The following is a 54882-nucleotide window of genomic DNA, read 5'->3' on the forward strand; positions in this document are numbered from 1 at the left end:
GCATTCGTGTCGACGGCAGTGCCGTCAACAGATAGCTCTGCAACGCGATCCACGGTGTGCGTGGTGGCAATGAGGTCGACAATGCCGTTCAGCCACTGATCGTCAGTGACGCTGAGGCGGACCGGGGACATGTCGACGCCGTCGACCATGACCTGGGTCGGATCAGTTGTCACGGAGTTCGTGCCGTCGGAGACGGTGATCGAGTACTCGTACCAGCGCTTACCGATGATGTCGGCAGCGGGAAGCTCGTACGAGTAGCGGTCACCATCGGCCAGCAGGTTGACGACGCGGGGCTCGTCACCGGCGGAGGAAACAACGTTGAGGGTCACGGTCTTGACCTGAACGTCATCGGTCACCTCGAAGGCGAACTCGAAGGGCTGATCGGCAAGAACCGTGTCGGCCGTCAGGTCGGTGATAACCGGCTCTGCTGTGTCGGAGGATGGGGTGACGAGCGGCTCGGGTAGCTGGTGTGCTGCCACGGTGCCGGGGGTGGCGTGGTCCGAGCCGAGCAGGGTCTGCTTGAGCAGGTCCTCCTCGTCAACGCCCCACTGGAGACCAAGGTTTGTGACAACGTCACGTTCCGAGCCCATGTTGTAGTAGGCGCGGTTCACCATGTGACCGGTGTTGGTCTGGATCTGGATGCCGCGGGCTGAGCCGTTGGCCATGCCACCCGCGTAGATCTCGAGCAGCTCGGTGCCAGCCTCAAGATTTGCGCCGTAGAAGGTGTTGAAGTCTTCAGCGGTCAGCTCATCGTTCGGGCCGTTCTTGATCCAGAACACGAGTGTCTTGCCCGGAGCAATGACCGCATCCGAGGGGATCGTCGGCCACACGGTTGCGTTCGAGTTCGTGAACTCGTCCAGCGGGTACAGGTAGTTGATGGCGTAGTCGGAGAAGTCGACCGGTGCGTTCGTGGCGTTCGCGATCTCAATGAACTCGTAGCCGTCCGAGGAACCCACGTTCGTTGAGTCAACAACAGCTTCGGTGACAAGCAGAGGGGCCGAGGTAGTCGGGGGAACCAGCGGCTCCTCTTCCGTGATGTCCGCCGGATCCATGAGCTGCTCGGGATGAACAACACCGGGGGAGGGATCGGCAAGGGTGTTCAGGACCCTCATCGACCTAGGTTCAATAGCGTCAGCCTCGGGAAGACCGAAGTCGGCCGACATTGCGGGACCAACGGAATCTGATGGGTAGTACGACCAGGACTGGATCTCGCCGTCCTTGAGGACGCGGATGCCACGGTCGCCGCCGTTGGCCATGCCACCGGCTTCAACGCGGAAGATCTGCGCGTCGTTCTCCATGCCGAACTCGTTACGGAAGTCCTCTTCCGTGTAGGAGAATCAGTCAATGTTGTTCGCGGTGTAGGACACCCAGGCAACCGCGGTCTCACCGGGCTCAAGAACGATATCAACGCCCTCCTCAACCGGGTGCAGAAGGTCGCGGCTCATGTCGACCGAGTTCACGTAAATGTACTGGAACGAGTAGCCGTCGCCGAGAACGTTAATGGTCTCGTTGGTCGTGTTGTGAATCTCGTAGTACTCGAAGTTGTCGTGGCTCGTCGAGTTCGGAAGGATCTCCGTGATCATGAGAGCCGGAATACCCTCTTCTACAACCTCGGGCTCCGGGGCCTCGAACTGCTCGGGAGAAACAGCGCCAGCGGTTCCGCCCGGCTCGTTTGCGATCTGCCTCAGCCTGCGAGTATCCGCAGCATCGGCGGCGGGAATTGCGAACTCGGCGGTCTGGGTGGTGCTGATCGTGTCGGCGTCGTAGTGCGCCCACGACTCAACCTCACCGTTCTTGACGACCTGAACGCCGCGGTCACCGGAGTTAGACATGCCGTTCTGTCCGACAATGCGGATAACGCGGCCGTCTTCTCCCATGCCCCACTCTTCACGGAAATCGGTTTCCGTGTAGTCGAAAGAACGAACATTGCCGCCCTCGTGCGATAGCCAGAGCACAACGGTCTCTCCGGCCTCGATGACAATGTCATCGCCCTCGTGCGGGGAAAGGACAATGCTGGCTGCAACCCCATCATCTGCCGAGGTGTAAGCGAGTGAATATCCGGCGTCCTTCATGGAGATTGCGGATTCAGTGGTGTTGTGGAGCTCAATGAACTCGAAATGATCAACCCCGCCATGGTCGGGGGCAAGCTCGGTGATCATCAGCGGGGGCAGGGTGTCCTGCTCCTGTGCTTGTGTGATCGTCGTTGGTGGTGTCGTGTTGGGCTGCGCTGTGACCGGACCCGCAAGGGTCAAGGTCAGAGCCCCTGCGGTACCCGCGGCCATAATAGCCCCCGGTATGCGCCGAATACTCTTCACTATGTCTTCCTTCTGTATCAGAAACTATGTATTGAGTTTCTGAATTAGAGTAGAAAAACAGAATGAAATCAGAATGAACGAGACATATCGGACGCGTGTCCGTCAGGAGAGCGCATCATGTCGCCCCAGCTCACGGGCGTGCTCACCGATCCGATACGTCAGCGGGCACGTGCGGCCCATCAACGAAACCCGGAAGATCATTAGTTGTGTACTGTATCCAGCAGGTGTGGAGTCTCTCATGGCATGCTGACCCGCAACCCTTGTCACAGCTGACCTGTTAACAGGTCAGCGGCCGGGAAAATCCCGGCCGCTGAACGAGAAAGGACTAGTTGTGAACAATTTACTTTGAAGGAAGTTCTTCTATTCCGCTAAAGAGCTACTGTCGGTTAGATCCTAAGGAATTTCAGGAGAAGCTTAATTCTGTGACTTTCCGTGGCTCTCCGTGAGTGTCTTGGAGGCTTAGATTCCGAGGGACTTCTGGACGGACAGGAGGGCCTCGGCGGACTTGTGGAGCTTCGCCTCTTCGATCTCGTCCATGGGGAAGTTCAGGGTGCGTTCAACGCCGCCACGGCCCACGATCGAGGGGACGGACAGGGCGATGTCGGAAATCCCGTGGTAGTTGTTCAAGAGGGTGGAGACGGGGAGGACGGCCTTCTGGTCGCGGAGGATCGCCTCCACGACTCGGGCACCGGCAACGCCAATTGCGTAGTTCGTTGCGCCCTTACCCTGAATGACCTTGTAGGCGGAGTTCATAACTTCGTGCTCGAGGGAATCGAGAACCTCACGGTCGAAGACGCGGTTACCTGCCGAGTCTTTCCAATCCTGGAGCGGGGACTGGCCGATCGTGGCGGAAGACCAGAGTGCGAACTCGGTGTCGCCGTGCTCGCCCACCATCATGGCGTGCACGGAACGGGGCGAGATCCCGATCTTGTTGCCAACCAGCCAGCGCAGGCGGGACGTGTCAAGAACCGTTCCGGAGGAGAGCACGCGGTGGGTGGGAAGACCGGAGATCTTCAGGGCTGCCGTGGTCAGCACATCGCACGGGTTCGTGACGAGCATGTAGATCGCGTTCGGGGCCTGCTCGAGCAACTGCGGCATAAGAGAACCCAAGATGTCGACATTCGTGCCAGCCAGGCCCAGGCGAGATTGTCCGGGCTTCTGCCGTGCACCTGCTGTGATGACAACAATGTCGGAACCTGCGACGCAGGAAATATCGGAGCCACCAATGATCTGGGAGGCCTGAGTGTACTGGCTTCCGTGCGCAAGGTCGAGGACCTCGGCATCGACCTTCTCGGTGTTGAGGTCGTAGAGGGCAACAGTGTTGGCGGAGCCGCGGATGAGAGAGGCGTAAGCAAGAGAGGATCCCACGGATCCCGCTCCAACGATCGAGAGCTTCGTGGTGCTGGCGGTATCAGTCATAGACACATTGTCTACGACAGCGACCCGCCGCGCCAAGGGCTGAGAGAAGACGGTCCCCTTCTTCTCAGGGGCAATGGACCATAATGAAACAATGAGCCGCTTTCACGATCTCGTTGACAAGTTCGGTGCCCTCCCCATTCCGCTTGAGAGGGCACGAACCGGTGGCCGCAGGTCCGCTGTTCTCATGGCGCTCACCGATGAGAATGACACCAGGATCGTGCTCACGAGGCGGGCTCTGACCATGCGCTTTCATCCCGGCCAGGTCTCCTTCCCGGGGGGTTCCCTCGAAGAGGGCGAAACCCCGGTTGATGCTGCGTTGCGGGAAGCTCACGAAGAAGTAGGGCTTGAACCCACCAGGGTCTCGGTTCTCGGGGAACTCCCGGGCCTGTCGCTTGCGGCATCATCAAATGCAGTTACCCCAATCATTGGTGTTATCGGACCCGGCGAACGCCCCGACGTGGTCGACGAGGCAGAGGTCGACTCCGTTCACCTGCCGACACTCGACTACTTGGCGGACCCCGATATTCGCATGACTGCACTCATTCCAGGCAGACCCTACCGGGGACCGGCCTTCCAGCTTGGCGACATATTTATATGGGGATTCACGGCTCACCTACTTGATGGTCTTCTGGAAGTTGGTGGCTGGGAAAAAGAATGGGACCACGACCGCACCATCATCGTCCCGGAAGAATACCGACGAGAACGGGGCTGATCTTTCTAGAGGGGTGACGGAGGCTGATCTTTCGGAGGGAGAAGCTGATCATTCGAGGGGACTGACTCCCTAAGATTGATCTCCCGCTTAGTCTTCACGCAGGGGGCCCACGGATTCTGTCCGTGGGCCCCACTGTCACTGTTAGCTCATTGCTGTCATAAGCTCCCTGCGATCATCGAGTCTGCATTCTTAGAGAGCTCCGAGGAGGACGCGTGCGACCTCGACGAGGGAGATAGCTCCCGGATCGGGGGTGCCGACGGACTTCTGGCCGAGCGGGCGGGCGCGACCAACCTTGGCGACAAGGTCCGTGGTGGAGGATGCGCCTTCTTCGCCTGCCTTTAGAGCGGCCTCTGCCTTGGTCTTGAGGTCACCCTCGGTGGTCGTCAGGGCTTCGGTGAGCGGAACGAGGGCGTCAACAAGAGTCTTGTCGCCCACCTCTGCACCACCGAGTCGCTGAACTGCTTCCTGAGCCGCAACTACTGCTTCGACAAGCTTGTTCTCGGTCGGAGCATCCTCGTTACCAAGGGCCGCGCCGAACGAGGTGAGGATAGCGCCCCAGAGAGCACCCGAGGTGCCGCCAGCACGATCGGACCACGCGTCACCCGCAGCGGCCAGGGTGGTCGACAGGCCAGCACCATCAGCAACCAGTGCCTGGGCTGCCTTAGCGGCTGCGCGGGAACCATTCTCCATGCCAATGCCGTGGTCACCGTCGCCAGCAACGGCGTCCAGTTCACCCAGCTCGTCCTTCTTAGATTCGAGCATGGTGGCGATCTCACCAAGGAGATCTGCGGCCTTGGATGCGGCGGCCTGGGATGCTTCAGATCCGGTCTCGGTGACGGTGACCTTCGCGGCCTCGTTGTTGAGAACCGCATCGTCGCGCTCAACCTGCTCGACAGAGCCCTTGCGGTAGGCAGGGGAATCGCACGGTGCGTTCCAGTACTCAAGGAGCTCGTCATCAACCCAGGTCAGGGTGAGGGAAATGCCTGCCATGTCCAAAGAAGTCACGAACTCGCCCGACTCCAGGTCTTCAACGACAATGCCTGCCTCTTCCAGGAGGTCGTGGACTGCACCGGCGACAATGAACAGCTCCTCGTACTTCGTGTCACCCAGGCCGTTGACCATGGCGACAACGCGGTTCGCGCCCTCGGGACGTTCCTCGAGCAGACCATCAACGAGGGTCTTAGCGACCTCGTTGGCCGTACCAAGAGGTGCTTCGTCAACGCCGGGTTCACCGTGAATGCCGAGACCGATCGCCATCTTCCCCTCCGGGACGGTGAACAGCGGTCCATCGGCACCGGGAAGAGTACAGCCGTCGAATGCTACGCCGAAAGAACGCGTGGCGTCGTTTGCCTTGGCGAAGACGCGCTTGACCTCCTCGAAGTCCTTACCTGCCTCTGCCGCGGCAGAAGCAATCTTGAAGGTCGGGAAGTCACCGGCAATACCGCGGCGCTTCTCCAGTTCATCCTTCGAACCGGAAGCAATGTCATCCGTGACAACCAGAGTGTCTGCATCAATACCCTCGGCACGAAGGCGCTCAATGGCCTGGCCGAAGTGGAGGACGTCGCCCGCGTAGTTACCAAAACCAATAAGAACACCGGCACCCCGGTCGGCTGCCTTCAGGACCGAGTAGGCCTGTGCTCCCGATGGGGAGGAGAAAATGTTGCCGCACACGGCACCATCGGCAAAGCCCTGACCGATCCAACCGGCGAAGGCCGGGTAGTGGCCGGAGCCACCGCCGTACACAACAGCAACCTTGCCGTCACGGGTTGCGGTCGAACGGACCACGCCACCGTAGACGGGCTTTACGTACCGTTTGTTCGCGAGAACGAAGCCGCGAAGCGACTCTGCGGGAAAATCTTCAGGAACGTTTACTAGACGCGTCATTGCTCTTCCTTACGTTGGGACTGTCTCCACTGACAGCTCGTCTGCACCGATCATACGAGCGTGTTCCAAACCACACAACCGGAAATTCCGGGACAATCATGAAAATTTCTCACTAACTAGTGGGAAATCTGCCGCGAATCAGCAGTAAACGTTGATAGAAGGCCAAAAACTATGCTCGCGCGTTGACTGAAAAGTTGCTGACTGCAATGTTGGCCAGTTTGGGCAAATCGGGGCAACTCGGCTAAATCCCAGGATGTGGAAGGGTCCATTGGGAGTGGGTGTAAGAGGATTGTGGGATGAGTAGCCACCGTTGTTCCTCCCACACCGTGAATTTTCATCAGGCCGTCATGGCTTCATTGGTTTATGCCTCTTGACGTCGATAGGGTCGGCAGGCTCGGATGACTGGCGGCCGAGCGCCGACGAGCATCACATCGACAACGTTCCGTGCAAGGCGGCCCCGCGCAGTAAACCCGACGACCGTGCGCTACGCCAACGACGCTTTGCTATTGTGACGTGTGGCACCTTTGGGTGCAGAACTGTAGGGTGAAGTGAACACGCAGCAAGCGTGCTGACATGACGAAAGGCGGATCCCATGAGAGCTGTAAGAGTCGGCGGCCCGATCATTCTCGCGGCCATTGGCGCCATTCTTTACTTCGCGGTCCCGGATGCTGTTGAGGAGGTTCCGCTGGGAACCATCGGACTTATCCTCATGATCGCTGGCGGAATCTGGCTTGTTCTCGAGCTCATCCTTGGACGTCGAAGGTCCTCGGTGATCACGGAGCAGCGAACTATCAACGACGGCGGAGTGCCGCGACAAGAGGTGCACGAGAGGCGCCAGGACGAGATCTGATCGCTGAGAGACTGGGTGGAGCGGTAGCGAGAGACTCTCAGTCTCGTCGGTCCTGCACCGCCGCCCTGCCCTGACCTCGTTGAGGGCTTCCAAGTGCCGAACCCATGACCGCTCCCGCGCGTCTAACTTTGAGTAGACACGCGGGAGCGGCCCCGGCTGTTAGTCCTGTTCGTACCGTGACGAAGCCGAGTTCGTCACGGCCAGTCCGCCCCGGAGAAACGGCGGCACCTGCGTTTCAGTTGCCGTAGCCCGGGCGGGTGGCAGTCAGGACGATGTCCTGTCAGCAATCGCCGTCGCCATCGCCATCCCACCATCGTGACTCATAGATATGTGCCAGGTGGTGGATCCACGGCCGTACCGTTCCGCGAGCGATCTGTTGACTGCCGCTGCGAGTGGCTCGTGGATGGTGAGAGTAGGCCTGCCCCACCTGTCAGAGACAACTTCGATCTGTGACCAGTCGACCTCTTCTTGGGTGAGCGGGGGCGGGGTTCCGATAAGGGCGGCGGACCAGGCCTTAATGAAGGCTTCTTTCGCCGCCCACCGTGCCGCCAGGTGTCCCGCGACCGAACCGGAGGTGTTGGCTCGGTTCTTGGCGGTGCGGCGTTCTTGGCCGGTGAAGGCGCGGGCGTAGACCGTGCCGGGGGAGTCCAGTTGCTGTGCAAAGGACTCGATTCCGACAAGGTCTACGCCCACACCGATGATCACTTGAAGAAACCGCTTTCGGACAGACGTGCCTCGGGATCGAGCAGCATTTCGGCCTCGATCTCCTTCGGTTCGCCAGCGAAGCGACGGTCCTCGATCGGGGTGAAGAGCGGCTCGTGGCCGAGCATGCCGGCTTCGCGGCGGCGGACACCTGCACGTAGGCGTGAGGTTGCCTTCTCGAGCCATGCCTGGGCTGCGTCTTCTCCGAGTTCCTGCCTGACTGCCTGTTCGAAGGCGGCCGGGTGGACCAGGGCGACAAGTGCGGACACGTGGCCGAACCCGAGGGAGGTGAGCAGTCCTGCCTTGACCGTCGTCGGGAGCTGGAGAGGCTCGCGGAGCCAGACCAGACCGGGGGAGGTCTGTAGGGCGGGATCGACACAGTCGAGTGCCTTGTTGGCGGGTACCTTGCCGGTACGGAAGATATCGGCGAGGCCTGCGGCCTGGAAGACAGCGGCACCGCCCTTCGCGTGACCGGTCAGGGTCTTCTGGGAGACAACGAGAAGCGGGTTGCCTTCGGTGCGTCCCATGGCCTCGGCAAGGCGGGTGTGCAGGTCGGACTCGTTCGGGTCGTTCGCGTTCGTTGACGTGTCGTGCTTGGAGACCACGGAGATCTCGTCAACGGTTACGCCAAGGTCTGCCAGGTTCTTGACGAGCCTGGAAGCCTTGCGTCCGCGTCCCGCTGCGAGTGCACCAAGCCCCGGGGCGGGGATCGAGGTGTGCGCACCGTCGGCGTAGGACTGGGCGAAGCCAACCACTGCGTAGACGGGCAGACCCATCTCGGCAGCGACGGAGGCGCGTGCCAGAAGGACCGTGCCACCACCCTGGGATTCGACGAAGCCTGCACGCCTGCGGTCGTTCGACCGGGAGTAGAAGCGTTCGTTAATGCCTTTCGCCGCCATCGCATCCGAGTCCGCCGTGGCGTTCATGGAAGCAAATCCCGCGATCGACTCGACCGAGATGTCGTCGATCGCGCCGGCGACAACGAAGTCGGCCTTGTCGGTCGCGATCTTGTCGACGCCCTCCTCGACGGAGACGGCCGCGGTGGCGCAGGCGCCGATCGGGTGGATCATCGAACCGTAGCCGCCAATGTACGACTGCATGGTGTGGGCCGCGACAACGTTCGGCAGGGTTTCCTGCAGGATGTCGGAGGGGATGTCCTCGGCGAGGAAGCGGTCAAGGAACAGCTTCCTCATTGACGTCATGCCACCGAAGCCGGTGCCCTGAGTCATCGCCACATCGGAGGGGTGGACGGCCTGGAGGATCTCTGCGGGAGAGAAGCCCGCCGAAAGGTAGGCGTCAACCGCGGACACCAGGTTCCATACGGCAATCCGGTCGATCGATTCCACCATGGATGTGGGGATACCCCAGCGGGTAGGATCGAAGTCGGTCGGGAACTGGCCACCCACCTTGCGTGCCATTGCGGCTCGGCGAGGCATGCGGCTACGGGCACCCTGCTTGCGGGTCACCTGCCATTCCCCATCGACCTCGTGGGCCTCCGTGAACGCTGGATCGGCCTCGACGTAGGACTTGGCGGCTTCCTCGGAGTCAACGGAGAACGTGATGTCCTTGTCGAGGAACATTTCCACGCCCTCGGGGCTTGTCAGGTCCTCGATCGCGATCGAATCAACGAACGTGCGGACGCCGGAGCGTGCCACGACCTCGTCGCGGTAGCGATCGAAGATATCGGCTTCGTCCACGATCTTGTCGTCGGTGTCGTACCAGCCAGCAACCGGGGTATCCATCCAGCGCAGCAGGCCTGTCATCCAGGCCAGCTCCAGAACACCGGCGGCGGTCAGTTCCACCGTGCCATCGGACTGGATGCCGTACTCGGCTTCGAAACGGGTACGTCCCGAACCCCAGGGGCTGACCTCACCAAGGCCAACAATGACGACCATGTCGTCAAGCGACGTTGTGACCTTGTTCCATTTGGCCGTGGGCTGGACGGAACGGACCGGGGACGGCAGTGCCTGCAACGTAGCTGCGGCTTCCTCGACAGTCTCCTCCACCGACAGATCGGTTTCGTCGCGCAGGGCCGCGATGTTGATCTTGCCCATGCCGCCCGTCAGGTCAGCGTCGAGCGGGGCGTCGAGGGCCTTCGTGCGGGACTCGGGGGAGCAGAGGGCGAGCAGCTCGGATGAGATTTCCGACGGGGTCCAGACGCGGATACCGGACTTCTCGGCGGCCTCGACCAGCGGGTCGTTGCCTCCCATGAGTCCCGTACCGGCAACCCAGCCGATCCTCGGGTGAGCGATCGTGATGCGCTCGGCCCACGGCTCGACCTGCCACTTGTTCGCAATGGCATCGAATGCTGCCTTGACCTCGCCGTATGCACCGTCGCCACCGAAGGTGCCGCGGTTCGGGGAACCCGGGAGCACAACGTGCAGGCGGTGCTCCACGTTCGTGTCCGCACCAATCTTCGACAGGGCGGTCATGGAACGCTCAACCGACCAGAGCAGCAGGCGGGCCTGTGTCTCGGTAGCCGGCCCAGCATCCTCAGCCGTGCCCGAAACGGGCGGGGCAGCGAACGGGAAGTACAGGTCCGGGGTCAGAGCAGGCTTCGTGACCTTGAGGTCCGAACCAACGGTCTCCGACTGTTCCGTACCGATCCACTCAACGAGTGAATCAACATCCCGGTAGGAGGACAGGTTCGCGGGAACCAGCCACAGGGAAGCATCGGCCGATGCGTTCTCCCGGTACAGGGTCTTTGCGTAGGCAAGACGCGACGCGTTGATCCGGGACGCGGTGGCAACAACGGTTGCGCCGCCCGCCAGGAGCTTCGCAACAACGCCACCAGCGATAGAAGCGGGAGCCATACCGGTTACGATGGCTACCTGGCCGGAGTACACACCCGGGGTCTGATCGAGAGCCTCCGTAGCGATCTGTTCGAAGCGAGCCTTTGTCTCGCCTTCGGACTTACCAGCCCACCAGGTGGCCTGATCGGCAACTGCCTGACCCGCACCGCGGAACGACACGGTCTCGGGAAGCTCCGAACCGGCCCAGAGGCGAGCAAGATCCTCGCGTGCAGAAGCCCAACGATCATCAAGAAGGATCGCCTTACGAGCATCGAACGACGGGGATACGAGCTTCACCCAACCGGAACCAAGCTCGGCCTCAACCGTCTCGAGAACATTAGCGACTTCCTCTTCCTCCGAATGATCGAACGAAGCAGGAGTGGTCTCATCCAGTCCAAGAACACCAAGGAGGTGACGCGCCGTGTCCGCGAGAACACCCTGATCGCCCGTGATCTTCTCAGCGAACTCATCAAGAGCGGCCGAGTCAACGGTTGCGCCACCGCCGGAACCACCCGCGGACGGGATAGCAACCGGAATGCCGTGGGCGGCACCAATCTCAGCAACCGCAGCATCAATGATCGCGTTGACATCGGCCGTCGACGAAGCCTCGGTCGCCATCGTGGCTAGGTCGCCACCACGGGTCGAAGCACCCGTACGTGTGCCGAGGAGAATGGCGGAGGTGGTGTGAGCAACCCAGCCCTCACCGAGCTGCCACACGCTACCGACACGGTCGCCAATGTAGGACTGCTTCTGGCCAGCGGCACCAAACAGCTTACGGATACGGTCCTTGATGGCCTCACCAAGAACAGGGCCGAACGGCTTGTAGTTGTGAGCGGCGCGGTCAACCGTGTTCGACAGTGTTGCCACATCGGCCTCGGCCGCACCCTCAACGCTTGCCAGGCCTAGCTCGGCGGAGAAGTCCATGAGCAACTGGTTGAGCCTCGAGGACACACCGTTCGTCAGGGTGCCCGTCGTATCGGCGGCGCCAATCTGCTCGGGACGCACCTTGTTAGCAAAAGCCAGCAGCGTCTTGATTGCGTCCGATGCCTTGTACGGCAGGTCGGCGGGACGCTCGATGGAACCGGCGGGAGCCGCCGGAGCAGCAGGGGCCGCCTCGGGTGCTGCAGGTGCGGGAGCGGGAGCTGCGGCGGGTGCCGAAGCCTGTGCCCGGGCGGCTGCTTCCTGAGTAGCCTCTTCCGGTTCGTCATCCTCGATCGTGCGGACATCCTCGTGGTAGACGAAGGCCTCATCGCGCTGAACGTTACGGACGGTCACCGAAGCGTCGTTGAACTCCGGCAGGGCCAGGGTCTTCGAAGCGAGGTTAGCGAGCGTCGGGGCGGCACCCAGGCCGATCTCAACGATCTCGTTGATGTCGAGCTTGTCGGTCGAGAACAGGAGCTCCTGCGTCTCAATCCAACGCACCGGGGAAGCGAACTGCCAGCACAGCAGCTCGATGAGGATCGTGCGAGCAAGGGCAACCTTGTCCTCGATCCGCTTATCCCAGTTCGCCAGCACATCCTCAAGCTGAGTGGATGGAACAACGCCGAGAATAACCTTGACGAAGTCCTGCGTCAGTTCGAACGGAACGGCAACAAGGTTCGGGATGTACTTGCCCTCGAGAACCCGGTAGTCGATCTCGGTCGGGAGCAGTTCGGTAAGGCGCTCGCGGAACTCCGGAACACCGTCGTGGAGCACTGCGGAGTGGAAGGGGACGTCAATGCCGGGGACGAGCATGAACGGGCCCTTGCCGCCGGCCTTGCGGGCACGCTCCGACGAGTCGGCCGCGAGAGCCTGAAGGCCCTTGATGGTGCCGGCAATGGCGTACTGCTGGCCTGCCAGGTTGTAGTTGACGATCTCCAGGAACTCATCCGACGCCTTGGCGACGCCTTCGACGTAGTCCTTCACCTGGTCGTGGCTGACACCGAACTGGTTGGGACGCAACGCTCCCATCTGGTAGTTCGATCGGCCCTGCTCGTCGCGGGGAACCAGGTTGTGCATGGTGGCACCGCGGTGGAACACGAGCTCAAGAACCGTTTCCAATTCAATAACGTTCGCGTACGCGGACAGGGAGTTGTATTCGCCAAGCGAGTGGCCCGCGAAGTAGGCACCATCAACCACAGCACCGGCCTCACGCAGGCGTGCGGTCTGTGCGAACGCAAGGGTGGCGAGAGCAACCTGCGTGAACTGCGTCAGGTTCAGCACGCCCTCCGGGTGCTTGTACACAACACCCTTCGCGGTCAGCTCGGTCGGGTTGTCCCGAACGAGAGCGAGGATCGAGAAGCCGAGGACCTTGCGGGTGTGAGCATCGGCCCGCTCCCACACGTCAGCGGTGGCCTTCGAAGAGGCACGCTCCGCGAGCCCCATGCCCTGGGCCTGGATGCCCTGGCCCGGGTAGACGTAGGCGGTTGACGGGGCAGCGGTTGTTGCCGTGCCGGTTGAAACGAGTTCGGAACCAACCTTGCAGGTGACCTCGAGAACGAGACCGCCGCCCTTGAGGCGGCCAATGCGCTCAACGGTGATATCAACTTCGTCGTTCAGGTCAACAAGACCGAACATGCGGTACGTCCAACCGGTCAGCTTCAGGCGGTTGCCTTCGTTGTCGGCCGCGGAAGCAGCGTGCTGTGCCGTGGCGGACAGCCACATGCCGTGAACAAGCGGTGCCGACAGGCCTGCGACGCGGGCCGCGTTGGCGGAGGTGTGGATCGGGTTGAAGTCGCCCGACACCCACGCGAAGGGGGTCATGTCGGCAGGGGCCGTGACCTTGACCTTGCGGAGTGTGGAACGCGGGGTGTCAACAACCTCGGAGGTCGTGCCACCCGCGAACGGCGGGTCGGCGGGAAGCTGGTTGCCGTAGGCGCGGCCGCGGATCGCGAATCTCTCCTCCATGTGGCCAATCTTTACGCCATCGACAAACAGGTCGAGGTCAACCTCGACGATACGACCGGAGGAGGACTCGTTGATCGAATCGGCCCAGGAGATAACGTCGATGCGGTCGGCGTCAATCTCGGACACGGGGCGATCGAAGGTGATCGTGTGGTCCAGGTGCACTGCGTTCAGCAGGCCCTCGATCACCGGGTAGTCGTTAACCAGGGCCGAACCGAGCGCGGCGTAGATCGCCGGCCAGCACGTACCGAGAAGAGCGTCCGGGACGATCGTCGCCGTGTCCAGGTCCAGTGCGTTCGCTGTCACGCCAGCGTGGTCCGGGCCGAGCGTGTTCGGGAACGCGAACGAGTAGTGGGCTTCGCCGAACTCGGAAAGCTCGGAGTCCACCATGGTGGGCAGTGCCGGGATGTAGTCGCCCTGGACAGCCGTGTTGCCGACACCTGCCGTGCCGGACAGCAGGTTGTACATCGACTCGGGCAGGCGCTCCTCGTCAACGACCGGGACGCCACCGTCGCGGACCGACTCGGGAAGAACCAGGGGAACAACGAGCTCGCGCACGGCGTGAACCGAGGCGGCAGAACCATCCCAGTACGTGTCAAGGTTGACCGTAATAGTTGCCTTGTCGCCGTCGATCTCAAGATCGTAGGCCGACGGATCAAGGATGTGTGCCGGGTTGTCCATGAGGTGCCCGGTCCAGGAAATGAACGGGGTGGACCGCAGGAACTGCTCAGCGTCAGCCGCATTGTTCAGGCGCGAGTAGCCTGAAACCTTCTGGGCTTTGCCGTCAAGGCGCTCGATCGTGGCGTCCTCGAAGCGGGTGAGGATCGTGGCGATCGGCTCGTTCACGGTCGTGATGCCACCAACGGACAGCGGGCCGGGGATGATGCGGACAGCGTTAGCGTCGTAACGATCGTCCTGGGCCTGCCAGAGGGAGTCCTGGCCCCACCAGCGAAGCAGGTCATCGTCGATGGCGGGAACGAAGCCCATCGGCTTCGGGTACTTGCGCATGAGAGCAATGAACCAGGCGGAGTCCAGCGGGGTAAGGGTCAGTTCCTTCGACAGCGGGTAGGCCTCGATGAGCTTGTCGGCGGCCGGCTGACCGGCCTCAACATCGGCTTCGGTCGGGAATAGGGTGGTGACGGGGCCGTGGTCGGCGGGCGACAGGCGGGCCTCGAAACGCTGCAGGAGTTCGTGGAAGCGGGTTAGCCACGACGGGTCAACCCACGGATGCGACAGCTCCGCGAAGCGGGTAGCCACCTCTGCGTAGGTCATTTCGCCGAGATCACCGAAGTAGGGCTTCGACGTCTTGTTCAAAGCCTCAATGATTTCGGCCCGACGGGACCGGAGAAGCTCCGGCTTGCCCTCAACCTCGGCAACAAGGCGAGCGCATGCTGCTGCGTCGTTGTCGATCTCGTACATGTCGGCACGCAGGTGCGACAGGCCGGATGTCATGCCGCCCTTGGACTTTCCGGCACCAACCCAGCCACCCTCGGACGCGGGAACACCCGTCGTCTTCACGAGGAGTTCCTTGACAGAATCCTGGGTCTTCGCTTCCTTCGCCGTCATCGCAGCGGTGCCAATGAGGACACCATCGACCGGCATAGCGGGCAGATCGTAGGCCAGTGCCCACTCGCCCGAAATGTAGTCAGCGGCCCGCTCGGGGGTGCCGATACCACCGCCGACACAGAGAATCACGTTCTCCTGGCGACGGATCTCCGCATAGGTGGAACGCAGTAGGTCGTCGAGGTTCTCCCACGAATGGTGGCCACCGGCGTGACCGTCCTCGACATGCAGAATGATCGTCGTGTCGACCTTGCGGGCGATCGCCAGTGACTGGCGGATCTGGGCAACGGTGCCGGGCTTGAACGCCACGTACTTGAAGCCCTCGGACTGGAGGGTCTCGATCAGCTCGGGAGCCTCATCGAGCTCCGGGATGCCTGCGGAGACAACGACGCCATCGAGCGGGGCACCGGACTCGCGGGCCTTCGAGACAACGCGCTGGCCACCGAACTGGAGGTTCCACAAGTAGCGGTCCATGAACATGGCGTTGAACTTCGCGGTACGACCCTCGTCGAGCTGCTCCTGCAGGCCAGCCAGGTTCTTTGCGAAGACGTCGGCGGTTACCTGGCCGCCGCCTCCCATCTCAACCCAGAACCCTGCGTTTGCCGCGGCGGCAACGATCTCCGGGTCAACGGTCGTGGGGGTCATGCCGGCAAGGAGAACCGGGGAGTTACCGGTCAGGCGCGTAAACGCGGTCTCAACAACCGTGCCGTTCGGCAGGTCCAAGAGACGCGGGGCGTGCTTCGACCAGTCGGCCGTACGCGCAGGCTCCTCGCCCGGTGCGGCAAGAGCATCAATGTCGTTGAGCGTTCCGGCGGACACAATGCCTGCCCCGGTGCCTTCGAGAACATCGGAGGTAATGCGGCCAACAATGTTGCCGGGGCCCAGGTCAACAAACCATTCGGCGCCATTAGCCTGGGCCTCGCGAACCTGGGTCGACCAGTCGACCGGGTCAACGAGAACGGCGCGGGCCAGCGGCTCAGCACCTTCGATACCGCACTGCTCGGCCCAGGCAACAACCTGGTCGAGGGCGGGGGAAAGAAGCTCGTGGTGGAAGGGAGCCTCCACGTCGAGGTATTCGACGATCGGTGCCAGCGGCATACCACCCCGGACCTTCGCGGCCAGTTCGGCACGGTCGGCCTTCTCGGCGGCCTCGGCAGCCAGCTCAACGCGCTCAAGGGCGGTCGGGGTGCCGGACACGATGAAGCGGCGGCGGGAGTTCGCGATCGAAATCGTGGCTCCCGTGCCCTCGACGATCTTCTCCAGGTCGGAACGGGACACGTCGCGCACCGACAGCATCGGTGACTTCGTGGGATGGGAGATACCGGCGGTGCGGCAAATACGGGAAGCGGCTGCACCAATAAGGCGGGCGATTGCGAAGACGCGCGCGAGTTCCTTCGGGTCCTTCTCAACCCAAGCCTTTGCGAGCTCGGCACCGAGGATGCCCTGGGAATGACCAAGAACCTCGGTGGGGCGAGACACGCCAATGTCAAGACCGGCCGAGGACAGTGCATGCAGGAGCGCGTACTGGGCTGCGGTGATACCCGGGACCGACATAGCGGCGTCGTTCGACGAACCAAGCGACTCGAGGGTCAGCGAGCCCGCACCGACGGCAGCAAGCTGGGCTGCGAGCGGTGCCAGGAGATCATCAGAGTCGGAGATCAGGGTGCGGAGCGAATGAGCAAGATTGGAGTCCTCACCGATCTCGGCAAGGTTCTCACGCCACGGGGTGGCCTGGCCTGCGAACAGGAGAACGTAGGGCTCGCCGGATGCGAGACGGGAGATAAAACTGGAAGCCATGTTTCCTTCTTCTTAGAGCGGGCCGTTTGAGTGGCGCTTGGGTCCGGGGTGCGTACGTTCTTTCGTGCGCAAAATTTCAAGTGATTCAGCGATGGTCTGGCGGGTAAGAACGGGATCGATGATTCCGTCTAGCTCGCCGTTTTCCACCGAAAGGCTGGGGTTGATTTCGTTGGCCTGATACTCGGCAGCAAGGCGGGCACGTGCCTCCGCCATGTCCTTCTCGTTCGGGCCGGCCGCCTTGATTTCGCGCCGCTTCAAGATATTCACGGCGCCTTCCGCCCCCATGACCGCGATTTCAGCATCGGGCCAAGCAAACGTGAAGTCCGCACCGATCGACTTGGACCCCATGACGATGTAGGCACCGCCGTAGGCCTTGCGGAGAATCACGGTCACCATCGGGGCGGTGGCGTTCGCGTAAGCAAAGATCAGCTTCGCGCCGCGGCGGATGATTCCGGCCTGCTCCTGTTCCGTACCGGGGCGGTAGCCGGGAACGTCAACGAGAGTGACGATCGGAATGCCGTAGGCATCGCAGCAGCGAACAAAGCGGGCCGCCTTCTCGGACGCATCCACGTCCAAGGTTCCCGCGTTGTGGTTCGGCTGGTCCGCAACGATGCCAACGGCCGAACCGTTGATACAGGCGAAGCCGATCACAATGGAGGAGGCGAAGCCTTGCTGGACTTCGAGGAACTCACCGTAGTCAACGAGATGCTCGATGACCTCGATGATGTCGTAGGGCTGGCGAGACTCCGCCGGGACGAGGGCCGCGACCTCGGAGGCCGCCTTCTCGTCCTCAACCGACGGAGTGTACGTGTAGTGCGGGGGCAGCTCGTCGCAGTTTGACGGGAGGTACGACAGCAGGGAACGCACGTAGTCGATTGCGTCCACCTCGTCGTCAGCCAGGTAGTGCGCAACGCCCGACTGGAAGTTGTGGAGTTCGCCGCCACCCAGGTCGTTCATCGACACGCTTTCGCCCGTCACGGCCTTCACCACGTCTGGTCCCGTGACGAACATGTGGGAGTTCTCCTTCGTCATGACAATGAAGTCAGTGAGCGCAGGAGCATAAACGGCGCCACCGGCACAGGGGCCGAGAATCATGGAGATCTGGGGGATCAGGCCGGAGGCCTCGCAGGTCTTCTTAAAGATCCGACCATACTGGCCAAGTGCCACCACGCCTTCCTGGATGCGGGCGCCGCCCGAATCCAGCATCGAAATGATCGGGATCTTCATGGAAAGCGCTTTGTCCATGAGAGCGAGGATCTTCTGACCCTCCGCGCGACCCAGGGTTCCGCCGCGCACGGAGAAGTCCTGAGCATAGACGGCGACCTGACGGCCGGCGATCTCACCGAAGCCGGTCACGACAGCCGCGCCCAGGAAACCGTCCTTCGGGTTGCCGCCAGCGAACTGGCCAATCTCGACAAACGAATCAGCATCCAGTAGCAGGTTGAGGCGCTCCCGGGCTGTGTTCTTGCCCTTGGTGTGCTGGAAGGCCGTTGCCTTCTCCTCAGCCGTCTCGGCAATCTTCGCGTAATCGATCCGCGCTGCCGTCACGGCGGGAGCATGGGGCTTCCGGTGCGGCATAACGCGCGAAACGATTCCGCGCAGGGATGAGATGCTCACTGATCCTCCTCCAACTTGATGAGTGGTGTGTGTGCAGGAATGTTCTGGGCCTGAGACACGTAAATCTCAGAGACCGTGCCGGCAGAGGGAGCATGAACGTACTTCTCCATCTTCATCGACTCAAGAACAAGAAGAACGTCGCCTTTCTCGACCTTCTGGCCCACCTCAACGGCGATGCGGACAACAATCGACTGGATCGGGGCAGACAGGACACCGTCGGCGGCAACAGCGGCAGCGCCGGTTGTTGCGGCAGCGCTACGTCCGCCGGTACGGCGGAGCTGCTGAGGCCGGGCCGGGGCAGCGGGGTGCCCGTTGCCGGAAAATGCGAAGAACTCTGCGGGAAGCGAGATGCTATGACGCTTGCCGTCGATCTCGGCAACAAAGCTACGTCGAGCATCGCCATTATCGCCGGGCTGATTGCCAGCAAACGGTGCGGGAAGATCTGCGTTCGGCAGGTACTTCGTCTCCATCCACCGCGTACCAACCGTGAAGTCCTTCGCGAAGTCATCGTGACGCAGCACGGAGGCAAGAAGGTCCTTCGGAGTGGCAATGCCCTCGATCGTCAGTTCCTTCAGGGCGCGGAGACAGCGCGCAATGGTGGTGGGGCGGTCCGGGCCCGTGACGATCAGCTTTGCGATCATCGAATCAAAGTCAGGTGACACGGTGTCGCCAATGCGGACGCCGGTCTCAACGCGGATACCGTGACCGGTTGGCCACTCGAGTGCAGAAATGGTGCCCGCGGTCGGAACCAGGTCGGCACCCGGATCCTCGGAGGTAATACGCAGCTCGATCGAGTGGCCGCGCACCTCGGGAACGGGAGAAAGCTCTTCGCCGGAAGCGATGCGGATCTGTTCGGCAACAAGGTCAAGACCGGTTACTTCTTCGGAAACGGTGTGCTCAACCTGAAGGCGGGGATTGACCTCAAGGAAATAGACGGAACCATCGGAGTCGAGAAGGAACTCGCAGGTACCGAGGCCAACGTAGTCGGTCTGGCGGAACAGGCTTTCGGACCATGCTCGCATGGTCTCCTCGGCGCCCGTTGGCATAAACGGCGACGGTGCTTCCTCGATGAGCTTCTGGTTGCGGCGCTGCACCGAACAGTCGCGGGTCGATACGACGGCGAAGTTGCCGTGGCTGTCCGCCATGCACTGCGTCTCCACGTGGCGAGCGGACTCGACGAACTTCTCCAGGAAATACGCACCCAGGTCGCCGCCCTTCCCGCCATACCGGGCCTCAAACTCGTCGACATCGGCTTCGGAGCGCAGGACGACGATGCCGCGGCCGCCGCCACCATCGCTCCTCTTCGCAACGATCGGAAACCCGTGAGCAGAAGCGAAGGAACGGATCTCCTCTACCGACTTCACGGGGTCATTCGTTCCGGGAACGGGGGAAACGCCTGCCGCGTGAGCGGTGCGGCGTGCACCGATCTTGTCTCCCAGCTGCGTGATTGTCGAACCCTTCGGACCGATCCAGGCGATGCCGGCTTCTGCGATGGCGTCAGCGAACTCGGGAACCTCGGACAGGAAACCGTAGCCAGGGTGGATAGCATCGGCACCGGCCTGCTTCGCGATCTCCAGGATCCGGTCACCGTTCAGGTACGTCTCGGAAATCGTTACACCGCCGAGTGCGTAAGCCTCGTCGGCAAGCCCAATGGCAGGAGAGTCGATGTCTTGATCCGCGTAGACGGCAACGGCACGCAGACCCATGTCGTGGACCGTACGGATGATCCTGGCGGCGATTTCACCACGATTGGCGACAAGAATTGTCGATAGCATTCGTTTCCTTCTTAGATAAGGTTCGCGTCAGATCCGCTGACGCGAACAATGCCGGCCTCGGTATCCACAACCAGGGCGCCCTGCCTGTCGATCTCAACAGCCCGCCCCTCCGTGACACCGCCGGTAACAGTCGTGACCCGGACCTGACGTCCGGGAGTAAGGCACACCTCGGAGAGCTCCTCGTGGAGACGCTCAATCCGGTCCGCTGCAACGTGCTCCACGCGAGCATCCAGCTCCGCAAGGAACCGATCAATAATTCCGTTCACGGTCTCGGGGCTTGGGTCCAGACCCGCAAGCGCAAGCGAGGTAGCACCGGGTGCAGGCTCCGCCTGCGCCGTCGTATTAATCCCACATCCGAGAACAACCGGAAGAACATTGTCTTCCGGGTCAAGAAGCTCGCCCAGAACCCCGCCAAGCTTCTTCTCATCAAGAAGAACGTCGTTCGGCCACTTCAAAGCAACGCGCTCGGGAGCGAGTGGACGAACCGCTTCAGCCATAGCCAACCCGGTTGCCAGAGTCAGCCAGCCAGCATTCTCACGAATAGGGGGAGTGTCGGGAAGGGTCTTAATGACAGAAAGGAGGAGAGCCTCACTCGGCGATTCAACAAAGGAGCGTCCCATCCGGCCACGGCCGGAGGTCTGATGCAATGCGCGGAGAGCATCTCCGTCCCGAACTTCACCGGCCCGCCACTGGCGTGCCAGTTCAGCATTCGTCGAGTCAATCGACTCCACAGTCCTAAGCATCTAACTCCCTGAGATCAACAGCGCGCCAAAACGGAGCGCACTTCATTTTTAGGAGTCTAACCAGTTTGCTTGAACAAACCTACCTAATCGTAACTTACTGATCGGTAATGTGGGTGAGATCTCACTCCTGGAAGGCGGTAGAGCGCCTGTTAATTGTTGATATTCCGCCACATTCATCGACTGGGCGGGGTCGGTTATTTCGGGTGTGTCGAGCGTGGCAGGAAACCCTGTGGGCGTGTTGCGAAGCACTTGTCTGGGTATGAAATTCGAGGGGAACGAATGTGTAGATAGCAGAAGGGGCGCTACGCGGAAATCTGGGGACCGAGTGTTCGAGCCGTGAAGATGGGGAAACGCCCGGTACTAGGTACTGGGGTGGGGTTGTGGAGCTGTCAAGCTGCCGCGGTTGCGGTGGTGCCAGGCTGGGGTCTTTGTTGCTAGGCCCGCGGTGCAGAATCGTCAGGTCCGAGTCTCGCCGATTGCGGGGCGGATGCGATCAACGCATTGAGATAGATGTGCTCGCGCTCTTCGGGGGAGCAAGTGAGGATGCCGTTCATTTCCAGGCTGACGAGGCCGTGCACGAGCCCCCACAATCTGATCGCTTCCGGTCGAGACGATCAAGGTGAATGAAGCGTGTGAAGCCGCTGGGATTTCCAGGGCAACTTTCTATCGCGTGGCGACCTCGCCTGCCGACCTGCTTGCCGACGAGCTCAGGAGGCTCCATGAGAGGCGGCGCGGTGACTACGCCAAGCTCATGCTTGTCCCCGGCATGGATAACTTCCCCCTCTACGTCACCCGTGTTTCATTGGTGATGGTAGATATTTGGCAACACGCAGATATCTATCGGGAGTCCTTCACGCAGGCCCCCTCGGTTCTCGCGGAGGAACTCGTTGAATACTTACGAACGGGAATCGAAGACTTCATGCGATTCCGCGGTGACAATATTCAATTCCCCTCGTCCGTTGAAGGATTTCCGCGCGATGTCGGGGCGCGACTTCTGAGCTCGCAATTTGCGAATTCTCAGCTGGGCGTCGTGCGCGGCTGAATCGAAGAATCTGAAGAAATTAGTGTGGATGAGATCGTGCAGGTCCACTTTGAAGTTTCCCCTGCCTGGTACCTCGAAGCCATTGGGTATAAGCCGAACTGGCAGCGGCAATTTCGCCCCGTTTCCCATGGATGGGGCCGCGGGTCGAAATGTCTCAAACCCTTATAGTTACTGGGTTAAGTGCGCCTCATTATGGCGGTGAGAGGAATCACGTGACGGACCTACCAACCGTAAGGTAGGCTGACCGCGTGACAACGAAAACGAACATTCTTGACTGTGCGCACGAGGTGCTTCGCCGGGGTGATTCGCTCACCATGGACTCGGTGGCGAGCGAGGCCGACCTGACGAAGGCTGGCGTGGTCCACCACTTCGGTTCGAAGGAGGTGCTGATGCTTGCTGTGCTCGATCACCTCCTTGATCGCTGGGAGGGTGAGCTGAACGCCCGAGCGGGTGACGGTGCTGGTCCAAGGGAGCGGCTCCGCGCTTACGTGGAGTACACGCTCCTTAGCGACATGGATACGTCCGACCTGGCACTGTTGGCTGATCCGAAGCTTTTCGACACGCTCTCCAATCGGTGGTCGGAACGCATGGATGGCTGGTTCGGGAAAATGCAGGACCCGCGGCTCGTGACTGCACGCCTGGTAGCCGACGGTGCCTGGATTGATCGTTGTCTTGATCTTCTCCACGTGGAAGAAGCAGATCGCATTGCCACGGTCGAGCTTGTTAACTCACTGATCTCGGAGGGAGATGAAGCTTGAAGAAATGGCTATTCCTTATCGCTGCAATCGTCCTTGAAGTAAGCGGGTCGCTGTCACTGAAAGCGGCACTCGAGGCCCCGGCGTTCTACCTGATAGTTGTCGCGGGGTATGCCGGTTCATTCTCTGCACTGTTTATGTCGCTCCGAAAAGGCATGAATCTTGGGGTTGGCTACGGCATCTGGTCCGCCACTGGCGTTGCCCTCACGACCGTTCTGTCGAATCTCATCTTCAACGAACCTATCACCCCGGTCATGGCACTCGGCATTGTTCTTGTCATGGGTGGCGTGCTCATTGTGGAGATCGGATCGTACTCGGCCCAAAAGAAGGTGGCCGGCAGCTTCGAACTAGATCCAAATTTAGTTACCTACGAGGAGCTTGCTCGTTAGAAGGTCAGAGTCAAGATTCCCAAGAAAAAGATGCCCAGGAAAAAGGCTTGCAAGGAAGAGTCTCGCAACGGGAAGTCCCGTAAGGAAATGGAGGCCGTGCGATGACATTAGGATTCACTGCCCTTGTCACCGCTATCGTTGGTGAGGTTGCTGGCACCATGTCGCTTCGCAAGGCGACAACCGGCTCGAAGGCATGGTTCGTTGCGGTTGTTGGTGGCTATGTCTTTGCCTTCAGCATGCTTTCCGTGTCGCTCGCCCAGGGGCTACCGCTTGGTCTTGCCTACGGCATTTGGGCCGCCGCAGGAGTTGCTCTAACCGCGATCCTTAGCAAGGTCCTCTTTGAAGAGCCCCTGACCCCGGTTATGGGAACCGGCATCGCGCTCAAGTCCTACTTATCCAAGTGGGATCTGCGTACTGAGCTGAGTAGCTTCAAGCTGTTCAATCTGCCTCTGCTGTATAAAGTGTTGATGGCCCGGATTTCTCCGGGCCATCAACGTCACCTCGTGGTGCAGGTCAGATTGTTACTGGTCTGCCTTTGTTTCTTCCTGGTTACGCAGGTATTCCTGGTGCCGGTCGAAGTGGTTGAGGTAGTCGTGAATAATCGCGCTGCCGGAGTAACCCATGACGTCGTAGGTCGTGCCACCCGCGGTTGTGTGTACTTCCAGTCGCACTGACCGGTCACGTGCTGCATGCATGCGTCCGCCGTAGACAGGGGTCGGTGCGTTGACTGCGATGATTCGGTACACGAACTGGTTGGCGCCTTCGAACGCGGTGATCTTGAGCCTGTCGTAGACCCTGGTTTCCTGCCGCAGGTCGTCGACGACATCGAGGTCGCCTCGGACCACTTCGACGTTCACTCCGGAACCGTTCTTTGATATTTCTTCCGCCACTGCCCGCAATGCTGGTTCGGCAACCCGGTCGAGGTACTCGATGGCCTGCTTGGAGGACACCTGCCCGAAGGCGTGGGTGAGGCGGTCCCGCCAGTTCGGGCCCTTCTCCAAGTAGTAGAGGTGCGCGCCGGCGCCAGCGACGACGTTGCGTTCCGAGTGTTCAAGAGAATCGGCCCGGTGAACGTCCTGCCGCAATGCCTTCATGAGTCCCGCCATGACGAACAGCATGACGATCGCGAATGGTAGGCCCATGATCAGTGTGGCTGACTGGAGGGCGGTAACACCGCCGACAACTAGCATGCCGATCGTGAGGACACCGGAAATAACCGCCCATACGATCCTGTTCCATGCCTTCGCGTCCACGCGTGGCGTGGGAAGCATGGAAGTCAGGTTCGCCATGACGAGCGCACCGGAGTCTGCCGATGTCACAAAGAACAGTAACGCCACGAATGTTGCCACACCGACGACGAGTGTTGCGGCCGGATAATCCTGGATCAGAGTAAAGAACCCTAGCTCCGGGGAGTCAATTGTGGCGTTCGCAAACCCGGTATCGCCGTTTCCGTCTTCGCCACCGTTGATAACGCGGTCGAGTGCTGCGTTACCGAAGATGGAGATCCACATGATGATGTACATGAGCGGGAAGGTGAGGGTTCCGAGGACAAACTGACGAAGCGTTCGGCCGCGGGAGATGCGTGCGAGGAACATGCCGACGAAGGATGCCCAGGCAACCCACCAAGCCCAGAAGAACAGCGTCCAAGCGTTCATCCAGCCCGACACGTCGTTGAATGCCATCGTGTCCGCAGTCATGCTGGGGAATCCGGCGACAAGGTCGCCAACGTTCATGACAAGCGCGTTCAGGAGGTAGTCCGCGCGTCCCCAGAAAAGAACCCACGCAGCGAGCGCTACAGCGAGGCCAACGTTCAGCTGGGACAGGACACGAATACCCTTGGCGACACCCGTCGTGGCAGAAATAGATGCGACGACGATCGCGAGGGCAACGAGAGAGACCTGGGCTGGGATGCCCTGCTCGACACCAAAGAGGATGTCGAGTCCGACGTTGATCTGGACAACGCCAATACCGAGGGTGGTGGCGAGGCCGAAGACCGAACCCAGCAGTGCGGCGGCGTCGACGACGCTACCGAGCCAGCCGTTAACGCGGTCCCCGAAGATCGGGTAGAGCGCGCTGCGTGCTGCCAGGGGCCGCTTGTGCCGGTAGGCCATGTAGCCCAGTGCCATGCCCATGAGTGCATACATTGCCCAGCCGGTGAGGCCGTAGTGGAAGATCGTCCACACGGTTGCTTCTTCGGCTGCCGGGATTGACTCCGGCTGCGTCTGGGGCGGTTGCATGTACTGCGTGACCGGTTCGGCCACGGCGAAGAACATGAGGTCGGTGCCGATACCCGCCGCAAATAGCATGGAAACCCATGAGAAGGTCGAGAACTCGGGTCTCGAGTTCTCAGGTCCGAGTCGGAGCTTACCTAACCTCGAGAATGCTACGTAGAGGACGAAGATGACGACGATGGTTGCTAGCAGAATGTAGAACCAGCCAAACCACTGACCGATCCAGCCGGTGACGTTCCCGAGGACTTTCGTTGCGGATTCGGTTCCAAAGATTGTCCATGCCGAGACCCCGACGAGGGCGACGACGGAGACGATGAAGACAGGCCAGTTGATCTCGATGGGCTGCTTTGCGAGACGTTCCTCAACAGCCTCTTCAACAACGCTTACTTCGAGGCCGTCTTCGGGGATAGGTTCGTTCAGGAGATCGTTGTGATCTGTGTCTTCCGTATTGTCTGACACTGCCTTGCCTTACTTTCGTGTCGTGGCGGTCTCAGCCGACGGAATATCGGTCCGAGCGTTCCAACCATCATTGCGGGGATCGCCTTCGGGGTAGAGGGGCATGCCCTTCTTCGCCTGGTAGTAGGGCACGTCAGTCAGGGGCTCAAGAACATGGTTACCTGCAATGAGATCCGATGCCTTCTCTGCCACCATCATGGTCGGCGCATAAATGTTGCCGTTCGTGATGTAGGGGAAGACCGAAGCGTCAACAACGCGCAGCCCCTCCGTGCCGTGCACCTTCATCGTGTCCGGGTCGACGACAGACATGTCGTCCTTACCCATCTTGGCCGTGCACGAGGGATGCAGGGCCGTTTCGGCGTCACGACGTACCCAGTCAAGGATCTCGTCATCGGTCTGAGTGTCGAAGCCCGGTGATATCTCGCCACCGTTGAACGGATCGAGCGCTTCCTGGTTGAGAATGTTGCGTGCGGAGCGGATCATTTCAACCCATTCGCGGCGATCGTTCTCGGTTGACAGGTAGTTGAAGCGAAGAGCCGGGTGCTCGAACGGGTCGGTCGACTTGATGTCGAGCGTGCCACGCACGTCGGAGTACATGGGGCCGATGTGGACCTGGTAGCCGTACTTCGATTCGGACTTTTGGCCGTCGTAACGCACTGCGATGGGCAGGAAGTGGAACATCTGGTTCGGGTATGCCACGTCCTCGTTGGAACGGATGAAGCCGCCCGCTTCGAAGTGGTTGGAGGTGCCAACGCCCTTGCGGCGGAACAGCCAGTTGGCGCCAATGATCGGTGCGAGGCCGTAGTTAAGCCAGGCACCAATGCCAACGGGTTCCTTCGACTTGTACTGGAGGTAAACCTCGAGGTGGTCCTGCATGTTCGAACCAACGCCCGGCAGGTCAACGAGCGTGTTCACGCCGACCTTGCCAAGCTTCTCGGGATCGCCGATTCCGGTGAGCTGGAGCAGCTGAGGCGAGTTGAAGGCGCCGCCCGCGAGAATGACCTCGCCCGCGGTGACCTGCTTCTTCTGCTTACCGAACTTCAGGTACTTCACGCCCGTGATCCGGGTGCCCTGGGTGACCAGCTCTGTCACGAACGCATTGGTTTCAACGCTGAGATTCTTGCGGTACATGACCGGGTGCAGGTAGGCGCGTGACGCGGAGAGGCGGCGGGTCTTGTGGACGTTGCGGTCGAACTTGCCAAAGCCTTCCTGACGGTAGCCGTTGACGTCGTCCGTCGGCGGGTACCCGGCCTGCTGCGTTGCCTCGAGGAGAGCACCGAACAGGGGAGTATCGGCGGGGCCGCGGGTGAGGACGAGGGGGCCGGAGCCGCCGCGCCAGGCGTCAGCACCCGACAGGCAGTTTTCCATGCGCTTAAAGTAGGGCAGGGTGTGGGCGTAATCCCAACCTTCCATGCCTTCGTCGCCAGCCCAACGTTCGTAGTCGAGCGGGTTGCCGCGCTGGAAAATCATTCCGTTAATTGACGAGGATCCGCCAAGGACCTTGCCGCGCGTGTGGGAAATCCTGCGCCCAAACATGTGCGGCTCGGGCTCACTGGCGTACCGCCAGTCGTAGAGGGGATTGCCGGAGGGGAACATGAGTGCGGCCGGCATGTGGATCAGGGGATCCATCTTCCAGTCGCTACGTCCGGCTTCGAGGACAAGGACCTTCGTCGATTCGTCGGCGGAAAGACGGTTGGCGAGGACAGAACCTGCCGAGCCGCCACCGACAATGACGTAATCATAGTGCGCCACGAGTGGCTCCTAACATCAGTTCAAACAATATGCGTACAAGCAAAAATCAATGAGAGTTAATCAATGCGTATAAGAAATGGATGGTTTCGGTTTTAGGCATCAAACCAGCCAGCGGGCTGCGGCTGCGTGTTGTGCCAGATGTGCTTCACCTCCACATACTCGTCCAATCCCATGAGTCCGAGCTCCCGGCCATTGCCGGAACGCTTCATTCCACCCCACTCGGCCTGAGCGACGTAGGGGTGGTAGTCGTTGATCCAGATGGTTCCGTGACGGAGCCCGCGAGCAACCCGCTCCGCACGCGACACATCGGAAGTCCACACCGCGCCAGCGAGACCGTAAACCGTGTCGTTGGCAATCTCGAGAGCGTTCCGCTCCTTCTCCTCATCCGTCTCACCGGTGAAGGTTTCCACGGTGAGAACCGGGCCGAAGGATTCGTCATGGACGCAGTCCATAGACCTATCGCAACCATCGAGGATGGTGGGCGGGTAGTAGTAGCCGTTGGCGAGTTCCCCTCCGGGGATCTCCCCGCCAACCAGAAGCTTTGCGCCCTGCTCTACCGCGTGCTGGACGTACGTGTGGACCTTGTCGCGGTGCTGAGCGGAAATAAGGGAGCCGGTCTCCGACTTCTCATCGAACGGGTCGCCCATCCGGATGTTCTTCGCCCTACGAACCAGTTCATCCACAACCTCGTCGTGGATTGACTCCTCGACAACCAGACGGGCACCGGCGGAGCACACCTGGCCAGAATCAAGGAAGATCGCCGTGAGCGCATTGTCGATTGCGGCTTCCATGTCGGCGTCGGCAAAGACAACGTTCGGGTTCTTACCACCAAGCTCAAGGGTGACGCGCTTGACGGTGCCAGCGGACGAGGCCATGATCGACGACCCGGTGGCGAGGCCACCGGTGAACGAAACCATGTCAACGTCCTCGGATTCGGTCATAGCCGGACCAACAACCCCGCCATCACCCAGGATCAGCTGGACTGCGTTCGGGCTCACGCCCTCTTCGACCATGATCTTCGTCAGGTCGTATGTGGTGCGGGGAGTCAGCTCAGAAGGCTTCATGATGATCGTGTTGCCCATGAGAAGCGCCGGGGCAACCTTCCACGAGATCTGAAGCAGCGGGTAATTCCAGGGCGCGATCAGCGCACACACGCCCACCGGCTCGTGAACGATCCGGGAAGAAATGCCGGGATTCGATGTCTCCACAACGCGGCCACCCGAAGCGGACGCCATGTTCGCATAGTGACGGAATACGGAAACGACATCATCAACGTCGCCTTCCGACTCGGCAAAGGTCTTGCCGGTGTCGAGCGACTCGTGGCGGGCAATCTCCGCCTTGTCAGCGACCAGGCGGTCCGCAATGCGGCGAAGGATATCTGCACGTTCGCCAACGGTCTTGCGGGGCCACTCACCGCTATCAAACTCTGCGCGCGCCGAGGCAATTGCATTAGCCACGTCCTCGGTGCCAGCCTCGGAAGCGTGAGTGTGCACCTCCCGGTCTGCCGGACATTCAATCTCGCGCGTCTTTCCGGATACTGCTGGGACGAATTCTCCATTAATGAATAAATTCAGTGTTTCCACGTTCTTCCTCATAACTCAGTTCAAGCGTCCAAATTGGTCAATTAAAAGTGGCGCGGGTCTCACATTACTGCTACATAGGGCCAATGGCTAATATGCCAGGTGAAGCGGCACATATGTCCAAATATGCTAGATGCACAAGTGGGCCACCCTGACTTTCCTGCGTCAGCTCAACGAAAGAAAGAGATAGTAGAGACTTCTCACATTGGCTAAATGTTATGAATCAAGTAAGAATGCGCTAGTAATAACAATTATCCTGCTGGCGAGTGAACGGCCAGCGAAAGTGAGTTAGCGCCAATTGATGTTGAGCTAATGGAACTGTAAATCTGTTCTCGATGCTCGCAAATGTAGTGAAAATGGTGGTCACAGCTTTGCGGCTGACGATTATTCTTCGCTATCCGCCAGCAGATAGTCGACCTTTGCTGACACGTCGGCAAGCAGTCGGTCGGATGCCAGGGTTCCGACGGCCACTCGCACAATCGCCATGTACAACGTGGCGTAGAGTGCGTGAGCAAGTTGCCGGTCCCCGCCCACGATTCTCGTCAGTTCCCGCTCGATGTCCTTCACGAGTTCGATGGCGCGCTCGCGGTTAGGGCCCTGCCCCGTTCCGAAGAGAACCTCTCGCTGGAATGCGGTCACATTGCCAGAATGGCGTTCGGTAGCGGTGATGATGGGGCCAACAAGGGCGAGAATATGGTTCCGCTTCGCAGTGGAAAGAGGTAAGTCCCTGCTGTCTGCGAGGCACTGCTCGAGGACGTTTGAGTATGTGTCGATGAGAAGCTCGGATTTTGAAGTGGCGTACCGGAAGAACGTGCCGGTTGTCAGCCCTGCTCTGGTGGCGAGCTGCGCAGTTGTCACGTCGTCGAAAGCCTGGGTGGAGAAAATCTCCTGGGCGGCGTTAAGGACGCGCTCCGTCTTATCGCGTCGCTTTGCTTCTCTCTTGCCGGTCATGTCCCCATACTGTCAGGTCACAATGTTTCGGTCATGTGCTCGTGGCATGCCTGATTCTCGGTGGTTGGACTGCGGGGTCTTGCAGGTGGCGGTATGCAATGTGTGCCGACCGGTCGAGTGAACGCGATGAATTTTGCTGGCCGGGCACCTGCGCGTGGGGCCGCTGTCGGTAGCGCTCCCTCATCCGGTTGGCAGAGCTCAGTGATGGGGTCGGCAGTGCTCCGTTATCTGAAATGAATTAAACAACAGAATTTGAGGCTTGAACAGCGTTGCGTAAATACCCCCTCTATACGAACCTGTTCGATGCGCCAAAACCGCGCGATTAAGCCGAAAAGTGAGGATCGTCTTCGATGTTAATTGCTTTTCAGCGACGTATCGTAATTGTGTAATCACCGCTTCGGAGGAACGGACTGAGAGGACCGAAATCATGGAAATGACAGCTGTAAAGGCCTGCGCAACAACCACTTGTGCCTACAACAACGATGGATGCACCGCGTTCGCGGTGACGATTGGCGGTGCCGAAGGCGTTGCCTCCTGTACGACCTCCCTGACGATTGATGCTCGCGGCGGCCTCGCTGCCGCAGACGGCAAGGTAGGTGCCTGCCAGCGCCTCGAATGTGTACACAACACCGACCTTATGTGCACGGCTTCCGCGGTTGATATCGCGGACAACGCCAACTGCATGACCTACGAAGCTCGCTAAGGCTGATCCCGACTCATCCGTCACCGTCTCATCATTGTTGACCCGTCTTCGGACGGGGCAACAATGGTTGAAGATCCAGATTTACAGGTGAAGGTCTGGTGGCTGAGCCGCGGCCAGCCGTCAGTTTGCTGAGTTCTGCCACCTGCGCCTACGTGGGTCTGGGGTTCTAGATGCGTGGATTCATGGAACTGTGGACCTCGCACGGTGCTTCACCGATTGGGGTGAGACGGACGCCGGCAGGGAACGACAGAACGTGCCCGGGAAGGTGCGCGGTAGCGTCACCGAAATCGTCTTCTTTGACGGCGATACCCGCGGTTGAGACCCTGAGCAGGCGCACTCGAAACCGCACATTTGCTTCGATCTCGTAGGATTCAATGTCGATAGGAGAGGCCGCGATCCCCCGGTATTCCTTGGCGCTCAACCAGCCGGTCGCTCCGCCAGTTCCGCTCAATAAGTCGAGGTCCTGGAGGCCTTCGCCTTTGGGCGTGATCCAGCCAAGCAGTTCACGATCGCGGCCTGCTTCTCGTACCTGGCTTGCAGAGTTGCCACGCGACACGATTGTTTCGGAGCTGAATCCGGGTTCTTGTCGGTTACGAGATGGCGAACTCTGCCTTGGTAAGCCTTACTGGTCGCAGTTGATGAGGAGCAGGTCGAGCTGCTCGCGGAGCTCGGTGATGGTGGAGACGGGCACGTCGAAGGGGACAAAAGCCTGGAAGCTACCGTTCTCGCGGAACTGGATGAGGGAAAGGCCGTGCGGATCAGCATCCACGCATACGACAGTGTCGTAAAGGTGAGGGCAGGACTTGTCGAATTCGGGATGGAACTGCACGACGCCGTCGATCTGCTTGGTTCTGGCCGCTTCGCAGATCATCGACAGATTGTCCTCGCTCAGAGACTCGACAGTGTCGTAGCAGGCCAGGTCGTCCTTTCGGCCTGGGAATGGAACGATTCCCGATTCGCCAAGAACGTCAATCTGGAATGCCGTAATACCTGTATCGCTATTGACGACTGCGCGGCGCGAGTTAACAAAGCCGAGCCGACCACCGGCAGCGGATGCAAGGAATGCGACGTGGTCGGGGATGGCTCCCTCTGCAATCAGGTGTCCGGTTTCTATCTCGTCGAGCCACGTCATGGTGCCAAGCATGTGGATTGAGCCGGACACGAGGCGGAGATGTGGGGCGGGCGCCTCGCGGACAATCTCGACACGTACCGGGAAAGGCTGACCGGCGTGCTGAGCCTCGACCGGCATGCTCTCGTCAACGAGTGTCGAGACAACAAACTCCCCGGTTGTGGTCCGACCGTGGGAAACGAGCGTCATTGGATGCATCGGTTGATCGTGATAAGCGTGTACGGAGGCGGAGCCAATTCCGTCTAAAAGTCGAAGCGCGAGATTCATCGCTCGGGTCTCGTACACCTCTGTGTATGCGGTTTCCTGCTTGCGGTCGAGCTCCGTCACATCAGCCTCCGTGAATTAGGTAAGGGCACCCTAACACAATTCGACCAAAGTCAATGCGGTCAAAGTCCCGGTCTAATGAACCCCCGTGCTACATGGCCGGGTTGGGGGAGGGGTGGTTCCGAAGCGAAGGCCTCGGTTAGGGGGTTTGATCCTCAACCGGGTCCGGTGTGGGCTCGGTTGGGCTGTTGTCTCCTGCGGGGGACTGCGGCCCGTCTGCGCCAACTGGATCCGGCTGCATGTCAACCTCAACCTTGTCGTCGGCGTCGTTCATGGCAATCGAGACCGCGTCCCGGCCGCTGTTCGAAGCGGGTGCCACTGGGGCGTGTGTTTCCGTCGATGTCTCTTCGGGAGATTCTGTACCGGTCGGTTCTGCGGGAGAAGATGTGCTGATTGTTTCCTCGGGAGGGGCTGCCGCAGTTGTGTCGTCGGAGCATGCTCCCGCAAGCGCAATCGTGAGCGCCGCAAGGAGGGTTGGTATTGCGCGGAATCTATGGGGCTTGTGTTTATTCATGGGTTTCTTCTATCCGAGCAGGTCATAGAGGGAGTTTGCGGTGCTCCACTCGGTTCCTTCGCTACAGGGGTCGACGACCTTGTCGTACAGGAGGGCGTTCTCGGCGTTTCGAATTTCGACGCTCATGGCTTCCGTTCCCGTGCACAGGGAGAGTGGCTCGTCGGCCTTTTCAATAAGGGCGTCGATTGACTGTTCGGCTTGAGTGAGCTCGTCGTCCGTGAGCGTGCGGATGCGTCCTTCGCCATCGTCCGCCACATCCCCAAGAAGGGTGTGAGTGCCGGAGGGTCCTCTCGGTGGTTGGGTTGATGCTGGGATTGCCGTGACCTCGACCGTGTAGGGGCCGGTGCTATCAGCGGAGTCTGAGCAGGCCGAAATAGCAAGCGCGGCTACCGCCACTGTCAGATACCTCATTGCCTTCATGGCTCTCCTTCCGGCCGGTGCTGTCCGAGCCTTCTGTCGGTTCAATATTCAGAGTTGATGATTTCCAGTCTTTACGTTTTGCTCGGAAAACCTCAATCAAAAGCGTGGGGCGGGGTGCCCTGGTGGGGAGTTGGCACGGCCGCTGACTCCGCGCGCGGGCTCTATCGCCCTCCCTCCGGCTCGTTCGATCTGCGATCGGACCTCGGACTTTGTTCCAGCCGCACTGTCTCGCCTCTCGTTGAAACCGTTGTGCCGCACTATCTTCTTGCTGGCCCGGTTGTTCCGTCACACTCACCCGTGTTGGATTATCTTCGAGCAATGAGTGCCCGGCCCTAGTCGGCCCGGTTATCCCGACTGTCGTAAGTCGGATTGCCCGACCGTGACCAGTCGATTCTTCGCGACCGTTGCTGGTTAGTAATTCTCGACCGTGAACGGTCGATGCTTGCTGACCTGCGGAGGGTGGATTTACCAATTTTCGTAGGTTGGCTACCCCTCTTCTCTTTTCGCTTCTGTCGTCCTCTTTTTGGCCTGGGAGACCCTCATGACCCGGGGCAAACCGTCATCAACCGGGGCGAAACGACGGGGCTGAAGTTTTAAAGAACATAATTCTCACGTAATCCTCCGTTAAAAGCCCACCGATTGCACATTATTTACGGGATAAATCGTGGATTAGGGAGTTACGATATCTCCACCGCATTGTGAGGGCGGTCATGAATTCTGAATGGAGCAACATGGTTGATTCAGACAAAGTTGTTGAAGGCTCTGAGCTCAAGCCTGATTTGTCGAACTGGGACAAGGAAGATCCTGCGAGGAGTAGTTCCAAGCAGGCCTGGTTGACGCTGTGGATCACCACGTATTCGATGATCATCGCGTTCTGCGTGTGGTTCCTGGTTTCCGCTATTGCTCCGAAGCTCAACGAGATTGGCTTCGATCTGACGACCTCGCAGCTGTACTGGCTGACGGCGCTTCCTGGTTTGTCGGGCGGTCTGCTTCGCCTGGTCTACATGGTGCTACCCCCAATCATTGGCACCCGCCGCCTGGTTGCATACTCCTCTCTGCTGTTCGTTGTGCCGATGATCGGCTGGTTCGTTGCCGTGCAGGATACGAACACTCCGTACTGGTGGCTGCTGGTCCTGTCGTTCCTTTGCGGAATTGGCGGCGGCTCGTTCTCCGGCTACATGCCATCGACCGGATATTTCTTCCCGAAATCCAAGTCGGGTACTGCTCTTGGCATTCAGGCAGGGATCGGCAATCTCGGCATGTCGATCATTCAGCTCGTTGGCCCGTGGCTCATGGGCTTTGGCCTGCTGGGGCTGGGTGCCATGACGCCGCAACGGACCAGCGATGGCGAAAGCATGTTCGTGTACAACGCGGCCATCGTTTTCGTGCCGTGGGCTATTGTCGCCGCGATCCTTGCTCTTGAGCTTCTGAAGGATGTTCCGGTCAAGGCCAATATCCGCGAGCAGCTCGATATTTTCTCGAACCCGAACACCTGGTACATGACCCTTATGTACGTCATGACGTTCGGTCTGTTCTCTGGTTTCGCTGCGCAGTTCGGTCTTCTTATTCAGAACAATTTCGGTTCAACCTCGCAGTTTGCTGGCATGGAAGGGTTGCCGCAGGGCGTCACCTACGCCTTCCTCGGCCCCCTGATCTCTTCCCTCGTGCGTGTTGCGTGGGGCCCGTTGTGTGACAGGTTCGGGGGTGCGATATGGACGTTTGTGTCGATTGTCGGCATGAGCGCTTCGCTCTTTATCTGCACGTTCTTCCTTCGTCCCGACAGTCCGGATGAGTTCACGGGATTCCTGTGGGCCATGATCGCCATGTTCGTGTTCTCCGGCATTGGTAACGCCGGAACGTTTAAGCAGATGCCGATGATCATGCCCGCCCGCCAAGCGGGTGGCGCCATTGGTTTCACCGCTGCTATTGCGGCCTTCGGCCCATTCTTTGTCGGTATCGCACTGACCGCGATGACTCCCTACCTCTGGTACATGATCTGCGTCGTCTTCGGCGCTCTCTGTGCCGCTATTTGTTGGTTCCGCTATGCCCGCCCGGGCGCCCCGTTCCCCGGCTGATCGGAAGGTACATCATGACAACATCACCACTTCTCAAACTGGGCACGTTCCTGCGCAGGGGTGAAGCGTCCGAGGACCTCCGACAGATGTTCCTCGCTTCTTCCCGCGCCGGCGAAGCCTTCTACCGTGACCGGTGGAGCCACGACAAGGTTGTGCGCTCCACACACGGCGTTAACTGCACCGGCTCCTGCTCCTGGAAGGTGTACGTCAAGGACGGCATCATCACCTGGGAGGAGCAGCAGACCGACTATCCGTCAATCGGCTCAGACATCCCCGAGTATGAGCCACGAGGATGCCCTCGCGGTGCGGCGTTCTCCTGGTACACGTATTCACCCACCCGTGTCCGCTACCCCTATGTGCGGGCACAGCTCATCAACCTGTGGCGTGAAGCCCGCGCGAACTATGACGACCCCGTCGATGCCTGGGAGTCAATCGTTGAGGACCCGATTAAAGCCCAGTCATATAAGGAGCAGCGCGGCCGCGGCGGCCTTGTGCGTTGCTCGTGGAGCGAAGTTAACGAACTTGTTGCCGCCGCCCACGTCTACACGGTGAAACGCTACGGCCCTGACCGTACGGCAGGCTTCACCGTTATCCCCGCCATGTCCCAGGTCTCCTACGGCGCAGGTACCCGCTTCTATTCGATGATTGGTGGCACGATCCTGTCGTTCTACGACTGGTATGCCGACCTTCCCATGGCCTCCCCGCAGGTCTTTGGTGACCAGACGGACGTTCCCGAATCTGCCGACTGGTACAACTCCTCGTATTTGATGATGTGGGGATCAAATCCGCCCGTCACCCGTACCCCCGATGCTCACTTCATGACCGAGGTGCGCTACAAGGGCACGAAGGTTGTCTCGGTGTCCCCGGACTTCTCGGATGCAACAAAGTTTGCTGACGAGTGGCTCCGCGTCCACCCCGGCACCGACGGTGCTCTGGGAATGGCCATGGGCCACGTGATTCTCCGTGATTTCCACGTGAAGAAAAAGACCCCGTACTTCATGGAGTACATGAAGAAGTTCACCGACTCCGCGTTCCTCATCCAGTTGAAGGAAAAGGACGGTGCCTACGTTCCGGATAAGTTCCTGACCGCCGCCGACATTCAGAACGCGGGTACCCACATTGAGGCGGGCGACCAGCCGGCCTTCAAGACCGTCATGATCGAACCAGATGGTCAGCCTTTCGTTCCGAACGGCTCCCTGGGTGACCGGTTCTCCGAGTCCGGCATGGGCAAATGGAACCTCGACCTCGAAGGCAGGGACCCGGTCCTGTCCGCAGAAGACCTGCCCGGTCACGGCACTGCCGAAGTGCTTCTCACCCGCTTCGACACCGAAGTCTCCGCCAATGCCTCCGAGGACGAAAAGCACCTGGGTTCTGCCGAGGTGTTTAGCCGTGGGGTCCCCACCTACCAGCTGGCGGGAAAGATCGTCACCTCCGTCTACGACCTCCTGCTCGCCCAGTACGGCGTGGGAAGAGATGGCCTGCCGGGTGACTGGCCGAAGTCCGCTGACGATCCCGAGGCAGTTGGGACGCCCGCATGGGCGGAGACCATCACCGGGGTCCACGTGGAAGCAATCGAACGTGTTGCCCGAGAGTTCGCTCAGAATGCCGAGGATTCGAAGGGCCGCTCCATGATCATCATGGGTGCGGGCACCAACCACTACTTCCATTCCGACACGATCTACCGGACGATGCTGGCTCTTACCATGATGTGCGGATGTCAGGGTGTGAACGGCGGGGGATGGGCGCACTATGTGGGCCAGGAAAAGGTCCGTCCCATCACCGGCTTCGCCCAATACGCGTTCGCTCTGGACTGGCAGCGCCCCACGCGTCAGATGATCACTACCGCCTACTGGTACCTGGCAACAGACCAGTGGCGCTATGACGGCCTGCCCGTCGAAGCCCTTGCCAGCCCGCTTGCGGGCGACACCATGAAGGGCAAAACCACGGCCGATACTCTCGTGGAAGCGTCAAAGCGGGGCTGGATGCCGTCCTACCCGACGTTCGACAAGAACCCGCTCGACATTGCCGATGGGGCAGAACAGGCCGGCATGGACGTGCCCGCCTACGTTGTTGACCAGCTGAAGAAGGGCGATCTCAACTGGGCTTGCACGGACCCGGACAATCCCGAGAATTTCCCCCGCGTCGTTTTCAACTGGCGCACCAACGTCCTCGGATCCTCCGCGAAGGGAGCCGAATACTTCTACAAGCACCTGCTGGGATGTGGACACTCGGTCCGCGGCGCAGAAAACGAGGAGGGGCGCCGCCCCACGTCTATGGTGTGGCGCGAAGAAGCCGCACAGGGCAAGGTCGATTTGTTCATGACAGCGGACTTCCGTATGACGTCAACAACCCTGCATTCCGACGTCGTCCTTCCCGCCGCCACCTGGTACGAGAAGTACGACATCTCGACCACGGACATGCACCCGTTCGTCAACTCCTTCAACGCGGCTATTGACCCGCCGTGGCAGGCACGTACGGACTTCCAGATCTTCCAGCAGCTCGCCAAAGACTTCTCCGTCATGGCAGAAAACCACCTCGGCGTGCGCAAGGACGTCGTGGCAGCGCCGCTTACTCACGACACCCCGGACGCGATGGCTATGCCGGGCGGAAATATAAAGCCGCTGGAGGAGACCGACATGATCCCCGGCGTGACAATGCCGAAGCTCATCACGATCGAACGTGACTACACGAAGATCTCCGAGAAGTGGAACGCGATTGGCCCGCTGTCCGAGAAGCTCGGCATGGTGACAAAGGGCGTGACCTACCATCCCGACAAAGAAATCGAGATGCTTCGCGGACGCAACGGAATCACGCGCCGCGGCGTCGCCAAGGGGCAGCCGCTTATCGATGTGGACCGCAAGGCGGCCGACATGATCCTCACTCTCGCCGGGGCTACCAACGGGCGCCTCGCCCTGCAGGGATTCAGGCAACAGGAGAAGCGGGTCGGTAAGGAAATGGCGTCCCTTGCCGAGGAGAACGAGTCAACACTCGTGACTTTTGCTCAAACCCGTGAGGGCCCCACCCCGGTGGTGACAACACCGGAATGGTCCGGTTCGGAAACGGGCGGACGCCGCTACTCCGCATTCGTTATCAACGTGGAACACGAAAAGCCCTGGCATACCCTGACGGGCCGCCAACACTTCTTCCTCGACCACGACTGGATGAGGGACCTGGGGGAGAACATGCCGGTGTACAAGCCGCCGCTCGACCTGCACCGGCTGTACGGCGATGCTCAGGTTGGTGAGCAGACCACCGGATACTCGGGTGACCAGCAGGTTGCCGAGGTCGCGGTCCGCTACCTGACACCCCACAACAAGTGGTCGATCCACTCCGAGTATCAGGACAACCTCTACATGCTGTCCCTCGGACGCGGCGGCCCGGCGATGTGGATGAGCGTGGAGGACGCCGCGAAGATCGGGGTGAAGGACAACGAATGGGTGGAGGCATACAACCGTAACGGCGTTGTCGTGGCCCGCGCCGTTGTCTCCCACCGCATGCCAGAAGGCACGGTCTACCTACACCACGCAACGGAACGCACCGTGGATGTTCCCAAGGCTGAGCTCACCGGCCGCCGCGGTGGTATCCATAACGCGCTCACCCGCGTGCTCATGAAACCCACCCACCTGATCGGTGGCTACGCCCAGCACGCGTACGCCTTTAACTACGTCGGACCAACCGGAAACCAGCGAGATGAGGTGACGGTCATTCGCCGTCGCTCTCAGGATGTGGAGTACTAGAAATGAGAATCATGGCCCAAATGTCGATGGTGATGAACCTCGACAAATGCATCGGTTGTCACACGTGCTCCGTCACCTGTAAGCAGGTGTGGACGAACCGTGAAGGCATGGAATACGTGTGGTTCAACAACGTTGAGACCCGTCCCGGTCTTGGCTACCCCAAGTCCTACGAAGACCAGGACAAGTGGAAGGGCGGTTGGGAGCTGAAAAAGAACGGCAAGCTCAAGCTCAAGGGCGGCGGGCGAGCCAAGAAGCTCCTCAACATCTTCTATAACCCCGATATGCCGGGGATCAGGGACTACTACGAGCCGTGGACGTACGAATACGACATGCTGCTCAACGCACCCGCGAATTCCCAGCACGTGCCTGTCGCGCGCCCCAAGTCCCTCCTGACCGGTGAGGACATGCAGATCCAGTGGTCCGCGAACTGGGATGACGACCTGGGAGGCTCCCACGAGATCGCGGCCAAGGACCCGATCCTGGCGAAAATGAACGACGAGGTCCAACTCGAATACGAGAAGACCTTCATGTTCTACCTGCCCAGAATCTGCGAACACTGCCTCAACCCCGCCTGCGTTGCCGCATGTCCCTCCGGTGCCATGTACAAGCGCGTCGAAGACGGCATCGTTCTCGTCGACCAGGACAAGTGCAGGGGATGGCGCATGTGCGTCTCCGGATGTCCCTACAAGAAGGTGTACTTCAACCACAAGTCCGGTAAGGCCGAGAAGTGCACGATGTGCTTCCCGCGTATCGAAGTCGGCCTACCCACCGTCTGTTCCGAAACATGCGTCGGTCGTCTCCGCTACCTCGGCATCGTCCTCTACGACGCCGACAAAGTCACCGAAGCGGCCTCCGAGCCGGACGAGCACAAGTTGCTGGATGCTCAGCGCGCCGCGTTCCTTGATCCCTTCGATCCGGAAATCATCGCCGAGGCCGAGCGTCAGGGCATGCCGTACGACTGGATCATTGCGGCCCAGAAATCACCCGTGTGGCAGCTGATCTCCCGCTACGAGGTGGCGCTCCCGCTCCACCCCGAGTACCGCACCCTTCCCATGGTGTGGTACGTCCCGCCGTTCACCCCGGTCGTCGACGAGGTTTCCAAGACCACGTCCGATCCGGAGGATTACAAGATCCTGTTCACGGCACTGTCGAAGATGAGAACTCCGCTCGAATACCTGGCGGAACTCTTCACGGCCGGCGATACGAAGCCCGTCGAGAAGTCCCTCCGCAGGCTCGCCGCCATGCGCTCCTACATGCGAGACATCAACCTCGGTGCCGAAGGAAATGAGGAGATCGCCCAGGCTGTCGGCATGACAGGCGAAGACATTGAAGACATGTATCGCCTCATGGCTCTCGCCAAGTACGACGAGCGCTACGTCATCCCCACCGCCCATGCCGAAACGGCCCGTGAGCTCGACCAGATTGCCCTTCAGGCGGGATGTTCGCTCGAAGATTCGGTTGGCATGACAGGACCTGGTTTCGGTGCTGACGGCGCTGGGCTTGGCATGAACGGCGGTCAGATGATGACGGTCTCGCCGCAGCAGCGCAAGACGGACCCGACAACACCCTCCACGCCGGGAAGAACCAACCTGTTTGGCTGGTCGCCTAACCAGGGCATGGGCGGGCTGTTCCCTCCGGCAAACCCGGCAGGTGCATGATGCTACCCACCTCGTTTATCCCCACCTCGCACCTCAAAGAAACCGCCTCGGTCTCCGTGACTGTGGAACAGCGACAGCTGATCCACATGGCGGCGTCGATCCTGCTCGACTATCCAGTCCCGGAACGCTACGCCCACTTCCCTCTCATCAGGGATGAAATCTACTCGGCGAAGCTACCCACTCCGGTACTGAACCAGCTGGCACGGTTCTTAGAAGCCCCGCACGTCGCCACCCTCCAAGAGCTGGAGAAGCACTACGTGTCGATCTTCGACCTGAAACGGCGGGCCACCATGTACCTGTCGTACTACCTGACCGGTGACACAAGGAAGCGGGGCACCGCCCTCGTGAGATTCACCGAGGCCTACCGTGCGGGCGGCTGCGAAGTCGACCGTGACGAGTTACCCGACTATCTGCCGATGGTTCTTGAGTTCTCCGCGACCGGTGACGCTCAGATCGCGGGTGAGCTCCTGTCCTCCCACCGGGAAGGCATCGAACTGCTTCGCACGACGCTGGAGTCCAGCTCCAGCCCCTACGCGGGACTTGTCTCTGCCCTGTGCATGACACTGCCCGCGATCGATCAAGAAACAAAGGAGCGTTACCTCCGCCTCATCACCGACGGCCCGCCCGCGGAAATGGTGGGGGCAACCGCTCTCGGCCCACTCGAGCCATTCACGTTGGGAGAGACCCTTGGAAGCCGTTGATATTGTCCTCTGGGCCGTCATACCCTACGTGTCGATCTTCCTCTTCATTGTGGGAATGATATGGCGGTGGAAATACGACCAGTACGGGTGGACAACCCGTTCCTCCCAGTCGTATGAGTCCGTGTGGCTGAAGCTTGCCTCCCCGCTGTTCCACTTCGGCATCCTGTTCGTCGCGATCGGCCACTTCCTGGGTCTCATGATCCCGAAATCGTGGACGAGAACGCTCGGGGTGTCCGACACCGTCTACCACTGGGTGGCAACCATCCCCGGCACGATCGCTGGCTTGGCCGCGGTCGTCGGCCTTGCTCTCCTCATTATTCGCCGCCGCACCTACGGCGACGTCTTCCGGGCAACGACCGTGAACGACAAGATCATGTATATTTTCTTGGCCGTCCCGATCGTCCTTGGCCTCATCGCCACCCTGATCAACCAGGTGTTCACCACGTCCCACGGCTACGACTACCGGGAAACTATCTCCCCGTGGCTACGGAACCTGTTTATCTTCAATCCGCAGCCCGAACTCATGGTCGATGTGCCGATATCGTTCCAGATGCACGTCATTGCGGGCTTCCTGCTGTTTGCGATATGGCCGTTCACGAGGCTCGTTCATGCCTTCTCGGCACCGATCGGATACTCAACTCGCCCCGATATCGTGTACCGCTCCCGTCAGAAAACCATTTCCACCCAGGCGCCGAAGAGGGGTTGGGAGCCCGTCGACTTCTCGGGAGGAAGGCCAAAGCGCTAACCGAACGAGAACACTTCGGGCAGTAGTCTCGTAAGGAAAATGCCAGACCGTTTGTGTGGCCAAGGGTAGGGGAGGTGCAGGACTCCCCTACCGTTTCCTTTGCATAGGGACCTTAACTTGGCACACTGGATGACATTGCGCTCGCGAGTATTGCAGGGCGATAAGAGAACACATTGACGGGGGAAGAGCAGTGGCGGGCAACAGGCAGGGACCGTTTGGTAATGCTGAGGACGGCGGTGGGAATGCCTGGGGTTCCGGTAGTGATGCCTGGAATCCTGGTGGCGGCAATTCTCAGTGGAACACGGGCGACAATGCTTCGTGGGAGTCCCCTGCGCAAAACTATTGGGAAAACGAACGCCAGGAGACGGCACACGAGAGCCGGCACCGCATTGTTTCCCCGACGGAACAGAACGCCCCGACTTACGACCCGGAACGTCATGCGGCCGAGCAACAGTACTGGCGGAACCTGCGCAGCGGTCGGGGTGACTCCCGCCCTTACGGCCAAAAGGGTGGCTACTATTCCAACCCTCAAAGATTCGAAGATCGTTCTGGACGATGGACGATAGAGCGAGTTCTTAGGATCATCACGACACTCATCGGCATTGGGATGGTGGTCTTCTTTTTCTACAACTACATCCGTATTTCGAACATGTTTGGTGATTTCGGAATGACCTTTGGATCCGAGAGTGCGCCAACTGTGATCACCGACCTTGTCGGCGAGAGTCACGATGTGTCACTGGATGGCTACCTGACTGTTTAAAGTTCAGGGCCAGGGCTGATGTGCCCGGAGAACCTTAGACCGACCCGGGGAGCATCCCGCCCGAATTAGCCCCAGATGCTGGATGGGTCCCAGACGTCTGTCACGGCCGCGGGTTAACAGCGACAGCCGGAAACAGAGAGCTTGAACGGTAGTTGCCTAAGGAAGTCCTCGAGTAGGCCTCATGCGGGGGTGGGAAACGGTAGCTTTCCCAGCACTCACCAAGTGCGCCACCGTGATCAATACACCATTAGTGGTCAGGGTGCTGTGGGAAGTAGTCTGTGCCTGTAACTCTAGTGTTGAGGGATCATGTTCAAACTTGCTCAAGGTTCGCTACGTAATCGCGCGTTTGTCGCGCTCCTATCGGTCGCAATTTTCGTTATCGGGATTTTCTCGATGGGTTCGCTCCGCCAGGAGCTTATCCCGCGAGTCGAGCTTCCGGTTATCAACGTCATCTCTATTAGCCCGGGTGCGACGTCCGAGCAGATGAGAGACCGCGTCTCGGTTCCGATCGAGCAGCAGGTGATGACCATCCCGGAAGTCTCGAACACGACGACGACCTCCTCCTCATCCCTCTCCATGGTCACGATCGAGCTCGATTACGGAACTGACGTCGCACGAGCATCGAACCGCGTTGAACTGTCGATAGGTCGAGCGGATGCTAGCTTCCCCGAAAACCTTGAATATGACGTCATTTCTGGTGGCACGTCAGATATTCCACTGTCGTACGTTGGCATTACGTCCGATGGCACCCCGCTGGAAACTGCGGAGCGAATCCGTGACACGGTTATTCCTCAGCTTGAGCAGATCAGCGGCGTCTCCTCTGTCGAACTCATTGGTGCGCCTGCGCAAAATATCAATATTTCCCTGGATCAGGAGCGGGTCGCTGAGCTAGGCATTTCAGCCGATGCTGTCCAAGAGGCACTTGAAGATAACGGTCTCTCCGTTCCCGTTGGCACTCTCATCGAAAACGGTGAGGCCAAGGACGTGACCGTTGGTAAGGAAATCGCCTCGATTGAGGACCTCCGGGCGATCCCGGTCGTTGCCGGTGAAGTTGAACCGGGGGAGCCGGCCACGGTCTACCCGTTGTCCGAGATTGCCACTGTCGAATTTACCGATGGTCAATCGGATATGGTTGGCCGCCTCGACGGTGAATCGGCTATCGCCATCATTGTTTTCCCAACGGCTAACGCCAACATCGTTGATACGTCTGCCGAAGTTGATGAGACCCTTGAGGAACTGGCTCCCACGGTCGGTGGTAACACGCAGTTCACGATGCTTTTCGACCAGGCCCCCTACATCACCGGTTCCATTGAGTCACTTGCACAGGAGGGTGCGCTCGGCCTGATCTTCGCGATCCTCATCCTCCTTGTCTTCCTCCTCTCGATCCGCTCCACGCTCGTTACAGCGATTTCGATACCGCTCTCCCTGCTTGTCGGCTTTATCGGCATGATGGTGGGCGGCTACTCGCTGAATATGCTGACCCTCGCGGCCCTCACGCTGTCGATCGGTCGAGTGGTTGATGACTCGATTGTCGTTATCGAGAACATCAAACGACATCTCGACTACGGCAAACCCAAACGGGATGCGGTACTCGATGGCACGAAGGAAGTTTCCTCCGCCATCACCGCATCAACAATTGTGTCGTTCATCGTTTTCGTCCCGGTTGCCCTCGTGCCGGGCCTGGTTGGCGAACTATTCCGCCCCTTCGCCTTCACCGTGATCATTGCGCTTGCCGCGTCCCTGATCGTGGCACTGACGATTGTTCCGGTTCTTGCCTACTGGTTCCTGAAACCCACCAAGGAAGCCCGCGTTGCCGAAAGGCAGGGCGAGCTTGAGGCATACCGCGTGGAGGCCGAAAAGAAGGAACGCCGCTACTGGCTCCGCCGCGGATATGCGCCAGTTCTAAACGGCACACAGAAGCACCCGGTCATCACCATCATTGTGGCCTTCGCAATCCTCGTTGGAACGGTTGCCCTGTTCCCGCTACTCAAGATTAATCTGCTCGGCGGAGCCAACCAGGGCTCGGTGTTCATTGCGCAGGAAACCGAGCCCGGCGCCTCCATGGATGCCATGGTTGAACAGGCCGATGCTGTTGAAGATGAGCTCATGGAAGTTGAGGGAGTCAACTCCGTTGCCGTTATCATCGGCGGCGCCCAGATGACAGGCGCAAGCGCGATTAGCTACCTCGTGGCAGTCGATGAAGAAGCCGATATTGACCAGCTCACCGAAGACCTCGTGACCGCCGGCGATTCCGTGAGCGGTGAAGGAACAACCTCGTCTGCAAATGAAGGACTGCTGGGTTCCGGCACGATCGACATCAACATCACGGCGCCCGACGCCGAATTGCTACAGGTAGCGACCGATGCTGTGCGTGACGCCGTGGCTGAAGTACCCGAAGTGACCGGAGTCGAACACAACCTCGCTGCGGAAGCGCCTGCGGTGCAGGTGACGGTCAATCGTGATGCTGCTGCCGGTGCGGGGCTGACAGAGAACGACATCGTCGGTCTCATTGCCGCACAAATGGTTGAACCCGAGATCGGCCAGATCACGATCGACAACGTCGATACGTCAATCTATCTTTCGATCGAGAACCCGGTTGAGACCGTCGAAGAACTGAGGAATCTGACCATCCTGGGTCAGCCCCTCGAAACGTTCGCGACGGTTGAGGAAGTCGGATCGATCCCCACGATCGTCACCATCAACGGACAGACAACGGCAACCGTGTCGGCGGTTCCGGTGGCCGCCGATAACCTTGGTGAGGCCACCTCCGCAGTGGACGCTGCCGTTGCGGAGGTGGAGCTGCCGGACGGCGCTGTTACCTCCACGGGTGGCGTTGCCGAACAGCTCGAGGACTCTTTCAACCAGCTTGGACTGGCTCTTGCCGCCGCGGTCCTGCTGATTTACGTGGTGCTCGTGTGGATCTTCCGTTCGCTAATCCAGCCTGCACTCCTGCTGGTCGCGATCCCGTTCGCCGCGATCGGTTCGTTCCTGGCGCTGCTACTGACGGATACTCCGCTCGACATCTCCGCGATGATCGGCCTGCTCATGCTCACCGGCATTGTTGTCACCAACGCGGTGGTGCTCGTGGACCTCATGAACCAGTACCGTGATCAGGGCAAGGAACTCGACGAAGCAGTGCATGAAGGTGCGATGCGACGTGTCCGACCGGTCATGATGACGTCGCTAGCAACGATTGCAGCCATGATCCCCATGGCACTCGGTATCTCGTCCGCCACCGGGTTTATCTCCACCCCGCTAGCCATCACCGTTATCGGCGGCCTACTCACGTCAACTCTCCTTACTCTTATCCTGCTCCCCGTCCTCTACCGCCTTGTCGAGGGCGCGAAGGAACGCCGAGCAGTACGTAAGAAGGAGAAGGCAGATGCTGAGGTTGAGGCTGCGCTCGCGGAGACCAAGGACGAAAAGGTTGAGGTCAGCAACTCCTCAGACGCTAGCGGATCTGCAGAAAATGATGGCTCCACCAATGCGAGCGGTTCACCCGATTCCAAGTAGCGTGTAAAGCTAGAAAACCAGTGGGTCTTGCCAAGGAGCTAATCCTGGCAAGACCCACTGTCGTTTTCTTGTTGAGGCACTCATTCCGTAGCGGTCACCGTTGCCTCTTGGGGCAGGGCGAACGGCATGGCCCGCGCCTGTGGTCGCAAATACTAGGGCCGGTAGACGCCGAGGGTGTCGGTGCCGTTGTTGTCCCAGTCGCCGACGACGACCAGGTCGTTTGCCCTGCCGTAGTTCATGACGATGTCAGCATTGCCGCCGGTTGTCGTGTTCTTCAGGTAGTAGGTGAAGCCCCGGCGTACCCCAAGGGTTTCTTCTCCGTTCCCGTTCCAGTCTCCCACGATCACTGTGTCGGTTTCCCGGCCGTACATGTATTCGTGTTCGGCGTTGCCTCCAGCGAAGTCATTGGACTGGTAGATGGTTTTGCCCCGGCGCACAGCCGGAGTGTCGATGCCGTCGCCATTCCAGTCGCCGATAAGAACCGTGTCGTTCTCGCGGCCGTAATGGAACACGATGTCCGCGTAGGCGGCTCCGGGAATGTTGGTCAGATACCAGGTGTTACCCCGGCGAACAGCTGGGGTGTCGATGCCGTCGCCGTTCCAGTCGCCAACAAACACTTCATCGCCGACCCTGCCGTACTTGTAGTGAATATCAGCGGGGCCGGTCGTGGGATCCGTTTTCAGGTAGAGATCTTGGCTGTGCCGGACACCAACGGATTCTCTTGTGCCGACGTCCCACACACCCGATATTGGGTTGCCCGTGGGGGCGTCGGTGATGAGAACACCCAGGCGAGCATTCGATGTCGTCCAGTCATTGGCGAGATAGAAGTCGCACTCATTGGTGGCAATGCAGTCATCGGAGGTGGGGTTACCGAACCAGTCGACGTAGTTACGCCAAAAGTTCCGGTTGCCGTAGGACGAGCAATCGTCGCCCGTGCCGTACAGGTTATCGAGGGCAGCTTCGTTCGGCTGATACGGGGTGTACGTGTACAGCAGGGTTGTTGCCATGTTCTCGATGTAGACCTCACCCGTTCCACATGTGCTGTCCGGGTGGTAGAGGATATCCCAAGTTTGGCCGGGACGATAGTTCTTGTAAATGTCGGGGCGATCCAGGTAGGCGTTGTAACGCTCGCCGGCTCCGCGCACCTGCTTGTAGAACCCGCCGTGCTCCGGGTCGCAGATTGGCTGACCATCCGGACCGTCCGGGCATGAGAGCCCGGTGGCTCGTTCGTAACGCTGTGCGTTCAGGAGACTGCCGGAGGCGGTGACAAGTCCCTGTTCCTTTTGGAGGAGAACAATGAAGACCTGTGGGTTGATCCCACATTCCACCGCCACGTCGTAAACGACCTTCGAGGCCAGTTCGCCGTCCTTACCGACGTGTGCCGTGCATCCGCTTCTCGCGGGAGTGTTGGGGGGTGTCCTCCCGGTAGTCCTGGAGGCAGGGGGTGCCATCGGGCCCGGGTACGCACCTCGGGTTGACGTCTTCGAAGAAATCTTGAACTTCGGCGGAATTCATCGAATCCCAGTCGTAAAACTCGGCATCGGAAATGATGTAGCCCGGGTCGAAGTTGTCAGCATTCGCTCCCTGCGCCTGCGGCGCAGGGAAGAGAACAAAGGGCAAAAGAAGCCCCAGAATTGATGCGAAAGCGAGTCGTGTGGCCATGACCGTCACCTTCCGTACACGGGTTTAGCTACGCAAGGCCCGGTGAACTTCACTGCTCCCCGCGCTCGAGCGTGAGGTCAAAGCCCGGCTCATGCCGTGTACGAATCCTATGCCTTTACCGGGTCTAGGGGTAGGCGTGAAGGTAAATAGAGGTTAAATTGCGAGACTTCAAAGAGCCGAAGGACTCCTTTTTGCTTAGCATGTAGTGCATGCGCGGGATGTCGCGCTTTTGGTGGTGTCCGCGCGAGGAGGCGTTTCATGGGTGAGGTAAGGGTCAGCTCTGAAGAGCTGAAACGCGTAGCCGACGAGGCTGAAGACATCCAGGAAACCGCCGAAACCATTGAGATTTCCAGTAGTACGGGCGGCGTTGCCGATGCCATGCCGGGAGCTACTGCTGTCGGGGATGTGGCAAGTGCAGGCACCTTTATCGATAGCGTCGCCCAGTCCCTGGCCGATGCTTTTGGGAGCTTTACCAGTGCGGTACGGTCCGCTGACGAGGACTACAATGCAACCGATCAGACAGCATCGCTGAACTTTGAAGCCGTGGCGAGCGAGTTGGAGGACTACTAGATGGCAGGATGGTCCGACATTAAACGATGGAAGGCGTCGAACCTCGATGGCTTCATCGACGCCATCATCTCCCGCAAACGAGAAGCGGCCAGCGTTGCTGATGACACGGTAGCCATCACCATCGAAACCTGGGAAGGAGAAGGTGCAGAGGCCGCGCAGAGTACTCTCACGTCCCTGATCGAGCGCGGCGAGAAACTGCAGGACAATATTCAATACCTCCTTACCGCAGCCAGCACCGCACAGGATGGGATCGGGGATGTCGAAACCCTCGTCCTGGAAGCGCAATCTCGGGCCGATCACTACGGCTTCGTCATTGCCGAAGACGGTAGCCAGGTCACGGATCCCGAACTGGATTCCTGGTGGGAACGCTTCACGTCGAACATGGCGGCGGGGCAATCGCATGCCTATGCGGCAGAACTAGCCGAACGAAAAGGTGCCCTTGAAGACACCGCCGAGGCCGTATCAAACGCACTATCTCGCGCTACCGAAGTTGACCAGGCGTTCTGCGATGCGCTTGGGAGAATCAGTGATGATCAGGTGACCGCCGGCATGGCTGCCGGTTCGGGACTGATCCCTGGCCTGCCAGAGAGCCCGTCAACCGAAGAAGCGGCGATCTGGTGGGACTCGCTGTCCAAGGATGAGCAGGATTACTACATCGAGACCTATCCCGAGCTTATAGGCGGCATGGATGGCGTTGACGGATGGGCGAGGCATGAGGCCAATGAGGCAAGGTTGACGGCGGATCTGGAGGAAGCTCTAGAAGCACAGGCCGGCGGTGATGATTCGCCGGAACTCCAGGCCCAGATTGATGAGATGGAAGCACTGCTTGGTTCGCTCAAGCCTGCCGATGGTGAGGTGCGGCAGCTACTACTTTACGAGCCCTCGACCGGTGAGGACGGGAACTACCATATGCAGGCGGCCGTGGCCGTTGGTGACGTAGACGAGGCCGACCACATCACCACCTTCGTGCCTGGCATGACCACTACCGTGCACGACAGCGTTGGTAACTACACCGCGGATCTGCAGAACCTCAACCGAGTAGCTCAGGGCAAACTCGACGCGATGGGAGGCGGCGAAACAGTCGCCAGCATTGCCTGGCTTGGCTATGACGCCCCGGGAAGCCCCACGAACATGGTCCTTGTCGACTCCATGAAAGACGTAATGCCTGGCGATGTCCCGCTCATCATTCCCCAGGGGGCCCCCGAATATCCGCAGCCGCCCCTGATCTACTCGGTGGACCCCGCAATTGTTTCGCCGGCGCGTGCAGAACAGGGCGGAGAGAAGCTCACGTTCTTCATTGAAGGCATCCATGACAGCCGTACCCACGACACGACAAACCCGGCGGTAACACGGGATCCACACACTTCGGTTCTCGGGCACTCCTACGGTTCGACAACCTCGAGCTACGGTGTTGCGGATGCTCGACCGGGAACGGTTGATGACTATGCAGGGTTTGGTACCCCCGGTGGGGATGGTGGCTCGTGGAACATGAACTCTGGCAACAACTACGTCATGAACTTCGAGAATGAGGAACTTATTCGGTACCTCAACAACCCGCTCCGCTGGATCAGTGGGATTCCAGACGCTGGTGGACTTGGGGTCGACCCTTCTCAGGATCCCGGATTTACCACTTTGGACCCGGGACAAGCTGATCCCGGAACCGCACACACCCAGTATTTGGATGACAACAGCAAGTCGCAGAGTGAACTGGCTGATGTTGTCATCGGAGTAGCGGGCAATGACGACTGACACTGGTTATCATCTTAGAAGCCACTTCACAATTCACCGGGAGATATCTGCCTGATGCTTGACGGAACGGGCCTTTTCTTCGATGGCCAGAAGCCCCTCAATGAGAGGATAACGATCGACGTTGCGGATCGTGAGCTCACTGTCGCCATGGCCCGGATCCGGAACAGGATCGACACCGAAATTCGGGTGCAAAACTGGCAAAACCTCAGCGACAGAAGCTACGAGAATGGCGACTATGCCCTCTGCAAGTCCGTTGGTGGCGAAGGACGGTACACCAGCCGCGACGAGGGCCTAACCTTCGATCTGGCAGACGATGACTTCCCGACAGTTCTCGACATTGTCAAAGAAGAAGTCCTGCCCCTTGGATACACCCATCTTGTTGACTCAAGTGACGACACCTGGTTCTACGTCGACCTCTTCAACCCCGAAGACGGCGGGTACGTGCACCTAACAATGGCCAAGGGAAAGGGACTTATCATCCAGGTCAACACCGGATGTAGGCCGTGGAACCGGGACGAAGCAGATACTGGGGAGTAGAAACAGATACCGGGGAGTAGAAGCAGATACTAGGGGAGTAACAGCCAGACCGTTACTCCTAGGGGGTGCACATTTAGCGACAGCAGTTGAACGTGGCCGGTGGCCGGCACCCTGCCTCTCGCATAGTTCCCTTGGGGATTTAGTTCCGGGAACTCTTGCGCTCCCAATCCGAACGCAGGATCGCCATCAGAACATCATCGATGTACTCGCCGTCGAACCTAAAGGCCTCCCGCGAAGTCCCCTCATACACGAAGCCAGCCTTTTCATAGGCTCTGCGCGCTCGCGGATTAAAAGCCAGCACATCCAGGCAAATCCGGTTGAGATTGGTGTTCTCAAAGGCGTAGTCAATAACCAGTGACGTGGCCTCCGAACCGAAGCCGCAGCCTCGGCCCTCCGGGCCAATCAGGATCCGGTAATTACAGGACCGGTCTGCCGGACTCCACGCATTCAGTACCGCCTCTCCAACACACTGATCATTGGATAAATCGATAATCGCGAGATCAAGTCGGTCAGTCTGTTCTTCCCTCGTTCGATACCACTCGAGAGTTCTCTCATCGAGTGCGGGTACCGCTTTCTTAATCTCCTCGGTGGTGTTCGCGGAACCGGTCAGCTTGATGAGTTCGGGATCGGCAAGAATCGGTCCCATGCACTCGATGTCAGCCTCGGTGAAAGGGCGTAATTGAACGAGCGAGCCAGTGATCGTTGGCTTGGTTGGGAAGAGCGAATCCATAGGAACGAGCGTATCGCTATGGTAGCCGCGCGGCACTGCGCACTTCTAAGTGGGAGAAAGCTGGCGCGTACCGAGGTGAGGAATGCGCGGATTCTCAACATTTCACCGAACTGTTGACCGTGATGTGCACCATAACATACTGTCGGAGACGTCCCGCACATGCGTTATGTGCCGGGCCTGATGATCGGCACATCGGCGTGCTGAGAATGGAGACACCGTGAATAAGATTGAGACCGTAGCCCCCGAGAGCGTAGGTATGTCGGCCGACTACCTTGCCAATATTGACAAGCTGGTTGAAAACCACATGAGTGAGGATGCGTACCAGGGCATGGTTGTGCTGGTCGCCCGACATGGAAAGGTCTGCTATTTCAAGGCCTTTGGTAAGGCCGACGATGATGTGCCGATGCAGACGGACAACATCTTCCGTCTCGCATCAATGTCCAAGGTGCCGACCGCCGTCGCGGTCATGCAACTGTGGGATCAGGGACTGATTTCCCTTTCCGATCCGATCTCGAAATTCATCCCAGCATTTGCGGACGTCAAGGTTGCGGAGCTCAACAATTGGGGCGAGGTCAAGCTCGTCACTCCGAAGACCGACATCACCATCCACCACCTGCTGTCCATGACAGCTGGCATGACCAACTCTTGGTGGTACGACCTGTTCACGCCCCAGAACTACCGCGTTGTGCCAAAGCTCTATGCTGAGGCAGGGCTCATGGATGACCTGAATGCACCTCCCATTACCCTCGAAAGCAACATCGACATTCTGACAAAGATGCCTCTCATGTCCCATCCGGGGGAGGCCTTCGACTATTCGAACAACAGTGTTGACACACTGTGTCGCATGGTTGAGATCGTGTCCGGCATGGACTTCGACACCTACCTGCGGACCAACATCTTTGAGCCGCTCGGTATGAACGAAACCTGGTTCTTCCCACCCGAGGACAAGCTGGATCGTGTTGCCGCCGTCTACTGGGCAGGTAAGGACGAAAAGCAGGTCGGAACGTCACCGCTCGGCATGGGTAATCTCGGACCTGACTACACCTTCAGTGAGCACAAGACCTACTTCAGCGGTGCCGGCGGCCTCCACGGAACAACCGAGGACTACTTTAAGTTCGCGCAGATGCTCCTCAACAAGGGTGAGCTCGATGGTGTTCGTATCGTCAGTCGCGCAGCGGTTGAGCAGATGACAAGCAACCAGATCGGCGACCTCACCAACTGGCAGCTTACTCAGAACAAGTGGGGCTACCAGGTTGACCTCCAGGAAGGCGTCAATGCTCCTCCCGGCTCCATCCACTACCTCGGTGGTAAGGGTGCCTACAGCTGGCAGGGTTTTTTCTCCACAAAGTTCGTCAACAACCCCGACAAGGACACCGTCATCCTCACGATGACCACGCCCGGCTTCGACGGCGCCCTACCCCACAACCTCCGCATCATCGCGGCAGCCAACGCGGCAGTCATCGACTAGCTCTCACTGAAGTTCACAAATGAAACTCCAACGAAATCGCCAGAGCTGAAGGAAAAGTAGCTGAACAGCCTCTTTGCTTTAGGGTACGAGTGATACCTCAACCGGCCGGTTCAAGAACGCGCGAATGTGCATTCCTGTTCCGGCCGGTTGGCATGGAGGGGCTGAAAGTGCGGGCGGGCGGTGGTGACCGTTGGTGCGAACGACATGTTCATGCATGGGGTCGGTAGGAGAGTTGAGTGCTGGCCCGCTTGGAGTGCTGTCGGCATGCGGTTCCGCGTGATCCCTAGGTCGACTGAGGCCTAGTTGGTGGGGATGTGGGCGAGTAACTCTTTGACTTGCGATATGAGAAGCGCGGATGCTTCGGGGTCGTATGCGCCAAGCGATGAATCGGTGAAGAGATGCTGATCGCCCGGGTAAAGGAACAGTTCCGCTTCGTCCCGCTGGGATAGTTCTTTTGCGGCAGGCAGGTCTTCGAGGAAGAAGTCATCCCGGTCCATTCCGTGAATCTGAACTTGGATGCCCGTTGGCCAGCTTTCAGAAAACTCGGAGACCGGGACGCAGGAATGAAGCAGGAGAGCGCCCGCGGTGCCTTGTCGGGTCTGGGCAAGTTCCTGAGCGATCATCGCGCCAAATGTCGGCGGCAGTTGGTCCAGTGCACCTATGTTGTCCAGGTTTTCCATTAGAATCAAGCCCTGACTGCGAGCTTTCGCGAGCATATTTGGTTGGCTGCGACCGCTAGAGCGCACGGCTAGAGCTGAAGCTGGGTGTCTACAATCGCCTAATTTGATTGGCCCCACGGGAATGCATTGCTGCGATGAAGTAGTGCGACCCCGAAGGGCCGCACTACTGAGCTCGATGTGGAATAAGGGATTGGGAAGGATGCATGAGGCAATATGAGACCGCCATTCTCCCCGCTACTTATTGTCGTCATGCCTGTGGATTGTCATCCAGCGTGTGTTCACCACGATTGCCAAGGCCGGGGCGTCCAGTCATTCGGTAATGTCCGCCGCGCTCGCGGTGACCATGTCCGCCACGTTCGTGGTTCTCGTGCCTGCGACCACCGTGCCCACGACCACCATGTCTGCGGCTGTGAGGGCCGAAGTGGTGACCGGGACCGTCAGGGGCGTAGTCGGAGATCCTCTCCATCCAGGCCTCGAACTTGTCATCTCCCATGCGGGAGCGGGCGCGCTCGCTCCAGGAAGTGAAGTCGGTGTCGGAAGGGGTCAGGCCCTCGCCGTCGCTATTGACGGATTCGAGATGTTCGATCATCCGATCAAGGATCGTGTCGAGATGCTCAACCTGCTCGTCAGTCAGTGTTTCGAAGGCGTTGGGCTTTTCCGGGTGGAGCTGCTCAACGGTGCGACCATCCTCGGTGAGCTTGATCAGCATGACGCGCTTGTCCTCGGGGGATTGCTCGCGAGTAATAAGGCCACCCGCCTCCATCTTCACCAGGTGCTCGTTAAGGGACGCGACCCTCATGCCCAAGATGTACGCGAGATCCTTTGTGGGGATGTTGTCCTGAAGTTTAAGTGCTGCAAGGATTCGGCCCTGGCCGCGAGTTGGGTCCTCTACCGGGCCGCGAGGGTAACCTTGACCGGGTCCGCCAGGACGCGGACGGCGAGGCTTCATGAGATGGGTCGTGTAGCGGAACTTCTTATACAGTTCGTCGTGATTCATAA

The 54882-nt window shown here is 59.7% G+C and carries 39 protein-coding genes and 1 pseudogene; 18 read left to right on the forward strand and 22 right to left on the reverse strand.

Annotated elements, in window-relative coordinates; all coding sequences use genetic code 11:
• The 3 genes from ACTHUY_RS08725 to ACTHUY_RS08735 all read right to left on the reverse strand — a co-directional run.
• Nucleotides 1-1298, reverse strand: a 1298-nt coding sequence (locus ACTHUY_RS08725; RefSeq protein ID WP_441678512.1) for a lamin tail domain-containing protein, incomplete at its 3' end; no start/stop codon positions are given.
• A gap of 39 nt (nt 1299-1337) precedes the next feature.
• Nucleotides 1338-2315 (reverse strand): lamin tail domain-containing protein, encoded by a 978-nt coding sequence (locus ACTHUY_RS08730; protein ID WP_441678514.1) that lies wholly within the window; start codon nt 2313-2315, stop codon nt 1338-1340.
• A gap of 459 nt (nt 2316-2774) precedes the next feature.
• Complete coding sequence (locus ACTHUY_RS08735) at nt 2775-3734, reverse strand: L-lactate dehydrogenase (protein WP_441655073.1); 960 nt, start codon at nt 3732-3734, stop codon at nt 2775-2777.
• Between the two features lie 91 nt (nt 3735-3825).
• Here ACTHUY_RS08735 and ACTHUY_RS08740 point away from each other — a divergent pair, with 91 nt between their 5' ends.
• Nucleotides 3826-4446 carry an NUDIX hydrolase gene (locus ACTHUY_RS08740; RefSeq protein WP_441678516.1) on the forward strand — a complete coding sequence of 207 codons (621 nt, stop codon included), beginning with the start codon at nt 3826-3828 and terminating at the stop codon, nt 4444-4446.
• A 189-nt stretch (nt 4447-4635) separates the two neighbouring features.
• On the opposite strand, the gene ACTHUY_RS08745 is transcribed toward ACTHUY_RS08740, so the two are convergent.
• Nucleotides 4636-6330 (reverse strand): dihydroxyacetone kinase family protein, encoded by a 1695-nt coding sequence (locus ACTHUY_RS08745; RefSeq protein ID WP_441678518.1) that lies wholly within the window; start codon nt 6328-6330, stop codon nt 4636-4638.
• A 592-nt stretch (nt 6331-6922) separates the two neighbouring features.
• Here ACTHUY_RS08745 and ACTHUY_RS08750 point away from each other — a divergent pair.
• Nucleotides 6923-7180, forward strand: a complete 258-nt coding sequence (locus ACTHUY_RS08750) for a DUF6458 family protein (RefSeq protein ID WP_126704212.1) — start codon at nt 6923-6925, stop codon at nt 7178-7180.
• Between the two features lie 264 nt (nt 7181-7444).
• On the opposite strand, the gene acpS is transcribed toward ACTHUY_RS08750, so the two are convergent.
• Genes acpS through ACTHUY_RS08775 form a run of 5 tightly spaced genes read right to left on the reverse strand, consistent with a single transcriptional unit; the run spans nt 7445 to nt 21052 of the window.
• On the reverse strand, nt 7445-7873 hold the full coding sequence (gene acpS / locus ACTHUY_RS08755) for a holo-ACP synthase AcpS (RefSeq protein WP_441678520.1): 429 nt from the start codon (nt 7871-7873) through the stop codon (nt 7445-7447).
• An 8-nt stretch (nt 7874-7881) separates the two neighbouring features.
• Complete coding sequence (locus ACTHUY_RS08760; RefSeq protein ID WP_441678522.1) at nt 7882-16917, reverse strand: fatty acid synthase subunit beta domain-containing protein; 9036 nt, start codon at nt 16915-16917, stop codon at nt 7882-7884.
• 12 nt (nt 16918-16929) lie between these two features.
• The gene (locus ACTHUY_RS08765) at nt 16930-18495 is read right to left on the reverse strand and encodes an acyl-CoA carboxylase subunit beta (RefSeq protein ID WP_441675613.1); all 1566 of its coding nucleotides are present in this window, start codon (nt 18493-18495) and stop codon (nt 16930-16932) included.
• A 35-nt stretch (nt 18496-18530) separates the two neighbouring features.
• Nucleotides 18531-20309, reverse strand: a complete 1779-nt coding sequence (locus ACTHUY_RS08770; RefSeq protein WP_441678524.1) for an ATP-binding protein — start codon at nt 20307-20309, stop codon at nt 18531-18533.
• A gap of 11 nt (nt 20310-20320) precedes the next feature.
• A complete protein-coding gene (locus ACTHUY_RS08775; RefSeq protein ID WP_441678526.1) occupies nt 20321-21052 on the reverse strand; it encodes a biotin--[acetyl-CoA-carboxylase] ligase in 732 nt (243 codons plus the stop codon).
• A 670-nt stretch (nt 21053-21722) separates the two neighbouring features.
• On the opposite strand from ACTHUY_RS08775, the gene ACTHUY_RS08780 reads away from it, so the two are divergent.
• The 4 genes and pseudogenes from ACTHUY_RS08780 to ACTHUY_RS08795 form a co-directional block, all read left to right on the forward strand.
• Nucleotides 21723-22094, forward strand: a complete 372-nt coding sequence (locus ACTHUY_RS08780; protein WP_441678528.1) for a hypothetical protein — start codon at nt 21723-21725, stop codon at nt 22092-22094.
• A 248-nt stretch (nt 22095-22342) separates the two neighbouring features.
• Nucleotides 22343-22852 (forward strand): TetR/AcrR family transcriptional regulator, encoded by a 510-nt coding sequence (locus tag ACTHUY_RS08785; RefSeq protein WP_441678530.1) that lies wholly within the window; start codon nt 22343-22345, stop codon nt 22850-22852.
• Entirely contained in the window at nt 22849-23238 is a 390-nt protein-coding gene (locus ACTHUY_RS08790) for a DMT family transporter (RefSeq protein ID WP_441655081.1), read from the forward strand. Before ACTHUY_RS08785 ends, ACTHUY_RS08790 begins: the two co-directional genes overlap by 4 nt.
• A 101-nt stretch (nt 23239-23339) precedes the next feature.
• A pseudogene (locus ACTHUY_RS08795) lies at nt 23340-23597 on the forward strand (DMT family transporter); the annotation flags it as partial.
• A gap of 162 nt (nt 23598-23759) precedes the next feature.
• Here ACTHUY_RS08795 and betT read toward each other — a convergent pair.
• From betT to ACTHUY_RS08815, 4 genes are all read right to left on the reverse strand, one after another.
• Nucleotides 23760-25928 (reverse strand): choline BCCT transporter BetT, encoded by a 2169-nt coding sequence (gene betT / locus ACTHUY_RS08800; RefSeq protein ID WP_441678532.1) that lies wholly within the window; start codon nt 25926-25928, stop codon nt 23760-23762.
• A 9-nt stretch (nt 25929-25937) separates the two neighbouring features.
• On the reverse strand, nt 25938-27677 hold the full coding sequence (gene betA, locus ACTHUY_RS08805) for a choline dehydrogenase (RefSeq protein WP_441678534.1): 1740 nt from the start codon (nt 27675-27677) through the stop codon (nt 25938-25940).
• A 92-nt stretch (nt 27678-27769) separates the two neighbouring features.
• Nucleotides 27770-29260 carry an aldehyde dehydrogenase family protein gene (locus ACTHUY_RS08810; protein WP_441678536.1) on the reverse strand — a complete coding sequence of 497 codons (1491 nt, stop codon included), beginning with the start codon at nt 29258-29260 and terminating at the stop codon, nt 27770-27772.
• A gap of 381 nt (nt 29261-29641) precedes the next feature.
• On the reverse strand, nt 29642-30208 hold the full coding sequence (locus ACTHUY_RS08815; RefSeq protein WP_126704199.1) for a TetR/AcrR family transcriptional regulator: 567 nt from the start codon (nt 30206-30208) through the stop codon (nt 29642-29644).
• Between the two features lie 427 nt (nt 30209-30635).
• Between ACTHUY_RS08815 and ACTHUY_RS08820 the strand changes: the two genes are divergently transcribed.
• Nucleotides 30636-30911, forward strand: a complete 276-nt coding sequence (locus tag ACTHUY_RS08820) for a DUF1540 domain-containing protein (RefSeq protein ID WP_441655086.1) — start codon at nt 30636-30638, stop codon at nt 30909-30911.
• A 166-nt stretch (nt 30912-31077) separates the two neighbouring features.
• Here the strand turns inward: ACTHUY_RS08820 and ACTHUY_RS08825 are convergent, their stop codons facing one another.
• The 4 genes from ACTHUY_RS08825 to ACTHUY_RS08840 all read right to left on the reverse strand — a co-directional run bounded on the left by ACTHUY_RS08825 (nt 31078) and on the right by ACTHUY_RS08840 (nt 33298).
• Nucleotides 31078-31467: a hypothetical protein gene (locus ACTHUY_RS08825; protein ID WP_126704198.1), complete on the reverse strand. Its 390-nt coding sequence runs from the start codon at nt 31465-31467 to the stop codon at nt 31078-31080.
• A 66-nt stretch (nt 31468-31533) separates the two neighbouring features.
• Nucleotides 31534-32367: a hypothetical protein gene (locus ACTHUY_RS08830; protein ID WP_441678539.1), complete on the reverse strand. Its 834-nt coding sequence runs from the start codon at nt 32365-32367 to the stop codon at nt 31534-31536.
• A 136-nt stretch (nt 32368-32503) separates the two neighbouring features.
• The gene (locus ACTHUY_RS08835; protein WP_441678541.1) at nt 32504-32878 is read right to left on the reverse strand and encodes a hypothetical protein; all 375 of its coding nucleotides are present in this window, start codon (nt 32876-32878) and stop codon (nt 32504-32506) included.
• Between the two features lie 9 nt (nt 32879-32887).
• Entirely contained in the window at nt 32888-33298 is a 411-nt protein-coding gene (locus ACTHUY_RS08840; protein WP_441678543.1) for a hypothetical protein, read from the reverse strand.
• Nucleotides 33299-34029: 731 nt separating this feature from the next.
• Here ACTHUY_RS08840 and ACTHUY_RS08845 point away from each other — a divergent pair.
• The 7 genes from ACTHUY_RS08845 to ACTHUY_RS08875 all read left to right on the forward strand — a co-directional run bounded on the left by ACTHUY_RS08845 (nt 34030) and on the right by ACTHUY_RS08875 (nt 46487).
• Nucleotides 34030-35373, forward strand: a complete 1344-nt coding sequence (locus ACTHUY_RS08845; RefSeq protein WP_441655091.1) for a nitrate/nitrite transporter — start codon at nt 34030-34032, stop codon at nt 35371-35373.
• A 14-nt stretch (nt 35374-35387) separates the two neighbouring features.
• Nucleotides 35388-39110: a nitrate reductase subunit alpha gene (locus ACTHUY_RS08850; RefSeq protein WP_441678545.1), complete on the forward strand. Its 3723-nt coding sequence runs from the start codon at nt 35388-35390 to the stop codon at nt 39108-39110.
• 2 nt (nt 39111-39112) lie between these two features.
• Complete coding sequence (gene narH, locus ACTHUY_RS08855) at nt 39113-40768, forward strand: nitrate reductase subunit beta (RefSeq protein ID WP_126704194.1); 1656 nt, start codon at nt 39113-39115, stop codon at nt 40766-40768.
• Complete coding sequence (gene narJ / locus ACTHUY_RS08860) at nt 40765-41469, forward strand: nitrate reductase molybdenum cofactor assembly chaperone (protein WP_441655094.1); 705 nt, start codon at nt 40765-40767, stop codon at nt 41467-41469. Before narH ends, narJ begins: the two co-directional genes overlap by 4 nt.
• On the forward strand, nt 41456-42214 hold the full coding sequence (narI, locus tag ACTHUY_RS08865; protein WP_441655095.1) for a respiratory nitrate reductase subunit gamma: 759 nt from the start codon (nt 41456-41458) through the stop codon (nt 42212-42214). Before narJ ends, narI begins: the two co-directional genes overlap by 14 nt.
• A gap of 190 nt (nt 42215-42404) precedes the next feature.
• Nucleotides 42405-42974: a hypothetical protein gene (locus tag ACTHUY_RS08870; RefSeq protein ID WP_441678547.1), complete on the forward strand. Its 570-nt coding sequence runs from the start codon at nt 42405-42407 to the stop codon at nt 42972-42974.
• 306 nt (nt 42975-43280) lie between these two features.
• Entirely contained in the window at nt 43281-46487 is a 3207-nt protein-coding gene (locus ACTHUY_RS08875) for an efflux RND transporter permease subunit (RefSeq protein WP_441678549.1), read from the forward strand.
• A 152-nt stretch (nt 46488-46639) separates the two neighbouring features.
• Here the strand turns inward: ACTHUY_RS08875 and ACTHUY_RS08880 are convergent, their stop codons facing one another.
• Together ACTHUY_RS08880 and ACTHUY_RS08885 are read right to left on the reverse strand one after the other, a co-directional pair.
• Nucleotides 46640-47821, reverse strand: a complete 1182-nt coding sequence (locus tag ACTHUY_RS08880) for a hypothetical protein (protein WP_441678551.1) — start codon at nt 47819-47821, stop codon at nt 46640-46642.
• 34 nt (nt 47822-47855) lie between these two features.
• Nucleotides 47856-48149, reverse strand: coding sequence for a hypothetical protein (locus ACTHUY_RS08885; protein WP_441675594.1), 294 nt, complete (start codon nt 48147-48149; stop codon nt 47856-47858).
• Between the two features lie 258 nt (nt 48150-48407).
• Between ACTHUY_RS08885 and ACTHUY_RS08890 the strand changes: the two genes are divergently transcribed.
• From ACTHUY_RS08890 to ACTHUY_RS08900, 3 genes are read left to right on the forward strand one after another with little or no spacing between them, the layout of a single operon-like run.
• Nucleotides 48408-48719 (forward strand): hypothetical protein, encoded by a 312-nt coding sequence (locus tag ACTHUY_RS08890; protein WP_441678553.1) that lies wholly within the window; start codon nt 48408-48410, stop codon nt 48717-48719.
• Nucleotides 48720-50468, forward strand: coding sequence for an alpha/beta hydrolase (locus tag ACTHUY_RS08895; protein ID WP_441678555.1), 1749 nt, complete (start codon nt 48720-48722; stop codon nt 50466-50468).
• Nucleotides 50469-50522: 54 nt separating this feature from the next.
• The gene (locus ACTHUY_RS08900; protein WP_441655775.1) at nt 50523-51005 is read left to right on the forward strand and encodes an LppA family lipoprotein; all 483 of its coding nucleotides are present in this window, start codon (nt 50523-50525) and stop codon (nt 51003-51005) included.
• Between the two features lie 139 nt (nt 51006-51144).
• Here ACTHUY_RS08900 and ACTHUY_RS08905 read toward each other — a convergent pair whose 3' ends face one another.
• Entirely contained in the window at nt 51145-51735 is a 591-nt protein-coding gene (locus ACTHUY_RS08905; RefSeq protein ID WP_441678557.1) for a GNAT family N-acetyltransferase, read from the reverse strand.
• 217 nt (nt 51736-51952) lie between these two features.
• On the opposite strand from ACTHUY_RS08905, the gene ACTHUY_RS08910 reads away from it, so the two are divergent.
• On the forward strand, nt 51953-53203 hold the full coding sequence (locus ACTHUY_RS08910; RefSeq protein ID WP_441655777.1) for a serine hydrolase domain-containing protein: 1251 nt from the start codon (nt 51953-51955) through the stop codon (nt 53201-53203).
• 299 nt (nt 53204-53502) lie between these two features.
• Here the strand turns inward: ACTHUY_RS08910 and ACTHUY_RS08915 are convergent, their stop codons facing one another.
• Together ACTHUY_RS08915 and ACTHUY_RS08920 are read right to left on the reverse strand one after the other, a co-directional pair.
• Nucleotides 53503-53826: a hypothetical protein gene (locus ACTHUY_RS08915; protein ID WP_441655778.1), complete on the reverse strand. Its 324-nt coding sequence runs from the start codon at nt 53824-53826 to the stop codon at nt 53503-53505.
• Nucleotides 53827-54130: 304 nt separating this feature from the next.
• Nucleotides 54131-54882, reverse strand: a 752-nt coding sequence (locus ACTHUY_RS08920) for a MarR family winged helix-turn-helix transcriptional regulator (RefSeq protein ID WP_441678559.1), incomplete at its 5' end; no start/stop codon positions are given.

The organism is Flaviflexus sp. (assembly GCF_052087705.1).
GTDB classification, from domain to species: Bacteria; Actinomycetota; Actinomycetes; order Actinomycetales; family Actinomycetaceae; genus Flaviflexus; species Flaviflexus ciconiae.

What these genes read in the sequence shown, in the direction of transcription:
- ACTHUY_RS08735 (WP_441655073.1), bottom strand. Translation starts at nt 3,734, where the DNA reads ATGACTGATACCGCCAGCACCACGAAGCTCTCGATCGTTGGAGCGGGA.
- ACTHUY_RS08740 (WP_441678516.1), top strand. Translation starts at nt 3,826, where the DNA reads ATGAGCCGCTTTCACGATCTCGTTGACAAGTTCGGTGCCCTCCCCATT.
- ACTHUY_RS08745 (WP_441678518.1), bottom strand. Translation starts at nt 6,330, where the DNA reads ATGACGCGTCTAGTAAACGTTCCTGAAGATTTTCCCGCAGAGTCGCTT.
- ACTHUY_RS08750 (WP_126704212.1), top strand. Translation starts at nt 6,923, where the DNA reads ATGAGAGCTGTAAGAGTCGGCGGCCCGATCATTCTCGCGGCCATTGGC.
- ACTHUY_RS08760 (WP_441678522.1), bottom strand. Translation starts at nt 16,917, where the DNA reads ATGGCTTCCAGTTTTATCTCCCGTCTCGCATCCGGCGAGCCCTACGTT.
- ACTHUY_RS08765 (WP_441675613.1), bottom strand. Translation starts at nt 18,495, where the DNA reads ATGCCGCACCGGAAGCCCCATGCTCCCGCCGTGACGGCAGCGCGGATC.
- ACTHUY_RS08770 (WP_441678524.1), bottom strand. Translation starts at nt 20,309, where the DNA reads ATGCTATCGACAATTCTTGTCGCCAATCGTGGTGAAATCGCCGCCAGG.
- ACTHUY_RS08775 (WP_441678526.1), bottom strand. Translation starts at nt 21,052, where the DNA reads ATGCTTAGGACTGTGGAGTCGATTGACTCGACGAATGCTGAACTGGCA.
- ACTHUY_RS08815 (WP_126704199.1), bottom strand. Translation starts at nt 30,208, where the DNA reads ATGACCGGCAAGAGAGAAGCAAAGCGACGCGATAAGACGGAGCGCGTC.
- ACTHUY_RS08820 (WP_441655086.1), top strand. Translation starts at nt 30,636, where the DNA reads ATGGAAATGACAGCTGTAAAGGCCTGCGCAACAACCACTTGTGCCTAC.
- ACTHUY_RS08835 (WP_441678541.1), bottom strand. Translation starts at nt 32,878, where the DNA reads ATGAATAAACACAAGCCCCATAGATTCCGCGCAATACCAACCCTCCTT.
- ACTHUY_RS08840 (WP_441678543.1), bottom strand. Translation starts at nt 33,298, where the DNA reads ATGAAGGCAATGAGGTATCTGACAGTGGCGGTAGCCGCGCTTGCTATT.
- ACTHUY_RS08845 (WP_441655091.1), top strand. Translation starts at nt 34,030, where the DNA reads ATGGTTGATTCAGACAAAGTTGTTGAAGGCTCTGAGCTCAAGCCTGAT.
- ACTHUY_RS08850 (WP_441678545.1), top strand. Translation starts at nt 35,388, where the DNA reads ATGACAACATCACCACTTCTCAAACTGGGCACGTTCCTGCGCAGGGGT.
- narH (WP_126704194.1), top strand. Translation starts at nt 39,113, where the DNA reads ATGAGAATCATGGCCCAAATGTCGATGGTGATGAACCTCGACAAATGC.
- narJ (WP_441655094.1), top strand. Translation starts at nt 40,765, where the DNA reads ATGATGCTACCCACCTCGTTTATCCCCACCTCGCACCTCAAAGAAACC.
- ACTHUY_RS08875 (WP_441678549.1), top strand. Translation starts at nt 43,281, where the DNA reads ATGTTCAAACTTGCTCAAGGTTCGCTACGTAATCGCGCGTTTGTCGCG.
- ACTHUY_RS08885 (WP_441675594.1), bottom strand. Translation starts at nt 48,149, where the DNA reads ATGGCCACACGACTCGCTTTCGCATCAATTCTGGGGCTTCTTTTGCCC.
- ACTHUY_RS08890 (WP_441678553.1), top strand. Translation starts at nt 48,408, where the DNA reads ATGGGTGAGGTAAGGGTCAGCTCTGAAGAGCTGAAACGCGTAGCCGAC.
- ACTHUY_RS08895 (WP_441678555.1), top strand. Translation starts at nt 48,720, where the DNA reads ATGGCAGGATGGTCCGACATTAAACGATGGAAGGCGTCGAACCTCGAT.
- ACTHUY_RS08900 (WP_441655775.1), top strand. Translation starts at nt 50,523, where the DNA reads ATGCTTGACGGAACGGGCCTTTTCTTCGATGGCCAGAAGCCCCTCAAT.
- ACTHUY_RS08905 (WP_441678557.1), bottom strand. Translation starts at nt 51,735, where the DNA reads ATGGATTCGCTCTTCCCAACCAAGCCAACGATCACTGGCTCGCTCGTT.
- ACTHUY_RS08915 (WP_441655778.1), bottom strand. Translation starts at nt 53,826, where the DNA reads ATGATCGCTCAGGAACTTGCCCAGACCCGACAAGGCACCGCGGGCGCT.